Annotated in this window: 57 protein-coding genes and 1 pseudogene (2 of these 58 cut by a window edge); 25 read left to right on the top strand and 33 right to left on the bottom strand. The window is 67.1% G+C overall.

The window, feature by feature from the left end; all coding sequences use genetic code 11:
- Positions 1-196, bottom strand: partial view of a TetR/AcrR family transcriptional regulator gene (locus BN977_RS04645; RefSeq protein WP_024452196.1) — the 5' portion only. The gene continues 431 nt to the left of window position 1, outside the view; the window shows 196 of its 627 coding nt (coding positions 1-196); its start codon is at positions 194-196; the stop codon falls past the left edge of the window.
- Between the two features lie 76 nt (positions 197-272).
- On the opposite strand from BN977_RS04645, the gene BN977_RS04640 reads away from it, so the two are divergent.
- The 6 genes from BN977_RS04640 (at position 273) to BN977_RS04615 (ending at position 5,939) form a co-directional block, all read left to right on the top strand.
- Positions 273-1,802, top strand: coding sequence for a bifunctional 3-(3-hydroxy-phenyl)propionate/3-hydroxycinnamic acid hydroxylase (locus BN977_RS04640; RefSeq protein WP_036396527.1), 1,530 nt, complete (start codon positions 273-275; stop codon positions 1,800-1,802).
- Positions 1,799-2,668, top strand: a complete 870-nt coding sequence (locus tag BN977_RS04635) for an alpha/beta fold hydrolase (RefSeq protein ID WP_036396526.1) — start codon at positions 1,799-1,801, stop codon at positions 2,666-2,668. Before BN977_RS04640 ends, BN977_RS04635 begins: the two co-directional genes overlap by 4 nt.
- A complete protein-coding gene (locus BN977_RS04630) occupies positions 2,665-3,660 on the top strand; it encodes a VOC family protein (RefSeq protein WP_036396525.1) in 996 nt (331 codons plus the stop codon). Before BN977_RS04635 ends, BN977_RS04630 begins: the two co-directional genes overlap by 4 nt.
- 13 nt (positions 3,661-3,673) lie before the next feature.
- Entirely contained in the window at positions 3,674-4,612 is a 939-nt protein-coding gene (locus BN977_RS04625) for an amidohydrolase family protein (RefSeq protein ID WP_036396524.1), read from the top strand.
- Between the two features lie 206 nt (positions 4,613-4,818).
- Complete coding sequence (locus BN977_RS04620; protein ID WP_036398429.1) at positions 4,819-5,439, top strand: TetR/AcrR family transcriptional regulator; 621 nt, start codon at positions 4,819-4,821, stop codon at positions 5,437-5,439.
- Positions 5,436-5,939 carry a hypothetical protein gene (locus BN977_RS04615; protein WP_024452201.1) on the top strand — a complete coding sequence of 168 codons (504 nt, stop codon included), beginning with the start codon at positions 5,436-5,438 and terminating at the stop codon, positions 5,937-5,939. The genes BN977_RS04620 and BN977_RS04615 overlap by 4 nt, the downstream gene beginning before the upstream one ends.
- A gap of 2 nt (positions 5,940-5,941) precedes the next feature.
- Here the strand turns inward: BN977_RS04615 and BN977_RS04610 are convergent, their stop codons facing one another.
- The 5 genes from BN977_RS04610 to BN977_RS04590 all read right to left on the bottom strand — a co-directional run bounded on the left by BN977_RS04610 (position 5,942) and on the right by BN977_RS04590 (position 12,366).
- A complete protein-coding gene (locus tag BN977_RS04610) occupies positions 5,942-7,186 on the bottom strand; it encodes an NAD(P)/FAD-dependent oxidoreductase (protein ID WP_036396522.1) in 1,245 nt (414 codons plus the stop codon).
- Entirely contained in the window at positions 7,183-8,604 is a 1,422-nt protein-coding gene (locus tag BN977_RS04605) for an NAD(P)/FAD-dependent oxidoreductase (RefSeq protein WP_051561055.1), read from the bottom strand. The genes BN977_RS04610 and BN977_RS04605 overlap by 4 nt, the downstream gene beginning before the upstream one ends.
- A complete protein-coding gene (locus BN977_RS04600; RefSeq protein ID WP_036396520.1) occupies positions 8,601-10,028 on the bottom strand; it encodes an FGGY family carbohydrate kinase in 1,428 nt (475 codons plus the stop codon). Before BN977_RS04600 ends, BN977_RS04605 begins: the two co-directional genes overlap by 4 nt.
- Positions 10,025-11,527 (bottom strand): amino acid permease, encoded by a 1,503-nt coding sequence (locus tag BN977_RS04595; RefSeq protein WP_036396518.1) that lies wholly within the window; start codon positions 11,525-11,527, stop codon positions 10,025-10,027. Before BN977_RS04595 ends, BN977_RS04600 begins: the two co-directional genes overlap by 4 nt.
- A gap of 77 nt (positions 11,528-11,604) precedes the next feature.
- Positions 11,605-12,366, bottom strand: a complete 762-nt coding sequence (locus BN977_RS04590; RefSeq protein ID WP_036396516.1) for a DeoR/GlpR family DNA-binding transcription regulator — start codon at positions 12,364-12,366, stop codon at positions 11,605-11,607.
- Between the two features lie 159 nt (positions 12,367-12,525).
- On the opposite strand from BN977_RS04590, the gene BN977_RS04585 reads away from it, so the two are divergent.
- On the top strand, positions 12,526-13,512 hold the full coding sequence (locus BN977_RS04585) for a GGDEF domain-containing protein (RefSeq protein ID WP_036396515.1): 987 nt from the start codon (positions 12,526-12,528) through the stop codon (positions 13,510-13,512).
- An 11-nt stretch (positions 13,513-13,523) separates the two neighbouring features.
- Here BN977_RS04585 and BN977_RS04580 read toward each other — a convergent pair whose 3' ends face one another.
- The 9 genes from BN977_RS04580 to BN977_RS04540 form a co-directional block, all read right to left on the bottom strand.
- On the bottom strand, positions 13,524-14,249 hold the full coding sequence (locus BN977_RS04580; protein ID WP_036396514.1) for a TetR/AcrR family transcriptional regulator: 726 nt from the start codon (positions 14,247-14,249) through the stop codon (positions 13,524-13,526).
- 130 nt (positions 14,250-14,379) lie between these two features.
- The gene (locus tag BN977_RS04575; RefSeq protein ID WP_036396513.1) at positions 14,380-14,829 is read right to left on the bottom strand and encodes a DUF5078 domain-containing protein; all 450 of its coding nucleotides are present in this window, start codon (positions 14,827-14,829) and stop codon (positions 14,380-14,382) included.
- A 14-nt stretch (positions 14,830-14,843) separates the two neighbouring features.
- Positions 14,844-15,194: a DUF732 domain-containing protein gene (locus BN977_RS04570; protein ID WP_036396512.1), complete on the bottom strand. Its 351-nt coding sequence runs from the start codon at positions 15,192-15,194 to the stop codon at positions 14,844-14,846.
- Positions 15,191-18,088 (bottom strand): MMPL/RND family transporter, encoded by a 2,898-nt coding sequence (locus tag BN977_RS04565; protein ID WP_036396511.1) that lies wholly within the window; start codon positions 18,086-18,088, stop codon positions 15,191-15,193. Before BN977_RS04565 ends, BN977_RS04570 begins: the two co-directional genes overlap by 4 nt.
- Entirely contained in the window at positions 18,085-18,510 is a 426-nt protein-coding gene (locus BN977_RS04560) for an MmpS family transport accessory protein (protein ID WP_036396509.1), read from the bottom strand. Before BN977_RS04560 ends, BN977_RS04565 begins: the two co-directional genes overlap by 4 nt.
- 219 nt (positions 18,511-18,729) lie before the next feature.
- Complete coding sequence (locus BN977_RS04555) at positions 18,730-19,695, bottom strand: NADPH:quinone oxidoreductase family protein (protein WP_036396508.1); 966 nt, start codon at positions 19,693-19,695, stop codon at positions 18,730-18,732.
- Positions 19,692-20,711 carry a phosphotransferase family protein gene (locus BN977_RS04550; RefSeq protein ID WP_036396507.1) on the bottom strand — a complete coding sequence of 340 codons (1,020 nt, stop codon included), beginning with the start codon at positions 20,709-20,711 and terminating at the stop codon, positions 19,692-19,694. Before BN977_RS04550 ends, BN977_RS04555 begins: the two co-directional genes overlap by 4 nt.
- The gene (locus BN977_RS04545; protein ID WP_036396506.1) at positions 20,708-22,015 is read right to left on the bottom strand and encodes an acyl-CoA dehydrogenase family protein; all 1,308 of its coding nucleotides are present in this window, start codon (positions 22,013-22,015) and stop codon (positions 20,708-20,710) included. Before BN977_RS04545 ends, BN977_RS04550 begins: the two co-directional genes overlap by 4 nt.
- Before the next feature lie 2 nt (positions 22,016-22,017).
- The gene (locus BN977_RS04540; protein WP_036396505.1) at positions 22,018-22,665 is read right to left on the bottom strand and encodes a TetR/AcrR family transcriptional regulator; all 648 of its coding nucleotides are present in this window, start codon (positions 22,663-22,665) and stop codon (positions 22,018-22,020) included.
- Between the two features lie 218 nt (positions 22,666-22,883).
- On the opposite strand from BN977_RS04540, the gene BN977_RS04535 reads away from it, so the two are divergent.
- Genes BN977_RS04535 through BN977_RS04525 form a run of 3 tightly spaced genes read left to right on the top strand, consistent with a single transcriptional unit; the run spans position 22,884 to position 24,654 of the window.
- Complete coding sequence (locus BN977_RS04535) at positions 22,884-24,164, top strand: cytochrome P450 (protein WP_036396504.1); 1,281 nt, start codon at positions 22,884-22,886, stop codon at positions 24,162-24,164.
- Positions 24,161-24,358 carry a ferredoxin gene (locus BN977_RS04530; RefSeq protein ID WP_024455266.1) on the top strand — a complete coding sequence of 66 codons (198 nt, stop codon included), beginning with the start codon at positions 24,161-24,163 and terminating at the stop codon, positions 24,356-24,358. The genes BN977_RS04535 and BN977_RS04530 overlap by 4 nt, the downstream gene beginning before the upstream one ends.
- The gene (locus BN977_RS04525) at positions 24,316-24,654 is read left to right on the top strand and encodes a DUF1330 domain-containing protein (protein WP_407661169.1); all 339 of its coding nucleotides are present in this window, start codon (positions 24,316-24,318) and stop codon (positions 24,652-24,654) included. The genes BN977_RS04530 and BN977_RS04525 overlap by 43 nt, the downstream gene beginning before the upstream one ends.
- Before the next feature lie 118 nt (positions 24,655-24,772).
- Here BN977_RS04525 and BN977_RS04520 read toward each other — a convergent pair.
- The 9 genes and pseudogenes from BN977_RS04520 to BN977_RS04480 form a co-directional block, all read right to left on the bottom strand.
- Positions 24,773-25,009, bottom strand: a pseudogene (locus tag BN977_RS04520) (hypothetical protein); the annotation flags it as partial.
- A 94-nt stretch (positions 25,010-25,103) separates the two neighbouring features.
- Positions 25,104-25,298, bottom strand: a complete 195-nt coding sequence (locus tag BN977_RS04515) for a ferredoxin (protein ID WP_024455271.1) — start codon at positions 25,296-25,298, stop codon at positions 25,104-25,106.
- Positions 25,295-26,497 carry a cytochrome P450 gene (locus BN977_RS04510; RefSeq protein ID WP_024455272.1) on the bottom strand — a complete coding sequence of 401 codons (1,203 nt, stop codon included), beginning with the start codon at positions 26,495-26,497 and terminating at the stop codon, positions 25,295-25,297. Before BN977_RS04510 ends, BN977_RS04515 begins: the two co-directional genes overlap by 4 nt.
- Before the next feature lie 116 nt (positions 26,498-26,613).
- The gene (locus BN977_RS04505; RefSeq protein WP_024455273.1) at positions 26,614-27,396 is read right to left on the bottom strand and encodes an NAD(P)-dependent oxidoreductase; all 783 of its coding nucleotides are present in this window, start codon (positions 27,394-27,396) and stop codon (positions 26,614-26,616) included.
- A gap of 63 nt (positions 27,397-27,459) precedes the next feature.
- A complete protein-coding gene (locus BN977_RS04500; protein ID WP_036396502.1) occupies positions 27,460-28,278 on the bottom strand; it encodes an NAD(P)-dependent oxidoreductase in 819 nt (272 codons plus the stop codon).
- Positions 28,278-29,126 carry an alpha/beta hydrolase gene (locus tag BN977_RS04495; protein ID WP_036396501.1) on the bottom strand — a complete coding sequence of 283 codons (849 nt, stop codon included), beginning with the start codon at positions 29,124-29,126 and terminating at the stop codon, positions 28,278-28,280. Before BN977_RS04495 ends, BN977_RS04500 begins: the two co-directional genes overlap by 1 nt.
- Positions 29,127-29,132: 6 nt before the next feature.
- Positions 29,133-30,782, bottom strand: coding sequence for a thiolase C-terminal domain-containing protein (locus tag BN977_RS04490; protein ID WP_024455276.1), 1,650 nt, complete (start codon positions 30,780-30,782; stop codon positions 29,133-29,135).
- Entirely contained in the window at positions 30,782-31,000 is a 219-nt protein-coding gene (locus BN977_RS04485) for a ferredoxin (RefSeq protein ID WP_024455277.1), read from the bottom strand. Before BN977_RS04485 ends, BN977_RS04490 begins: the two co-directional genes overlap by 1 nt.
- Positions 31,000-32,268 carry an NADH-ubiquinone oxidoreductase-F iron-sulfur binding region domain-containing protein gene (locus tag BN977_RS04480; RefSeq protein ID WP_036396500.1) on the bottom strand — a complete coding sequence of 423 codons (1,269 nt, stop codon included), beginning with the start codon at positions 32,266-32,268 and terminating at the stop codon, positions 31,000-31,002. Before BN977_RS04480 ends, BN977_RS04485 begins: the two co-directional genes overlap by 1 nt.
- Before the next feature lie 48 nt (positions 32,269-32,316).
- Between BN977_RS04480 and BN977_RS04475 the strand changes: the two genes are divergently transcribed.
- A complete protein-coding gene (locus BN977_RS04475) occupies positions 32,317-32,778 on the top strand; it encodes a hypothetical protein (protein ID WP_036396499.1) in 462 nt (153 codons plus the stop codon).
- A gap of 6 nt (positions 32,779-32,784) precedes the next feature.
- Here the strand turns inward: BN977_RS04475 and BN977_RS04470 are convergent, their stop codons facing one another.
- The 4 genes from BN977_RS04470 to BN977_RS04455 are packed head-to-tail and all read right to left on the bottom strand — an operon-like array spanning position 32,785 to position 36,345.
- A complete protein-coding gene (locus BN977_RS04470; protein WP_024455280.1) occupies positions 32,785-33,687 on the bottom strand; it encodes an alpha/beta fold hydrolase in 903 nt (300 codons plus the stop codon).
- The gene (locus BN977_RS04465; RefSeq protein WP_036396498.1) at positions 33,684-34,073 is read right to left on the bottom strand and encodes a Rieske (2Fe-2S) protein; all 390 of its coding nucleotides are present in this window, start codon (positions 34,071-34,073) and stop codon (positions 33,684-33,686) included. Before BN977_RS04465 ends, BN977_RS04470 begins: the two co-directional genes overlap by 4 nt.
- Complete coding sequence (locus tag BN977_RS04460; RefSeq protein WP_036396497.1) at positions 34,073-35,215, bottom strand: amidohydrolase family protein; 1,143 nt, start codon at positions 35,213-35,215, stop codon at positions 34,073-34,075. Before BN977_RS04460 ends, BN977_RS04465 begins: the two co-directional genes overlap by 1 nt.
- A gap of 20 nt (positions 35,216-35,235) precedes the next feature.
- A complete protein-coding gene (locus BN977_RS04455) occupies positions 35,236-36,345 on the bottom strand; it encodes an amidohydrolase family protein (protein ID WP_051561051.1) in 1,110 nt (369 codons plus the stop codon).
- A 250-nt stretch (positions 36,346-36,595) separates the two neighbouring features.
- Here BN977_RS04455 and BN977_RS04450 point away from each other — a divergent pair, with 250 nt between their 5' ends.
- Together BN977_RS04450 and BN977_RS04445 are read left to right on the top strand one after the other, a co-directional pair.
- A complete protein-coding gene (locus BN977_RS04450) occupies positions 36,596-37,621 on the top strand; it encodes an acyl-CoA dehydrogenase family protein (RefSeq protein ID WP_036396496.1) in 1,026 nt (341 codons plus the stop codon).
- Positions 37,621-38,796: an acyl-CoA dehydrogenase family protein gene (locus tag BN977_RS04445; RefSeq protein ID WP_024455285.1), complete on the top strand. Its 1,176-nt coding sequence runs from the start codon at positions 37,621-37,623 to the stop codon at positions 38,794-38,796. Before BN977_RS04450 ends, BN977_RS04445 begins: the two co-directional genes overlap by 1 nt.
- Before the next feature lie 54 nt (positions 38,797-38,850).
- Here BN977_RS04445 and BN977_RS04440 read toward each other — a convergent pair whose 3' ends face one another.
- From BN977_RS04440 to BN977_RS04420, 5 genes are all read right to left on the bottom strand, one after another.
- Positions 38,851-39,189: a hemophore-related protein gene (locus BN977_RS04440; RefSeq protein WP_024455329.1), complete on the bottom strand. Its 339-nt coding sequence runs from the start codon at positions 39,187-39,189 to the stop codon at positions 38,851-38,853.
- A gap of 227 nt (positions 39,190-39,416) precedes the next feature.
- Positions 39,417-40,778, bottom strand: coding sequence for a cytochrome P450 (locus tag BN977_RS04435; protein WP_024455328.1), 1,362 nt, complete (start codon positions 40,776-40,778; stop codon positions 39,417-39,419).
- A gap of 40 nt (positions 40,779-40,818) precedes the next feature.
- A complete protein-coding gene (locus BN977_RS04430) occupies positions 40,819-41,010 on the bottom strand; it encodes a ferredoxin (RefSeq protein WP_024455327.1) in 192 nt (63 codons plus the stop codon).
- A gap of 43 nt (positions 41,011-41,053) precedes the next feature.
- Positions 41,054-41,926, bottom strand: coding sequence for a mycofactocin-coupled SDR family oxidoreductase (locus tag BN977_RS04425; RefSeq protein WP_024455326.1), 873 nt, complete (start codon positions 41,924-41,926; stop codon positions 41,054-41,056).
- Between the two features lie 14 nt (positions 41,927-41,940).
- On the bottom strand, positions 41,941-42,642 hold the full coding sequence (locus BN977_RS04420) for an SDR family NAD(P)-dependent oxidoreductase (protein WP_036396495.1): 702 nt from the start codon (positions 42,640-42,642) through the stop codon (positions 41,941-41,943).
- 239 nt (positions 42,643-42,881) lie between these two features.
- Here BN977_RS04420 and BN977_RS04415 point away from each other — a divergent pair, with 239 nt between their 5' ends.
- The 12 genes from BN977_RS04415 to BN977_RS04360 form a co-directional block, all read left to right on the top strand.
- Positions 42,882-44,372 (top strand): aldehyde dehydrogenase family protein, encoded by a 1,491-nt coding sequence (locus BN977_RS04415; RefSeq protein WP_036396494.1) that lies wholly within the window; start codon positions 42,882-42,884, stop codon positions 44,370-44,372.
- Positions 44,373-44,436: 64 nt separating this feature from the next.
- The gene (locus BN977_RS04410; protein WP_036396493.1) at positions 44,437-45,645 is read left to right on the top strand and encodes a CaiB/BaiF CoA transferase family protein; all 1,209 of its coding nucleotides are present in this window, start codon (positions 44,437-44,439) and stop codon (positions 45,643-45,645) included.
- A 30-nt stretch (positions 45,646-45,675) separates the two neighbouring features.
- On the top strand, positions 45,676-46,851 hold the full coding sequence (locus BN977_RS04405) for an OB-fold domain-containing protein (RefSeq protein ID WP_036396492.1): 1,176 nt from the start codon (positions 45,676-45,678) through the stop codon (positions 46,849-46,851).
- Positions 46,852-46,936: 85 nt separating this feature from the next.
- Positions 46,937-48,094 (top strand): thiolase C-terminal domain-containing protein, encoded by a 1,158-nt coding sequence (locus tag BN977_RS04400; protein ID WP_024455321.1) that lies wholly within the window; start codon positions 46,937-46,939, stop codon positions 48,092-48,094.
- The gene (locus BN977_RS04395; RefSeq protein ID WP_036396491.1) at positions 48,095-48,892 is read left to right on the top strand and encodes an MlaE family ABC transporter permease; all 798 of its coding nucleotides are present in this window, start codon (positions 48,095-48,097) and stop codon (positions 48,890-48,892) included. It begins immediately after the preceding gene.
- A complete protein-coding gene (locus BN977_RS04390) occupies positions 48,892-49,749 on the top strand; it encodes an MlaE family ABC transporter permease (protein ID WP_024455319.1) in 858 nt (285 codons plus the stop codon). The genes BN977_RS04395 and BN977_RS04390 overlap by 1 nt, the downstream gene beginning before the upstream one ends.
- Before the next feature lie 12 nt (positions 49,750-49,761).
- Positions 49,762-51,039, top strand: coding sequence for an MCE family protein (locus tag BN977_RS04385; RefSeq protein WP_036396490.1), 1,278 nt, complete (start codon positions 49,762-49,764; stop codon positions 51,037-51,039).
- Positions 51,036-52,061, top strand: coding sequence for an MCE family protein (locus BN977_RS04380; RefSeq protein WP_036396489.1), 1,026 nt, complete (start codon positions 51,036-51,038; stop codon positions 52,059-52,061). The genes BN977_RS04385 and BN977_RS04380 overlap by 4 nt, the downstream gene beginning before the upstream one ends.
- The gene (locus BN977_RS04375; RefSeq protein WP_036398422.1) at positions 52,061-53,143 is read left to right on the top strand and encodes an MCE family protein; all 1,083 of its coding nucleotides are present in this window, start codon (positions 52,061-52,063) and stop codon (positions 53,141-53,143) included. Before BN977_RS04380 ends, BN977_RS04375 begins: the two co-directional genes overlap by 1 nt.
- A complete protein-coding gene (locus tag BN977_RS04370; RefSeq protein ID WP_024455315.1) occupies positions 53,143-54,588 on the top strand; it encodes an MCE family protein in 1,446 nt (481 codons plus the stop codon). Before BN977_RS04375 ends, BN977_RS04370 begins: the two co-directional genes overlap by 1 nt.
- Positions 54,585-55,925, top strand: coding sequence for an MCE family protein (locus BN977_RS04365; RefSeq protein ID WP_024455314.1), 1,341 nt, complete (start codon positions 54,585-54,587; stop codon positions 55,923-55,925). The genes BN977_RS04370 and BN977_RS04365 overlap by 4 nt, the downstream gene beginning before the upstream one ends.
- A protein-coding gene (locus BN977_RS04360) for an MCE family protein (protein ID WP_036396488.1) crosses the window boundary here: on the top strand, positions 55,925-56,770 show its 5' portion. 879 nt of this gene lie beyond the right edge of the window; only the first 846 of its 1,725 coding nucleotides appear in the window; it begins with the start codon at positions 55,925-55,927; the stop codon falls past the right edge of the window. The genes BN977_RS04365 and BN977_RS04360 overlap by 1 nt, the downstream gene beginning before the upstream one ends.

The following is a 56,770-nucleotide window of genomic DNA, read 5'->3' as shown; positions in this document are numbered from 1 at the left end:
CGGCCAGCAGGTCGTCCTTGTCCTTGAAATGCCAGTAGATCGAACTCGCCGGCAGTCCACACTTCTTGCTGACCAGCGAGATGCTGGTGCCCTCATAACCGCGCTCGGAGGCGATCTCGGTGGCGGCATCAAGGATTCGCTCGCGCGACAGCTCGCCGTCGGCGCGCTTGCGGCGGGGCTTGGGGGTTTCTGGCATCCGGCACTCCCAACTCTTGACCCTGTAGTGATCGCTACAGTACCGTAGCGATCACTACAGATCAACCGGAGGGCCTGTGAACACCTGCGACACCTATGACGTGGCCGTGATCGGCTACGGCCCGACCGGCGCCACGGCGGCCAACCTGCTGGGGCGGCTCGGCCTCAAAGTCGTGGTGATCGAACGCGACCCCGATATCTACGGTCGTGCCAGGGCCATCTCCACCGACGAAGAGGTGCTGCGGATCTGGCAATCCGTCGGGCTGGCCGACCGGCTGAAGCGCGACATGTTGCCCAACCGCCCGGTGGCCTTCGTCGATACCGACGGCCGGCCGTTCGTCGAGACGGTCATCGAGGGCCGGGGGTGCGGCCACCCCGCCCAGCAGTTCCTGTACCAACCGGCGGTTGACGAGGTGTTGCGCGACGGGGTAACCCGGTTCCCCAACGTCGACGTGCTCCTCGAGCGGGAATGCCTGCGCGTCACCAACGCCGCCGACCACGCCGAACTGCTGCTGGCCGACCTGCGCACCGACGGCTTCACCCGGCTGCGCGCGTCCTATGTGATCGCGGCCGACGGTGGCTCGTCGCCGACCCGCGGTCTGCTCGGGGTGGGATACACGGGACGTACCTACGGCGAACGCTGGGTGGTCATCGACACCAAGGTGCGCAAGGAGTGGGACGCTCACGACCGCTTACGCTTCCACTGCGATCCCGATCAGCCCATGGTGGATTGCCCCACTCCGCTCGGCCACCACCGTTGGGAATACCCGGTCCGGTCCGGCCAGGATGAGCGACATCTGGTCACCGCCGAGGCGGTACGCAACGTCCTTGCCGCGCAAGGCATCACGAGCGACCACGTCGAGGTCCTGCGGGCCGTCGTCTACAGCCACCATGTCCGGGTCGCCGATCGGTGGCGGATCGGCCGGGTGTTCCTGGCCGGTGACGCCGCCCACGCCATGCCACCGTGGATCGGGCAAGGGATGTCGGCGGGCGTGCGCGACGCCGCCAACCTGTGCTGGAAACTGGCGGCCGTGCTGGCCGGCGGCGCCCCGGAAGAACTGCTCGATTCCTATGAGGCAGAACGCAAGCCACATGTGGTCGAGGTGACCCGCCGCGCCGTCTTGGTGGGCCGGGTCATCACCGAACGCCGGCCCGTGATCGCCGCGCTGCGGAACCACATCCTGCGGGCCTTGACCCGGCTGCCGGGCGTCCTGACGAAAGGGCAGAAGTTCTGGTGGATTCCGGCCGCCCGGTACACCGCCGGGTTCTTCGCCGCCGGCGGTGGCCCCGCGGTCGGCTGGCAGATACCACAACCGCACATCGTCCATGACGGCGAAACCAAGCCGCTGGACGATCACCTGGACGGGCGGTGGGCGTTGCTGCACACCGCTGCTCTGCCGCCGGGAGCCCAGGCCTGGCAGCGCATGGGAGCAACGACCCTGCGGGTCAGTCAGCCCGAACTGGTGCGCTGGCTGCGCGCCCGCAAGGCCGACACCGTGGTGCTGCGTCCCGACGGATTCGTCTATACCGCAAGTAGATCAGGCCGCCCGCTGACGAGACCACCGGCCGGCCTGCGCCGCACCGACCTGACAGGAGCCCCCGCATGACCAGCACACTCACCGAACGGACCGTCACCGTCGGCGACCGGCGGATCTTCGTCGCCGAAACCGGCACCGGCCCCGCGATCGTGCTCTTGCACGGCGGCGGTCCCGGCGCCTCCGGCGTGACGAACTATTCGCGCAATATCGACGCACTCGCACGGCACTTCCGGGTGATCGTGCCCGACATGCCCGGGTACGGGCGCTCGACGAAGAAGATCGACAAACGCGATCCGTTCGGCTCGCTCGCCGATGCCGTCCGCGGTCTGCTCGACGAACTGCAGATCGGCACCGCACATCTGGTCGGAAACTCCTACGGCGGGGCCGCGGCGCTGCGGCTCGCGCTGGACCACCCGCATCGCGTCGGCAAGATGGTCCTGATGGGCCCGGGCGGAATCGGTACCACCAGGACGCTGCCCACCCGCGGACTCAACAGCTTGCTGTCCTATTACGCCGGTGCCGGGCCGAGCCGAGCCAAACTGGCCGACTTCATCCGTAACTACCTTGTCTACGACGGTGCTTCGGTTCCCGACGAGCTCATCGACATCCGGTATACCGCATCGATCGACCCGGAGGTGGTGGCCGACCCGCCGTTGACGCGGCCATCCGGGCCGTGGGCGCTGCGCACCCTGTGGCGAATGGACCTGACCCGCGACCCTCGCCTGAAGGCGCTGCCCACGCCCACCCTGATCCTCTGGGGCCGTGATGACCTGGTGAACAGGCCGGCCGGTGGGCCGCTGCTGCTGCGCAGCTTGCCACATGCCGAACTCGTGATGACATCACGCACCGGACACTGGATGCAGTGGGAACGCGCCGACCTGTTCAACCGGCTCGTGACCGAATTCCTCTCCGAGCCTTCGGTGTTCGAGCCGTGAACGTCTTCGGCCGGGTCCGGCTGGGCTATCTGGTGATCGAGACCGAGCGGTTCGCGGAGTGGCGCCGCTTCGGCCGCGAAGCGATCGGCATGCACGTCGACGATGCCGACGCCGATGCGGTGCGATTCCGGCTGGATGAGCATGCCTGCCGATTCCTGCTGCAGCGCGGACCCGCCGAGGACGTCATCACCTTGGGTTGGCAGGCCCGCGACCACGACACCCTCGACGAGATCCTGCGCCGGGTGAGCGGACACGGCGTTCCCGCCACCGAGGGCACCGCAGACGAGGCCGCCCTGCGCGGGGTGCAGCGCCTGGTGCGCTTCCCGGGACCCAACGGGCTGTATCAGGAGGTCTTCGTGCGGGCGGCGATCTCGACCGAACCGGTGATCCTCGGGACCGGCGGATTCGTGACGGGGCAGTACGGCATCGGCCACGTCGCCGTCACCTCCAAGAAACCCCACCAGATGCGGGGCTATTACGACGCGGTCTTCGACGCCCGGCTCTCCGACTACATCGACGAGACGATCAGCGGGATGAAGCTGAAGATCCGGTTCCTGCGCATGAACGCCCGCCATCACTCGGTGGCGATCGCGGCGGTGAACCGATTACCGGTCAACCCCATTCGCACCAGGGTCCAACATCTCAACATCCAGGTGGCGGATCTGGACGACCTGACCCGATCCTACGAACGTGTGCGAGCGCTCGGCTTCGGCATGGCACTCGATGTCGGGCAGCACACCAACGACCGGGAACTGTCCTACTACGCCGTCACCCCGTCCGGCTTCGAATGGGAGGTGGGCTGGAACCCGATCGTCGTCGACGAAACCACGTGGCAGCCCGCCACATACCAGGGCATCAGCATCTGGGGTCACACGCCACATGGTCAGACCATCGTGGACAAGCTGGCCCAGTTCGCGACGGGCGCTCGGTCACTGGCCCGTCACGAAGACACCGTCCCGGCCCTCGCAGGTGCCGGCATTCCCGACAACTGAGGAGGACACGGCCATGGCACGCATCGACACCCACCACCACATGATCCCGCCGGAGTATCGGGACGCGATGCGGCGAGCCGGTATCGAGGATGCCGGCGGACGGGCACTGCCGGACTGGAGCCCGGACGGATCGCTGGCGGCGATGACCGAACTCGGCGTCGACACGGCGATCTTGTCGGTGTCGGCCCCCGGCACGCATTTTCTGACTGCACCCGCTGACGCCGCCGCGCTGGCGCGTGACCTGAACGACCATGCGGCCGATCTCGTGGCGGCCCAACCGGATCGATTCGGCTTCTTCGCCGTCGTTCCCATGCCCCATGTCGATCCGGCAGTGGCCGAGGCGGTCCGGGCACTCGACGAGTTGCGCGCCGACGGAGTGGTGCTGTTGGCCAACAATGCCGGCGTGTATCTGGGTGAGGAGGGTCAGGACCCGCTGTGGGCGGCCCTGGACGCGCGATCGGCGGTGGTGTTCATCCATCCCGACGAGCTGCCGGGCCCGGCCGTACCCGGCGTGCTGCCGTGGGCCACCGACTTCCTGCTGGACACCACCCGCGCCGCGTATCTGTTGGTCCGCAACGGGATCCGGCGAAAGTACCCCAACATCCGGTTCATCCTCAGTCACGGCGGCGGCTTCGTGCCCTACGCCTCGCACCGGATGGCGCTGGCGATCGTCAGCGAAACGGGTCGCGATCCCGGCACGGTGCTCGACGAATTTGCCGGCTTCTACTTCGACACCGCGCTGTCGTCCAGCCCGGCGGCATTGCCCACCTTGTTGGCCTTCGCCAAGCCCGGGCACGTGACGTTCGGCAGTGACTGGCCGTTCGGCCCGACCGTCGTCGGCCGGTACTTCGGGGAAGGACTCCAGGTGTTCCCGGGGCTGGACAACGCGGGACGCGACGCCATCGACCACGGCAATGCGCTGGCGCTCTTTCCCCGGCTGGCTGCCGGTTAGGCCGTTGACATGGCCGTGATGGCGCGAAAGTGCGAGTGGTCTGCGCCGTGAGGGCCATCTGAACGTAGGGCGGCGGCGGACCCGGCCGCCGGTGGCGTGACAGCGCGCCCGGAATTTGTTAACTGAGACCCTTGTCACAGCGCGTAAACCAACCTACTGTGTGTTCAGTTGGTTGGTTGGCGAGCCCGAGGAGATCGGTGACAGCAATATCGGCGACGACGCGGGGATCCCGGCGCTACGAGTCGCTTCTCGCCAAGGGGGAGGACCGCAAGCAGCGCATTCTCGCCGCCGCGGAGACCCTGCTGGCCCGCAACGGCTGGCGCAGCACCTCGCTGGCCCAGATCGCCAGGGAGGCCGGGGTCAGCACCGCCGGCCTGCTGCACCATTTCCCCTCGAAGGAAGCCTTGCTGCACGCCGTCCTCGACGCCAGGGACTTCGACGACGACACCCACGCCGACCGCGGCGCCGACCTGATCGACCAGATCGGGCGGGTCGCCGAACGCTTCGACCGGGCACCGGCCCTGGTCGGCACCTTCACCGTGCTGCTGGTGGAGAACATCCAGCCCGACGCGCCGTTGCACGACCGACTGGTGGCCCGCCAGCAGGCCGCGGTGAACATCGTCGCCGCGGGCATCCGCCGTGGCCAGCGCGAAGGCCGCTACCGCACCGACTTGGACCCGGCCACCAAGGCCGTGGAGATTCTCGCCTTCGTCAACGGAATGGAGACCGCATGGCTACTCGATCCTTCGATTCCTCTAGCCGAGGTGTTCAAGGGCTACGCCGAGGCGCTGGCCCGCGACTTCGCGCCGAGCAGGACGACGCCATGAGGTACCGGCTGGACGTGGTGGCGCCGAGTGTGGCCGACGTGGTCCGGTCCGCCGGCGGCTGGCTGGTCGACCGGGTGATGGCCGGCTGGGATGTCACGGTGCTGATCTCCGGTGACGACGATCTGCGCCCGCTGCGCATCCTCGGGGTCCAGACCGGTGATCTGGAGACCGCCATGCGCGACTGGGAGGAGCGCCCGCACCCCCAGACGGTCGCCGTGGCCGCCGACCTGTTCGTCGCCGACGAGCGGGTGCGTGACGGCGTCCTGGGCGCCCTGGACCAGGGCCTCACCGAGGTGACCTTGTGGGGTGAGAGCTGGCCGCAGGAGTTGGACAGCACGGTGGACTCCATGCTGCACGAGCTCAGCGCGGCTGCCCGGGCGTTCAAGGCCCAGGCGCTGGCCGCCGTCGGCGATGCGCACCCGGTCGAGCGGGTCGAGGCCTTCCGCTGCGGCGTGATGTCGTGTCCGGCGGTGGCCGCCGACCTGGTGCCCGCCAGCTGACGTCAGCCGGTGACCGAGACGGTCACCGGTCCGCCCCCGGGGTCCGCACCGTCGAGCAAACGGGACGGCACCCGGAACACCCGCCCCGGTGATGCCGGCCAGGGCAACGTCTTTCGGGCGATGACCCGGCCGTCCTGGCGGATCGTGACCGTCGGAACGCGGACCAGGTGATCGGTCCACAACAGCAGCCGTCCACGCGACGGCGCGTCGTCGCCCGGGCGCACGATGCCCGGGGTGATCCACCGCAGTGGCGCCTGCACCCGCAGCCGCAACCCGTCCTCGGTGGCCGTCACACCACGCAGGTGAGCCCGCACCGGGTCGGCGACGTGCTGCCCGTCGAGCGCCGCGATATCGGCGGTGTCCACCGGGTGCAACAGATTACCCACCGCGAAAACGCCGGGACGGCTGGTCCGCAATGCGGTGTCCGTCAATGGCCCAAGGGTTTTCGGGTCCATGTCCAGCCCGGCGCTACGGGCCAGTTCGTTGTCGGGAATCCAGTCGCCGGTCAGCACCAGCGTGTCGCAGTCCACGATGCGGCGCCGACCGGTGTCGAGGTCTTCGACTTCCACCGCCTCCAGGGCCGGCTTTCCGATGATGCGGGCCACCCTGCTGCGGGTGGCCACCTCCAGTCCCAACAACGGCGAGCGGCCGGCGAGGTTGAACACCGCGTAGGACTCCGGCGACGAGTGCGTGGTGGTCATCAGCACGGTCTCACATCCGGCGTGCCGGAGAGTGAGAACCGCGGAGTAACTGACCAATTCGGCACCCACCACGACCGCACGCCGGCCGACGGCGCGGTGCTTGAGATGAACCAGGTTCTGCAGGAGACCGGTGGTGTAGATACCGGACGGCCGGTCGCCCGGGATCATCCGCGCCGGCCTGGGCCGCTCGCGGGCCCCGGTCGCCAGAATGACGGCACCCGCGTCGAGGCGGTACCGCCCTTGCGGTGAGGTGACTTCCAGCGCGCGGTCGCCTGCCCAGCCGGTCACCATGGTGTCGGTGCGGATGGTGGCGCCGGCGTGGGTTGCCCGGCGGACCAGCCGGCGGGCGTACTCGGGGCCGCTCAGGAAACGTCTGAGGTCGCGGATGCCGTATCCCGGGTGGTCGCTGTGCCGGGGTATACCACCGGCTGCCGACTCCCGTTCCAGCACGACCACATCGAGGTCGGGGGCGAGTTCGGCCGCCGCGGTGAGACCGGCCGGTCCGCCGCCGACGATCACGACGTCGACGGTCTTGGTGGTGCTCACAGTGCGATCTCCTCGGGATGGGTGGTGCGTGCGTGCACCGCGCCGGTCGGCGTGGCGTCCAGGAACTCCTGGACTTCGGCGCCGCAGAAGAAGCCCTGGCAACGCCCGTTCATGACGCGGGTGCGCCTGCGCAGGCCGTCGAGGTCTGCCGGGGGGATGGGGGAGCGGCAGGCGTCGCGCAGTTCACCCGCGGTGACCCGCTCGCAGAAGCAGACGATCTTGCCGTACGCGGGGTCGGCGGCGATGCGGTCGGCGTCCTGGTACGGGCGGATGAACGCCTCACCCAGGTTCGGCATCCGCGGCGGCTCCGGGAGCTCATGCTTGGGTACGAGATCCAGTCCTGCCGAACGCAATTCATTCACGACGTGTTCGGCGATCGCCATACCGGCGGTCAGGCCCGTGGACCGGATGCCGCCCACCAGCAGGTACCGCTGGGCGGCGTCGGGGGCCACGAGGTAGTCGCCGTGGTCGATGGCGGCGCGCAAGCCGGAGTACGTCGCGGTCACCTCTTCGGCGAGCAGATCGGGCATCAGCTTGTGACCCTTGTCCAGCAGGAACTCGAATCCCGCCTCGGATGTGCCGGTCGCGGTGCGGTCCTGCAGGTCTTCGGAGGTCGGTCCCAGCATGACGTTGCCGTAGATGGTCGGGCTCACCAGCACCCCCTTGCCACGGGCGGTGGGGACCGGTAACACGATCTTGTCGACCAGCCGGCGCGCCAGCTTGTCGTACACGATCAGCTCGCCGCGCCGTGGTGTCACGGTGAACCGTTCGAAGCCGAACCGGGCGTCGACGACGTCGGCACCCAGCCCCGCCGCGTTGACCACCCAGCGGCTGGTGACCGGCCCGGCGGTGGTGTGCAGCGTGGTGAACTCCGGTCCCACGTCGACGCTTTCGACGCGGTGGCCCCGCAGCAGGGTGGTGCCTCGGTGCACGGCGTCGGTGGCCAGTGCCAGGTTGACCGTCCACGTGCAGATGATCGACTCGTCGGGGACGGTCAACCCGCCCAGGGCGCCGGGGCCGAGGTGCGGAATCTGCCGATAGACCTCTGCCGCGTCGATGATCTCGCAGTGCCGATAGCCGTTGGCGACGGCCTTGTCGCGCAAGCCGGGCAGGGCGTCGAGCTGCTCGTTGTCCCAGGCGACCAGGATGGCGCCGGTGTGCTCGATCGGGATGCCGGTGTGGCGGGCGTATTCGGACAGCAGCCGATAGCCGCGGCTGACCATCGCGGATTCCAACGTGCCGGGTTTGGCGTCGAACCCGGTGTGCAGGATCGCGGTGTTGGCCTTGCTGGTGCCGTCGCCGACATCATCTCGGGCGTCGAGCAACGCCACCGACAGTTGGTGGCCGGACAGTTCGCGGGCGATGGCCGCGCCGACGATACCGGCGCCGATCACGGCGACGTCATGGGTGGTGTTCACTCGGGGTTCCTAGGGTGCGGGTAGGTGGTGGAGGCCAAGGCTCGCCACAGCGAACGGAATTCGGCGGAACGCTCGGGGCTCCAGGCCGGTTCGTAACTCGCCGAAGCCGACCAGTGCGGGACGACTCCGGGCAGCCCCCGGGCGGGATGCAGGCTCAGTTGGGCCAGCGCCGCGGCGCCCAGTGCCGTGGCATGTGGTGACGGGTATACGTCGACGGGCACTTGCAAGATATCGGCGACCGCCTGCATGAGCACCCTGGACTGGGTCAGCCCGCCGTCGGCGCGCAGCCGGGTCAGTGTGGTCTGCGGTCCGATGGCGGTCACCAGCTCCCCGATCTGGGCGGCGATGCCCTGCAACAGCGCCAGCACCAGGTGGCCGCGTTCACTGGACAGCGTCATCCCGGAAAACGTTGCGGTGGCACCCGACTGCCACCACGGCGCGGCCAGGCCGGCCAGGGCGGGGACACACAGCACACCGGCGTTGTCCGCGGCGGCGACAGCGTCCAGGTCGGCGGCGCCGGTGATGATGCCGAGCGAGGCCAGCCAGCGCACCGCCGATGCGGCGGTGTAGACCTGCCCGTCGACGCAGAAGGTGTCGCGCCCGGCCACTCGCCAGGCCACCGACGAGGTCAGCCCGGTGCTGGAGAGCACCGGCGTGTTGCCGGTGTTCGCCAGCAGGAAGGCGCCGGTACCGAACGTGCATTTCGCGGTGCCCGCCGCCAGACAGCCTTCGGCCAGCAATGCCGCCTGCTGGTCGACGACGATACCGCCGACGGGAACATCGCCTCCGAATGCCGAAGTGGCGCCGACGATCTCGTCGTTCCCGGCGATCCTCGGCATCGACTCCCCGGCGAGCCCGAACAGGGCGAGCAGGTCGGCACTCCAGCCGTCGCCGCCGAGGTCGGTCAGCAGCGACCGGCTGGCGGTGGTGGCATCGGTGACGAACTCGCCGGTCAGTTGGTGCAGCAGCCAGGTGTCCGAGGTCGTCACGACACCCGCGGACTCGACGTTGCGGCGCAGCCACGCCATCTTGGGTGCGGAGAAATAGGGATCGAGCACCAGGCCCGTTCGTGCCGTCAGGGTTTCGCGGTGCTCGGACAGTTCCGAGCACAGTGCTTCGGCTCTGCGGTCCTGCCAGACGATGGCCTGGGTCAGTGGGCGTCCGCTGGCCGGGTCCCAGGCCAACACCGTCTCGCCCTGATTGGCCAGCGACACCGCCGCGATGGGCCGGTGCGCCTCGGCGACGGCGGCGCGCCCGGCCGCCAGGACCGACTCCAACAGCTCGCCGGGGTCTTGCTCCACCCCGCCTCCGTCCAGATACCGCGGGTGCACCGGCACCTCGGCGACCCCGCAGACGCCGTCGGCGGGGTCCACCACGATGGCCTTGGTGCCCGAGGTGCCCTGATCGATGGCCAGCACCGTCATGGCGTGGCCGCTTCGTCTAGTTCGGCGTCGATGGACCGCATCTCGGGCATCCGGAGCCCACGGGTGCCGCGGGTGACCAGCAGGTAGCCGAGGTAGACGGCACCGAGGACGACCATCACCAGGACGTAGAGCCAGGGGTCACGGAAGGAGGCGTCGCGGAACAACGACAGTTCGAACACCAGCCACACCACCGCGACGACGATGATCGGCAGTTCGAATCGGCCCAGGCTGAAGCCGGCGCTGCGGGGAAGCCGGCGCCGTTTGGTGATGTAGAGCGCCACGGTGATTGCGTAGATGATCGCGGGCAGAAGCGTTGCGGCCGAGAACAGTTTGAAGAGGGCGTCGGTGCTGGTGGAGAACAACCCGAGGATGGCCGCCGCGACGACGGTCATGAACACCGTGGCGTTCAGTGGCGTCTTGAAGCGCGGGGAGACGGTGCGCAGCACCTGCCAGCCGGGGAAACGTTCGTCGCGCGACATGGCCCACACCAGCCGGACCCCGGTCATCAGGATGACCAGACCGCACGCGAAGATCGCGATGGCGACCAGCACCAGCAGCGCGGTGCCGACGAACGATCCGAGGATGTCCTGGATGACGTCGGCGATCGGGGTGCCGGACTCGGCGAGCTCGCCGGGGTTGCTCACCGCCGCCGTCACCACGAGCAGGAACAGGAAGCCGAGCACACCAGACGCCAACACCGCTTGCCACATGGCGCGGGGGACAACGACTTCCGGCCGTTTGGTTTCCTCGGCGAGATTGGCGGCGGATTCGAATCCGACGATGGTGAAGGCGCCCAGCAGGAAGCCGAGCATCCAGGGGCCGGCCGAGGTCGCAGTCCCGAAGCTCCAGTAATTCTCGGGTGACACGTCCCCGGTGGAGAACAGGTTGCCGACGTGCAGCTTGTGTGCGATGACGCCGACGATGAGCAGCAACGCCACCAGCGCGACCATGCCGATGAGCTCGGCGGTCACCGCGAAGTTGTTGACCCGCTCGGTCCATTTCGTCGACAGACCCACCAGGACAGCCTGCAACACCAGGACGGTCGCGGTGATCAGAAATGCGGTGGCCGGGGTGCCCTGGAAGCCGAACAGGGCGGGCAGCACCGTGGCGGCCACCGTGTAGTCGACGGCGCTGACCACGATGGCCAGGAAGGTGAAGGACACCCATCCGGTGATCCAACCGAGCACGGGATTGGCCAGCCGCGACACCCACTGATAGGCGTAGCCGGTGACGGGTATCCGCGCGGCGAGGGCTCCGATGAGCAGGGCGACGGCGAGCTGGCCGATGACCACGATGGGCCAGGTCCAGATGCCCAGCGGGCCAGAGGAATTGAGAACGCTTCCGTAGGTGGTGAAGATGCCGGTGGCGATCGAGACGAACGCGAAGGCGACCGCGAACGAGGCGAATCGGCCGGTGGTGCGCTCGAAGGATTCGCGGTAGCCGAAGCGGGCGACGCCGGACGCGTCGGCCGGGTCCGCGGATGTGGGAGTATGTGTCATGGATCGTGCTTTCTGACTGGTTTTGAATGTTCGGTCCAGCGGGCGGCGCTGCAACGCCGCCCGCACCCTTTTGGCCGTCACGCTGACAGCACGACACCTCCCGCCTCGCGGATGGCCGCGGTGACCGCCGGAGCGGAATCCCGTTCGGTGATCAGCCCGCTGACCGCAGCCAGTCCGCACACCCGATGGGGTGCGATCTGACCGAGCTTCGACGAGTCGGCGAGGATGAACGATCGGGCGCTGTTGGCGATGATGGTGCGGCGGGCGTCCACCTCGTCGAGGTGGTAGTCGGTCAGTCCGGCGGTGGCGTCCACGCCGCCGGACCCGATGAACGCGATGTCGGCGTACAGATCGGTGAACATCGCCTTGGCGTGCCCGTTCGAGCAGGCCAGATCACCGCCACGGACGCGTCCGCCGGACACCAGGACGTCGATGCCGGGCCGGCCCGCCAGTTCGACGGCGACCAGCAGCGAGGGCGTGGCCACGGTGCCGCGCCAGCCGTGCGGGATGGCCCTGGCCACCTCGACGGCGCTGGTGCCGATGTCGATGGTGACGGTTTGTCCTGACTCGAGCAGTCCGGCCGCCAGCCGGGCCATCTCCGATTTGGCCGGTCGATGGATGCCGGCCCGTTCGGTGAAGGACGGCTCCTCGCCGCGCGGTGCGACGGTCGCGGCGCCGCCGTGCACCCGGCGGATCGCCCCGCGTTCCTCGAGAAGGGCCAGGTCACGGCGCACGGTTTCGGCGGAGACCCCGAGCATCCGGACGAGCTCATCCGTGCTGATCGTCGACGCGGCATTGACCGCGTCGACGATGGCGTCGTGCCGAACAACCGGAAGCATGCGCACCCATCCATGTGGAAATCTGACTGCGGATGCCTGCAAGTGTGGATTAGTGACCGGGTGGCGTCAAGCCGAAAAGGTGAGGCCGGCCACAGGGGCGTCGCGGCCGCGCAGACTTCTCAGTTGACGATCACCGGACTCGAAGGCAGGTTAACGGTCATGTACCGCCTGAGGTGGCCCGCCGGGGCCGACGCCCATGCCGGGCGCAGGCAGCAGGTGCGGCTACTGCGAATCTACTTGAGCGCGACCACTTTTCTGTATGCGTACGGCGTGGTGTTCACGTTGTTCCCGGTACGCACCGACATCGCGTACGGCAACCCGGTCGGCGGCATCGTCGCGATCGTGCTGGGGGTCACCGCGCTGGTGTACTCGGCCTTTCGGCCGCAGCGCGTCGCCGTGGCCACGGCGGCCGCGATCGCGGCGACTCCGATCGTGATGGCTTTCCACGTCACGATGACCGCCGAATACGTGTGCCTGATCGCGCCGATGTTCCTCGCCATGTACCTTCGGGCCTTTCATCCGCCGGCCCGGGCGTGGGCGTTGATCACCGTGCTCATCGCGGCGTGTGCCGGTGCCGTGGCCATCGCCCCGGCGCGGCACGTCGGGGTGATCACCTTTCTCATCATCGCCGTCGCCATCGCCGCCGCGGCCGAGTCCTTCGGCCTGCTGATCCGGGCCATGTTCGGCGCGGCATGCACCGACCCTCTGACCGGTCTGCTCAATCGCGCCGGCTGGGAGATCGCAACCTCGACCCTGCTGAGCCGATGCCGGACGGCGGTGCCGGTCACCGTGATCGCACTCGATATCGATGGGCTCAAGAGTCTCAACGACACCTATGGCCATCAGGCGGGGGACCGCCGGATCACCGAGTACGCCCGGCAATGGCAACGGGCGCTGTCCGGGCGTGCGGCGCTGGCCCGGCTGGGCGGCGATGAGTTCGCCGTCTGCATCGTCGGTGGGCTTCCCGACGTCGTCGGCGAATTCCTGCGCACCGTGCGGGCGAAGACGCCCGAGGTCAGCTTCGGCACCGCCACCGCGGCTTCACCGGAAGCCGATATCGCCGTCCTGTACCGCCGCGCCGATGCCGCGCTGTACCGCAGCCGCGGGCGCCCCCTTCGGGACGATCCGGACATCGCGACGGCATGAGCGGCGTGCTGCTACTCAGCGGCCCCCGGCATGCTGATGAGCTCCAGCACCTTCGCGCTGCCGTCGGCGAGGAACTTCTTGATCGCGACCGCGGCTGCCTCGACCTGGTCCCGACTCGGATCCTCGGTTTCCAGCATGGTGGCGATGGCGCGTGCGAAAACCGCGATGGGGTCGCTGGTCGTTTCCAGGAGTGCGGGTTCGGCCCTGACGATGATGCACCCTGAGATCAACACGTGCACAGCAAGAATCTGGTCGCCGGCATCCCACTCGGTGCGGGCCAATCCGCACTCACGCCAGATCGGCACGATCGTTCGCAGCATTGCCACCGGTCCGAGCGCTTCATAGATGCTCGTGGACAGCGGATGGTCGGTGAGCAGGCCGAGAATCGAATCGTTGTGCGCCTGCAATGCGGAAACCAAGGGGCTGGCGTCGATGGTGTTCAACGCAAGCGGGCAGAACCGGGATGGGCGCGCACAGTCGGGGTCCCGGTTGAGCTCGGCCGTCAACGTCTCGGCGACGGCGAGGAATTCTCGGCCGATGAGGCCGAGCAGGAGCTCTTCCTTGCTCGCCCAGTACAGATAGACGGTGCCCTTGCCCACATACGCCTTCTGCGCGACGTCGGCGATGGTGACACCTTTGGCGCCGCGAGCGACCAGCAGCTGACCCGCGGCTTCGAGGATACGAGCGGCTTTGGGCGAGCTGTGTTCGGGCAGCACGGGAAAGTTCTCTCCAGACATCGACGTCGGTATGGCGGCTGCTTCGAAACATAGCCGTTCGACGGTCGAAGGTGGCATCAGGACCTGCCGTCGCTTTCGCAGGTGCGCACCCTGCCCGGTGACAGGGAATGCCGATCGTTGTGCATCGGGTCTAGTGCCAGTCCCAGACCGACATGTCGCCTGCCGGGTAATTCTGGCAGATGTCGGTGGTGTGGGCGGCGACGCCTTTGTTGTTGAAGAACAGTTTTGCCCAGTTGGGCCAGCGCCAGGACATTTGTTCGTAGAAGGCGTTGGTGGCGGTGTCTTCGGAGTATTGGCGTCGGCCGGCGTAGTCCAGGGAGAAGAACCAGTGGATGCGGTCTTGGGCGCCTTGTTGGTCGGCGGCGGGTTTGTTGTTGTAGTCGATCATGTAGCGCTCGTAGTAGACGGGTTCGACGTCGCGGGCGGCGGCCATGATCTGTTCGGCGGTGCAGGGGGTTTTGAGGATGCGGTTGGGGATGGGGTAGTCATCGGTGGCGTCGGCTGAAGCGATACCCGAGGTGGTCAGGGCGCCGGCCAGGGCCAGTCCTGCGATGCCGAAGCGGATTGCGGTGGATGCCATGGTGTTTCTCCGGTTCAGTGCTGGGCGGCGGCGGCCTGGTCGAGGATGACGCGTTTTTCCGGGCAGTAGTAGTTCAGGGCGGCGCCGAGGAACTGCCAGTTCTGTTGGGTGGTGTTGTGTCGGTCGAGGTTGTCGCCGATGAACGTGGCCGAGGCGAACGCGTCGTGGTCGACGTTGTTGTAGAGCCGTTTGCAGACCAGTTTGCCGATCCAGGCGTTGTAGTCCTTCTGCCCGTAGATGCCGTAGGTGTGCAACTCGTGGGCGAAGTTGGTGTCCGGATCCCGGTCGAAGGACGGGTCGGCTTGCCCGGGAGCAGCCAACCCGATTGCGGCGCAGGCGATCACGATACCGATGGCGAACTTCATGACAGGGCCTCCTCGGGTGACTTCTGGATGGGTGCCGGCCAATTCGACGGGACCGGGCGCTGGCGCACCCGTTGCGGCCACCAGAACCACTTGCCCAGCAGAGCGGCGATCGCCGGCGTCATCAGGGAGCGCACCACGACGGTGTCGAACAGCAGGCCCAGCCCGATGGTGGTGCCGACCTGGCCGATCACGATCAGGCTGCTGACCGCCATCGAACCCATGGTGAACGCGAACACCAGGCCCGCAGCCGTCACGACGGCGCCGGTGCCCACCATGGCGCGGATGATGCCGGTGTTCAGTCCGGCGTGGATCTCCTCCTTGATGCGGGACACCAACAACAGGTTGTAGTCCGCGCCGACGGCCAACAGCACGATCACCGACATGGGCAGCACCATCCAGTGCAACGGGATTCCGACGATGTGCTGCCACAACAACACCGAGAGCCCGAAGGACGCGGCAAGGCTCAGCACCACGGTGCCGACGATCACCGCCGCGGCCACGATCGCGCGGGTGAGGACGGCCATGATGAGGAAGATCAGGATCAGGGCGGCGACCGCGGCGATCAGCAGATCGTAATTGGCCCCTTCCTGCATGTCCTTGTACATGGCCGCGCTGCCCCCGAGATAGACCGAGGAGCCCTCCAAAGGGGTGCCCTTGATGGCGTCGGCGGCCGCCACCTTGAGCGCTTCGATGCGCGAGGTGCCTTCCTCGGTCAGCGGATCACCCTGGTGGAAGATGGTGAAGCGCACGGCGTGACCGTCGGGGGACAGGAACAACTTGATGCCGCGTTTGAAGTCGTCGGTCTGGAAGGCCTCCGGCGGCAGGTAGAACGAATCATCGTTCTTCGCTTGGTCGAACGCCTCACCCATGGCGGTGTTGTTGTTCTGCTGCGCCTGCGTCTGGTCCTGTTGGGCCTTCTGGGCCTGGTACTGGTTGAGCATGATCTGTTTCTGACTCTTCATCGACGCGATCATCGGCGGCATGATTGCCACCATCTGTGGCATCAGGTCGGCCATGCGCTGGATATCGGGTACCAGGCCCTGGAAATCGTCTGACATCTTGCTGATGCCATCGAGGGCGTCGAAGACCGACCGCAACGACTGGCACATCGGGATGTCGAAGCAATGCGGTTCCCAGTACAGGTAATTGCGGATGGGGCGGAAGAAGTCGTCGAAATCGGCCATGTCGTCGCGCAGATCCTGGATGTCCAACGAGGTGGTGTCCATCTTGGTGGCCATGCTTTTGGTGACAGCGGCCAGCTGCTCGGTGATGGCCTGCATCTTCTCCATCGAGTCGATCGTGGTCTGCATCTCGTCGGCCTGCTTGAGGGTGTTGGCGATCACCGTCTGCTGGTAGTCGTTGTTCATGATCTGCCCGACGCCGCTCTGCCCGACGCTGTAGGCAATGGTGGAGTGCTCGATCGGCTCGCCTTTGGGGCGAGTGATGGTCTGCACCTGTGCGATTCCGTGCACCCGGGCCAGTGCCTTGGCGATCTTGTCGATGACCAGGAAGTCGGCGGGATTGCGCATATCGTGGTCGGTTTCGACCATCATCAGGTCGGGATTCATCTTGGCCTGCGAGAAATGCCGGTCCGCGGCGGCGTATCCGACGTTCGCCGAGATGTCGGCGGGTAGGTAGATGCGGTCGTTGTAGGTCGTGTGGTAGCCGGGCAGGGTGAGCAAGCCGACCAGCGACACCACGACCGCACCGATCAGGATCGCTCCCGGCCAGCGCACGGTGGCCGTGCCGATGCGCCGCCACCCCCGCGCTTTCTTGAGCCGCTTGGGTTCCAGGACGTTGCCGAATCGGCTGCACACCGCGATGAGGGCCGGCCCCAGGGTCAGGGCCGCGGCGACGACCAGTGACATGCCGATCGACAGTGGGATGCCCATGGTCTGGAAGTAGGGCAGCCGGGTGAAGTGCAGGCAGAAGGTCGCGCCGGCGATGGTCAGGCCGGAGGCCAGCACGACATGTGCGGTGCCGTGATACATGTCGTAGAACGCCGCTTCGCGGTCCTTGCCGCTACGGCGCGCCTCCTGGTAGCGGCCGATGAAGAAGATCCCGTAGTCAGTGGCCGCGGCGATGGCCAGGGTCACCACCATGTTCGTCGAGAAGGTCGTCAGGCCGAAGACGTTGTGATAGCCGAGGAATGCGACGATGCCCCGGGCGCCTGTCAGTCCGACTGCCACCATCACCAGCACGATCAGCGTGGTGACGACGGAGCGGTACACGATCAGCAGCATCACGATGATGACCCCGAACGTGACCAGCTCGATGGTCTTCATGCTCTCGTCACCGACGATGTTCTGGTCGGCCTGGGTGGCTGCCGGTCCGGTCACGTAGGCCTTCACCCCTTGGGGCGCCGGTGTTTCGGCGGCGACCTTGCGGACCGCGGCCACCGATTCGTTGGCCAGCGCCTCGCCCTGATCGCCGGCGATGTAGACCTGCACGTAGGCGGCCTTGTTGTCGGTGCTCTGGGCAGCGGCCGCGGTGAACGAGTCACCCCAGAAATCCTGGACGTGCTGGATGTGTTCGGTGTCGGCACGCAGTTCTCGAACCATCGTGTCGTAGTAGGCGTGCGCCTCGGCTCCCAACGGTTGATCGCCCTCCAGCACGATCATCACCGAACTGCTGGTCTTGTACTCCTTGAACACCTCGCCGACGTGTTTCGTCGCGATCATCGACGGCGCGTCGTTCGGGCTCATCGATACCGCACGCAATTTGCCCACCTCTTCGAGTTGGGGGACAACGGTATTGAGCACGGCGATGATCGCGATCCAGCCGAGGATGATCGGGATGGCAAAGGTGCGGATGAAGCGCGGGATCCGTGGATGGGCACGGTGGCGCGCGGCGGAGATCGCTTCGGTCGGGGTGTCGTCTACGGGTGCGCTCATGCGGATTTCACCAAGCAGAAGGTCTGGGCGTGCACGCCGGTGGACGTCCTTTCGTCTTTGACCACGTCATCGACCGTGATCCGGCAGCTGATGGATTGGCCGTCGCTCTGGGCCAGCATGTTGGGAGTTGTGGAGGGGTTCGTGGTCGTCAACCGCACACTCCAGGGCAAGGGCGTCGTCGGTACCCGCTGGGGCTTGCCGTCGAGATCCAGATAGTTGATCACCGCGCTGGAGCCTGTTCCGAAGACTTCGTAGACGACGACCTTCGGGCTGAAATCGGCGGCACTGTCGGATCCCTTGGGGGTCACGACGACGGGGTTCGAGCCGAACACCGACCGCAGTTGGGACACCGTGAGGCCGCCTAGCACCACCGCGATGACGACGAGGGCGGGTAACCAGACGCGGCTGAGGGTCTTGGTCATCGCCGTCTCCCCGCGTCGCGAATATTGGTCCTGTTCCAGCCGGCGCTGTCAATCATCTGAAGTCCTTCGGTGTGAGTGGGTGCGATCGATCTGTGCAGCACCAGCTGTCCGATCATGGCTAGGAGCGTACTGACCATTTTGGTCAAACGGTCAGAATGTGCCATAGATCACTATGTGGGCATATCTATCGACCATGACTGGTCGGAGTTGAGCCGGGCCTCAGCCGACCTGCACGATCACCTTGCCGACGGCCAGTCCGTCGGCGACGTGGCGCAGCGCCGCGGCGATCTGCTCCAGCCGATACACCGCCCCGATGTGCGGCGCGACGGTTCCCCGCGCCAGCCATTCCGCCAGTTCGGCCTCGTTGCGGGCGAACTCGTCGGCCGGCACGTCCTGGAACTGAAAGCCGAGCAGCGCAATGCCTTTGACCAGCACGAGGTTCAACGGGATGCGGGGAATGGTTCCCGAGGCGAAGCCGATGGTCACGTACCGGCCGCCGCGGCGCAGCGCGCGCAGCGTGGGCTCGGACAGATCACCGCCCACGGGGTCGAGCGCGGCGTGCGCACCATCGGGGATCACCGCGCGCAATGCGGCCCGCAGGTCGCCGGCGCGGTGGTTCACGACCGCCTGCGCACCGTGTTTCCTTGCGACAGAGAGCTTCTCGTCCGTCGATGCGACCGCGATCACGCGGGCCCCGAGCGCCGTGGCCAGTTGCACGGCCGCCAGCCCGACTCCGCCCCCCGCGCCCAGCACGATGACGTCGTCGCCGGGGCCGATCCGCGCCGCCGACCGCAACGCGTGATACGCCGTGCGGTGGGCGACGCCGAAGGCGGCTGCCGTGCGGTCGTCGACCATGCCGGGGATCGGGGTGACGGCCGTGCTCGGCAGGCACACCTGTTCGGCGAACGCACCGGACATCGAGGTCCCGGTGACCCGGTCACCGATGGTGAAACCGGTGACGTCGCCGGCCATCTCGGTGACCACACCCGCGCACTCGCTGCCTGGGATGAACGGCGGTGGCACCGGCACCTGGTACCGGCCGGCGACCAGCAGCACGTCGGGAAAGTTGACCGCTGCCGCGTGGACCTGGATCCGAATCTGGCCCGGGGCGAGCTCAGGGTCGGGTATGTCCTCGACCCGAACCACCTCCGGCGGCCCGTACGCCGGACAGACGGCCGCCCTCACCGGTAGGTACTGGACTCGGCGAGGTCGGCGGCCGAGCGCATCAGCTCGGCCACCACCGGGCCGAACGCCAGCAGCTTCTCGTCATCGCCGGCGCGCTGGAAACCCTGCTCCAGCACGATCGCCAGCTTCCACTTCGCCAACACCAGGTAGTAGTCCAAGTCGTCGACCTGACGCCCGGACACCTGCGCGTAGTGCGCCACCACCTGCTCCTGCGACGGCATGTCCAGCATGTCGACATACCCGGACTCGGCGGCTTCGGGCGCGCGGGTGTCGGCCGGCCAGCCCTGCACCATCCACGCCAGGTCCAGTTTCGGGTCGCCGACGGTGCCCATCTCCCAATCCACGATGGCGGCCAGCCGGGCGGGTGCGCCGTGCCGGTACATCACATTGGCGAACTGATAGTCCCCGTGCATCAGGCCGGGCAGGAAATCCAACGGGCGATGGGTGCGCAGCCATGCGGTGGCGACGTCGAGCCCGTCGAGTTCGCGGTTCTTGATCCGGTCGTAGAAACCGGTCCAGCGCGCGACCTGGCGGTCGTGGTAGCCATCGGGGCGGCCCAGATCAGCGAGGCCGCGGGCCCGCCAATCCACTTGGGCGAGCAGCGCGATGCCTTCGGCCAGTTGGTAAGCCAGAGCGGGGCGCAGGCTGTGATCGGAGTGAAACGGTTCCGGCCAGTGCCGTGAGTCCATCGGTGACCAACCGTCGACGTATCCCATGAGGTAGAACGGCCGGCCCAGAACGGTTGCGTCCGAACAGACCCCGAGGGCCGCGGTGTGCGGGACGTCGGTCCCGTCGAGTGCCTCGATGATGCGCCACTCGCGCAGGATCCCGTTGTCGCGGTCGGCCGGAGCGCCCGCCGGTGGCATGCGCAGCACGCACTGATGTTCGCCGCGGGTGATCCGGTAGATGACGTTCTGGGTTCCACCGGACAGGAGGTCGACCTCGGCCGGTTCGCCCCGGCCGGGATGGCCGTTGTCATCCAGCCAGGCGGTCAGCCGGTCGATGTCGATGCTCACAGGTTGCCGACCTCAAGGTCCAGGTATTCGGCGTATTTCGCTTGTGCCGCTGCACGTTTGCGCGGCAACCAGTCGGTGGGCCACACGTCGTCGCTGGCAGAATAGTCTCGCAGCACCTGTTTGGCCACCGTGGTCTTGTGCACCTCGGTGGGCCCGTCGGCCAGGCCCATCACGGCCGCGCCGGTGACCATGCCGAGAAACGGCATTTCGTTGGTCACGCCGAGGGCGCCGTGCACCTGCATCGCCCGCCAGGCGATATCGTGCAGCACCGTCGGCATCACCGCCTTCACCGCGGCGATGTCCTTGCGCACCAACTTGTAGTCGTTGTACTTGTCGATCTCCCAGGCGGTGTGCAGCACCAGCAACCGGAATTGCGTGAGCTGGGCGTAGGAGTCGGCGATGTAGCCCTGGACGGCCTGCTTGTCGGCCAGCAGGCTGCCGGCGGTGTGGCGGCTGAGCGCGCGCTCGCACATCATGTCCAGCGCCCGCTGCGCGAGCCCGATGGTGCGCATGGCGTGGTGGATGCGGCCACCGCCCAGCCGCGTCTGGGCGATGGCGAAGGCCTGACCCTCACCGCCGAGCAGCGCCGAATCCGGAACGCGCACATTGTCGTAGTGGATGAGGGCATGCGAGCCCTGACCGTCGGATTCGCCGTACAGGCCGCAGTTGCGCTCGATCCGCACCCCGGGCGTGTCGGTGGGTACCAGGAACATCGACATGCCTTGATACGGGCTGACATCCGGGTTCGTCACCACCATGACGATGAGGAACGACGAGGTGGAGGCGTTCGAGGAGAAGAACTTGTGGCCGTTGATGATCCAGCTGACCCCATCCGAATCGCGCACCGCGGAGGTCTTGAACTGCGTCGGATCGGCACCGCCCTGCGGTTCGGTCATCGAATAGCAGGAGAACACCTCGCCGTCGAGCAGCGGGCGCAGGTAGCGCTCCTTCTGCTCGGGCGTGCCGTAGTGCGCGATGATCTCGGCGTTACCGGTGTCGGGCGCCTGACAACCGAAGATGATCGGTGCCCACTGCGAACGGCCCAGGATCTCGTTCAGCAGAGCCAGTTTCAGTTGCCCGTAACCCTGGCCGCCGAGGTCCGGTCCGAGGTGGGTGGCCCACAATCCCTTCCGCCTGACCTGTTCCTTGAGCGGGTCGATCACGGCGCGGCGGGTGTCATCGAGTGGGGTGAACTGCAGGTGCGGCCAGATCAGGTCGAGTGGCTCGACTTCGGCACGCACGAAGTCGTCGGCCCAGTCCAGTAACTCCTGGAACTGCGGGTCGGTCTCGAAATCCCATGCCATGACTAACTCCTCCGGTATCCGGCGATCAGGGTGAGGATGTCCGCCGCGACCACGTCGGCGAACGAGCGGTCCCCGAAGGAGCCGGCCGCCCAATGCCGGGCGCCCTCGCTGACGAACGTCATCGCCAGGTACGCCAGGTGGGGGACATCGGTGCCGGCCGGCAGCTTGCCGTCGGCGGTGGCACGCTCGAACAGTGCGGTGAACATGCCGCTGTCCAGGTCGGGCGATTCACCGGTGGCCAGGATCCGGTGTTCGTGGCGGTACCCCTCGAGGATGGTCTCGATGACCAACTCGCGCGGATTGCGTGCCATGGAGCGTTCCAGGTCCGACAGGGCCGCGGTGATGACCGCCGCGACGTCGTAGTCGTCGTCGAGCATGCCGGCGACGACGCGTTGCGCCGACCGCGTGGACATGACGCCGACCTCGAACAGCACATCCTCTTTGCGGGGAAAGTAGAAGTAGAACAGGGCCTTCGATACCCCGGCCGCCTTACAGATGTCGGCCACCGTGGTGTTCGCGTAACCGTTGGTGCGCCACAACGCCATCGCGGCCTGCACGAGCAGGCGCCTGGTCTCTTTCGACCGGGCCTGGGCGAGGGAGGCGCGACGCTGACCGCGGTCAGATGTGTCTGGGCGGGGAGCGGCTGCCATTTCTCGACGATATCGCCAGCAGGTGGAGTTGACCAGGGTCAACTTTTGCGTGGCGAGCAGACACAGACTCCCGCAAAGTGGCCCCGAAGCGCGGGAGCCTGTGTCTGCTCGCGGGGGAATGCCGCCGCCCGTTGACGGACCAGGACGGTTGTGGAAATCTGATACCCAAAGATGAGAATTGGATTCTCTCCGAGAGAGATCGCCGAAACGGAGCGCAGATGGCGGACGGCTTGACCGACTTGGACTTCTTCCGCGACCCGCGGCTGGTCGAGGATCCCTACCCCTACTTCGAGGCCCTGCGGGGCGGCTGTCCCGTGCACCGGAACGGTCCGTACGGCGTGACCATGGTGACCGGTTGGGACGAGGCCGTGCAGGTCTACAACGATGCCGACACGTTCTCATCCGTCACGTCGGTCACCGGTCCGTTCCCGGGGTTCCCCGTGCCGCTGGAGGGCCTGTCCAAAGACGAGGTCAGCGCGCTCATCGAGAAGCACCGTGACGAACTGCCGTTCAGCGACCAGCTGCCGACACTGGACCCGCCGACGCACACCGACCACCGTGCCCTGTTGATGCGGCTGATCACGCCCAAGCGCCTCAAGGAGAACGAGGACGCGATGTGGAAGCTGGCCGACGAGGTGCTCGATACCTTCCTCGACGGCGGCCGGGGCGAATTCATCAAGGGCTTCGCCGGGCCGTTCACCCTTTTGGTGATCGCCGACCTGCTCGGCATCCCCGACGAAGACCGGGACTCGTTCGTCGAGAACATCGGCAACCATGCCGGCGGCGGCGTCGGCGGAACCGGTGACGAAGCCTTGGCGCACAGCCCGCTGGAGTTCCTGTACGGGATCTTCGCCGACTACATCCAGGACCGGCGCGCCAACCCGCGCGACGACGTGCTGACCGGCATGGCCGAGGCCACGTTCCCGGACGGCTCCATCCCCGACGTCGGGGACGTGGCCCGGGTGGCCACCAATGTCTTCTCGGCGGGGCAGGAAACCACCGTGCGGTTGCTCGGTACGGCATTGAAGGTCATCGCCGAGCGATCCGATATCCAAGCCCGGCTGCGGGAAGACCGCGGCCTCATACCGAATTTCATCGAAGAGGCGTTACGCATCGAGAGCCCGGTCAAGGGTGACTTCCGATTGTCGCGCTGCCCGGTCACGGTCGGTGACACCGAACTCGGTTCGGGAACCACCGTCATGGTGCTCAACGGCGCCGCCAACCGGGACCCGCGCCGGTTCGATGATCCCGACTCCTTCGACCCGGCACGCAAGAACGCCCGCCAGCACCTGGCGTTCGGGCGCGGTATCCACAGCTGCCCGGGCGCGCCGCTGGCTCGCGCGGAAACCAAGGTGGCCCTTGAGCGGTTGCTCGACCGGACCACCGACATCCGGATCGCGGAGGACAAGCACGGTCCCGCCGACGCCCGTCACTACCGGTACATCCCGACGTTCATCCTGCGCGGCCTGATCGACCTGCATCTCGAGTTCGACACATGAAGGTGACGGTCGACGAGGACCGATGCCGGGGCCACGGGATGTGTCTGACGGCATGCCCCGAGGTCTTCACCCTGGCCGACGGCGGTTACGCCGAGGTGCTTCTCGACGAGGTGCCCGACGAATATGCCTCCGGTGTCAGGGATGCCGTCGAATGGTGTCCGGAGCAAGCAATCAGCATCACCGAAGGGAACTGAACAACGTGGCCAAAGGGTATGTCCTGCTGACCGAGACGATCACCGACCCGGCGGGGATGGGCGAATACGCCAAGGCGGCCGGCCCCGCGATGGCAGGCGCCACCATCCTGGCCGTCGACCGGAAACCGACGGTCATCGAGGGCACCTGGGAATGCACGCAAACCGTGCTGCTGGAATTCGAATCAGTCCAGGCGGCCAACGACTGGTACTACTCGGACGCCTATCAGGCCGCCGCCAAACTACGGCAGAATGCGGCCGACTGTAATGCCGTGATCCTCAACGGATTCGGCGCCTGACGTCACGTCAGTTCTCGCTCGTCGGTGGTGGTTGGAAGGGTTGGTACCACCACCATTGGGCGCGTTCCCCGGCCGGGCCCTTGTACGGGGCGACGTTCGGCGGTGCTGTGCTGGGCGGGTGCGCGACGGCGGTCATGGTTTCGGCGTTGCGGGGTGTTACCCCGGTTTTCCAGGCCACCAGGGCCGCGATCGAGCGGCAGCCGGTCATCCCGGCCAAGTCCTCGTGCGCGATCTCGGCCACGATCTCGACCAACCGGCCGTCGATGGCGTTGCGTTGCCCGCACAACTCACCGATCTCACCGAACAGCACCGCCAACCGCTCTTTGGGCTCCAAAGACGCTGCGGCGGTGGACATGACACCAATTCTGGCAGAGGGGTACGACAAGTCGTGTGGCGTCGATCGACAAGTGCCAACGGCACGACGGGTGGGATGTGCGGCGAAGTGCCGCTCAGTCCACGATCGCGATCGCCTGGCGCGGACATTGCCGGACCGCTTCGCGCACCTGATGCTCGTTGGCCGGCGTGATTTCCTCGGTGAGCACGTGCAGATAGTCCTGATCGTCGAGATCGAACACCTCCGGGATGACGCCCATGCAGACACCGTTGCTCTCGCACAACCCGAAATCCACCTCGATGCGGCTCATCTGGTCACCCGCACCGGGACCCGCGCGTAGCCCGCCACATTCTGCATCCGCACCCGTTCCAGGCCCGCGAAATCCACCTCGTAGCGCGGCATGAAGTCGAGCAACTTCTCCAGCGCGATGGTGCTCTCCATGCGCGCCAGCGCCGCGCCCAGGCAGCTGTGGATTCCGTAGCCCAGCCCGAGGTTCTGCGCCTCGGTGCGATCACGCTCGATGTCGAACCTGTCGGCGTCGGTGAACGCGTCGGGATCGCGGTTGGCGGCGGCGCTGATCAGGAACACCGGTTTGCCCGCGGGGATGACCCCGCTGGGCACGTGCGCCTCCTTGAGGGTGTACCGCACGTTGTACTGCACCGGTCCCTCGTACCGCAGCAGCTCCTCGACCGCGGACGGGACCAGCTCGCGGTCGTCGAGCAGCTTCTGCCACTGCTCCGGGTGCTTGGCGAACAGCACCACCGCCGTGCCGATCAGCTTGGTGACCGTCTCGGCACCGGCACCGCCGAGCAGCGTTGCGAAGCCGGTGATCTCGATATCGTCGAGCTTGTGCAATTCGCCGTCATCGCGGGGAATCTCCGCGGCGATGAGGCGGCTGATCATGTCGTCCTGCGGGTTCTCCCGGCGCTTCTGGACGAGTGAGTAGTAATAGATTGCCGTGTCGATATTGGCTTTCATGCCGGCCTCGGAATATCCGACCTGTCCGGGTTCGCGCGACAGGCTGGTGTCGATCCAGTGCCGCACCTGCTGGCGGTAGTCCTCTTCGACGCCCGCCATCCGAGTGATCACCTCGACCGGGAACGGCCCGGAGAAATCCTGCACGACGTCGAATTCATCGCCGGTGATGTTGTCCAGGAACCGATCGATCTGCTCGACGATGGTGTCCTTCTGGGCTTGGATGGCACGTGGGGTGAACGCCTTGTTGAGCAGGCTGCGCATGTGGCGATGGTCCGGTGGGTCCATGAAGATGATCGATTTCTGCGGCGGCTCACCGCTCTGCACCATCGCCAGATCGCACCCGCGTGACGAGGAGAAGGACTCGTGGTCCTTGAGCGCGGCCGCCACATCGACATGACGGGTGAGGGCGTAGAAATCCTGGTCGGCGCTGTAGTAGAGCGGTGCCTCGGTGCGCATGCGCCGATAGATCTCGAACGGGTTGTTGAAGTACTCCTCGGAGAATGGATCGAAAACCAGTTCGGCCGTCGTCATTCCTGGTCCTCCTTCGGGGTGGGCGGGCACCCCAGCCACATTACGGAAGGCTGTAAAACTGTAACGCTAACAGTGGTGGCGTCGGGACACGCCGGAAACACCGATTTCGGTGCGGCTCAATCCGGCACGCCGGCGCCGACCACCGGCTCGAGCGCGCCGAGACCGAAGCCGAGATCGGCCAGCGTCCGCTGCACGACGGCCACATCCTTGGTGAGGAACTCACCGACGGCGCCGATGAACCGCTGCGTGGATCCGGCCCGCTCGATCATCTCCAGCGCGCGGCTGGCGCCGCTACCGTGAGCAAGCGCGCCGAGCAGTGCCGTCTCGTCGATCGAAAGGTGTGCGCCCATCCGCACCGCCTCGGCGACCAATCCGATCTGCGCGGCGAACATGGTGTTGTTGACCAACTTCATGCCCTGGCCGGCGCCCAGCGGGCCCATGTGCAGTAACGGATCCGCGTAGCTGGCCAGCACCGGCCTGATCCCTGCGATGGCGTCGTCGGTGCCACCGGCGAACACGGTGAGCCGTCCGGCGGCGATGTCGTGTGGTCCACCGCTCACCGGCGCGTCCACCACCGCGACGTGTGGTGCCCGCTCGGCGATCCACTGCGCGGTGCGCGGACTTCCGGTGGTGTGGATGACCAGCGTGGCACCGGCCGGCATGGCGTCCAGTAGCGGGCCCGCGCACACCGCGCGCACCTGGTCATCGGTGAACACGCACAGCACCACCACCTCGAGCGCGACGGCAGCGATATCGCCGGCGGCGATGGCGCCGAGTTCGGCGATCGCCGTGCGCTTCTCGGCGGTGCGGCCCAGCACCGTCACCCGATGGCCGGCCTGGACCAGCCGACTCACCATCGGGGCGCCCATCCGGCCGGCGCCGATGAACCCGACCTCCATCAGTAACGTCTCTTCTTCGCGCGAGCGCTCATCGGTGTTGTCTCTTCTTCGCGCAAGCGCTCATCAGCGCGGGTGGTGCATGATCGCCAGCGCCGTGTCAGCAGCGGTGAACACCGAACCCTGCGGAGCGGACGCCTCTTCGGCCAGCGCGGTGGCGTGCCGGCAGTCCTTCTGCAGCAGCGCACCGGCGATCGGGGCAAGGTGGTCCAGCGTGCCGCCGAAGGCCGCGATGCTGCCGAGCGCCTTGCTGTTGGCCGAGCCGCGGGAGACGACCTCGCACAGCTTGTCCCGCGGCACCCCGAGCGCTTCGCCGAGTTCCAGGGTGCTCATCGCGGCACCCAGGTTGGCGCTGAACAACAGGTTGTTCAGGATCTTCGCGACCTGCCCGCTGCCCAGCGGACCCAGATGCACGATCGGGTCTGCATAGGTGGCGAACACCGGCCGGGCCTTTTCCACATCGGCGTCGGCGCCACCGACCATCACCAACAACTGCCCGGCCTCGACGGCCGGGCCGCCGCCGCTGACCGGCGCGTCGATCACCGAAACCCCCTGTGCCGATGCCGTTTCGGCGATCTCGCGACACGTGTCCGGGTGAATGGTGGAGTGGATGGCCACCATCCCGCCGGGCGCCAGACCTTCCATCACCCCGTCGGCGCCGAACAGCACCTCGCGCACGTCGTCGTCACCGACCACACACAAGCACACCAGGTCGCTGGCCGCGCCCAGTTCGGCGGGTGTGCTCGCCGTCTTGGCTGCCGTCCCGGCGTACGGATCCAGCGACGCCGCGCGGCGCGCCCACAGCGTGGTGTCATAACCACCCTCGACGATCCGGCGCGCCATCGGGCCGCCCTGGCTGCCCAATCCGATGAATCCGACCCGCATCAACCCGCCTCCGCTTCGATATCGCTCGACACACACTGACCGGCGAATGCCAGCACCCGCCGGTGGTACTCGGCCGCCGACAGCCCGACACTGAGATTGTGTCCGCTGTGGGCCATGTGGTTGATCTCCACTCGGGGCGCCGCCGTGAACAGGGCGGCGATCGCTGCCAGCGACTCCGGTCCGGACTCCCACACGCTCTCGTGGTCGGCGGCACTGAACTGCACCGGAACCCGCACCGCGGCGGCGACGGAAGCGAAATCCCGGTGCGGCCAGTTCGCCGACATTGCCCCCTCGTAGGCCGCCCCTGGTGCGGACAGCCCACCGGTGAGTACCTCGTCGGGGTACAACGCGGTCGGCTGCCACAGCAGATCCCGGATGCCGGCCGCGCTGCGGGACACGCGCGCTTGACCCAGCAAGGGTTTCGCATCCGGGTGGTAGCTCAATCCGGTACCGGCCAGTGAGATACCCACGACGCGCTCGTGGTCGGCCATCCGCAGCGCCAGCTCACAACCCAGCGAATGACCCAGCAGGAAAACCGGCTCACCGGAAGCGATCTTGTCGACCGCACCCCAGGCCAGGGCGACACGGTTCTCCGGCGCATCCATGCCGTCCTGATACAGCGACGACGCGCCGTACCCGGGCCGGTCCAGCGCGATGGCGGTGAACCCCTGTGTGGCGGCCTGGCGGACCAGCGAAAGGTCCGGCCGCCCGGGGCAATCGAAGTACACCGACGAGGTGGCCCCGCCGTGGATCGCGACCACCACCGCGCGCGGCTCGGCAACCGCGGCGACCAGCGCCGTCATCGGCACCGCGCCCACCATCACCATGCGGCGCTGGACGTCTGTCATGGCCGGTCAGTCATCGGTCCGCAGCAACAGCACACCGCTGGGGGTCAGTCCGCCGCTGCTGGCCACCGCCACCTTGGCACCCGCCACCTGCCGCTCGCCCGCCTCCCCGCGCAGCTGGACGACGGCTTCGTGAATCAGTCCCATCCCGTGGGTGCGGCCGTGCGAGAGCTGGCCGCCGTGGGTGTTGAGCGGGATGAGCCCGTCACGGGCGATGGTGGTGCCGCCGTCCAGGAAATCCTTGGCCTCACCGATCCCGCAGAAACCGAGCGCCTCAAGCCAGGACAGGCAGTTGAAGGTGAACCCGTCGTACAGTTCGGCGACATCGACATCGTTGGGCCGCAACGACGTCCGGCTCCAGAGATGCGCCGACTGGCCGAGTACCTGAGGTTCGTGCGTGAGTGTGGTCTGATCCCAGTCCAGCCGCTCGATGATCTGGGTGCCGACGGCCTCGACGCGCACCGGCTTCTTCGGCAGATCGCCCGCGGTCTCCACCGCCGACACGATGACCGCGACCGCACCGTCGCAGGGCACATCGCAGTCGTACAACCCGAACGGCGTCGTGATCATCCGGGCGGACAGATAGTCGTCCATCGTCAACGGGTCCCGATAGATGGCGGTGGGGTTCAGGGCGGCGTTCGCGCGCTGGTTGAGCGCGATCCAGCCGAGCGTCTCACGCGTGGTGCCGTACCGGTGGAAATGTCGGGAGGCATTCTGCGCCAACGTGTGTGCTGCCGAGACACCGCCGAACGGCTGTTGCCAACTGGTGGTGCGGGCGCCGCCCGGCGGCGACATCTTGCCGTCCTTGAGCAGCTGCTGGAAGGTGGCCTCCCACAGCGTGCGGAAGCACAACACGTGCCGGGCCATGCCGGTCGCCACGGCCATCATCGCCGCGATCACCGAGCCGCCCGGACCGAAGGTGTCCATTCCGCCGTTGATCCAGGTGGGGCGCAGTCCCAGCGCACCTTCCAGGGCCGACACCCCGCCCTCGCCCATGCCGGCGACGTCCAGGCCCGGGTAGGTGGACAGGCCGTCGATATCGTCGAAGGTCAATCCCGCGTCGGCCACCGCCGCGCGGCACGCCTCGATGGTGAGCGACAGTGGGGGCACCATCAGCCGGCGGCCCAGTGTCGACGCCCCGATACCGGTGATCGCCGAGCGGTCCTCGAACTTCTCGGTCGTGCGCATCGGCCGTACGTACGCGCCGAAATCGGTTGGCGCGATCTCGTCCTCGGGCATGGCGGCCGGTGTCGTCTGGTCGGCAGCCAGGGTGAACACCGGCAACCACACGTCGTCGACGTGGTGGAAGCGGACCTCGACGGGCTGGCCGAGTTCCAGCTTGTCCGGATCGCAGTCGACGATATTGGTGGTCAGCCGCACCCGTGGATCCTCGGCGATGGCCACCTCGGCGATCACGTACGGCGGTGGCAGATCCGGGAAGCCGAAGCGGTGATTGACGCTGACGCCGGCCAGGGTGCCCCGGCCCGACACCGCGCGCACACCCAGATCCTGGCTGCGGCAGTACCGGCAGATCGGGGCGGGCGGGTGGAGGAGCGCCTCGCAGCGTCGGCATTCCTGGATACGTAGCCGGCCGTCGGCGCCGGAGGTCCAGAAGAACTCGTTCTGCAGCGTCAGCTGGGGAAGGGGGCGCCCGGCCATCAGCTGCCCGCCTTGGTGTCGGCGGTGCTGAGTTCGATGATCGCGTGCACCGGGCAGTCCAGCAGCGCGCGCATCACGGCGTCTCGATCCTGCTCGGGGACCACACCATTGCCTTCGAGCTTGGCATAACCCCAGTCGTCCAAGGAGAAGTATGTGGGCGCATGTTTGGCGCAGACGCCGAAACCGTCGCAGACGGTGCGGTCCAGCTTGATCCTCATCAGAGGGCCTCGATCTCGAAGGGACGTCGGGCATCGAAGGAGCGGCACCCCTCGCACGGGCTGTGCAGGTGCGCCTGCACGAGATCCGGGAACTGGGCCAACAGGCTGGCCGCGATGTTGGCGGCGCCGTCCAGCGTCGCGCACGCGCCGCGTCCCCGCAGCACCACCGACCAGCGCTGGAGCCGATCGACGTCCTCGGCGGTGGCGGCGCCGGCACGCAGCGCACCGGTCACCGCGGCCATCGCGGCAGTCCCGTTGAAGCATGATCCGCACTGCCCGGCGTTCTCCCGGTCGAAATAGTCCAGCACCGATGCGGCGACGGCGACCGGGCAGTCCGTGGTGAGCACCGCGATCGCTCCGCATCCCAGGCCACAGCCGAGGGCGCGCAGCGTCTCGTGGTCCAAGCCGGCGCTCAGCGCCGTGGCGTTGAGCAACCCGGCGAAGTAACCACCCATCAGCAGTCCCGCCACCTCGGCAGGGGAAACACCATGCAGGGCAAGCAGATCCGCAATGGGCGTGCCGTGCGGCAGCTCGTAGAGCACCGGCGTCCGGCCCGCGCCGGTGACCGTGGCCAGGAAGGTACCCGGTGACGCCTGGGTGCCGTGCGCACGGAACGCCTCCGCGCCGTGCCGCTGGATATACGGCAGGTGCGCCAGCGTCTCGACATTGCTCACCAGCGTGGGCCGCCCGGCCACCCCCTCTTCGAACACCCGCGGCGGCTTGTCGGTGGGTTTGGCGGGCCCGCCGTTGATCACGCGCACCGCGGCCGATTCCTCACCGGCGATATAGCCGGGGTAGACGGTGACCACGGTGACCGGCGGTGAGGTGTCGGCCTCGGCGAGCGCGGCGTGCACCGCGGCCGCCGCGTGCGGATCCGAAACGTACACATACGCGCGGTCGGCGCCGATCACCCGGGCGGCCAACCGCACCCCGTCCAACACCAGATGCGGCCGGTTACGCAGCAGCCAACGGTCTTTCACCGACGCCGGCTCACCCTCCTCGCCGTTGGCGACGACAACCGTCGGTCGCCCGGCGAGGTGCGCCGCGCGCATCGTTTGCAGCTTCACCGCGAGCGGGAACGCCGCACCACCGCGGCCCAGCAGGCCGGCCGTGGCGACCTCGTCCAGCAAGCGTCGCGGATCGTCGAGATCCTGATATCCGCCGGAACGGGTGTAGTCGGAAAGGCTTTCGGGGCCGACCGAGAGCAGGCGCGGTGTCAGGCCGGGCCAGACGACGGTCGCGATATCCGTTGCGGTGGTGGTGGTCATCGGTGGCTGATCCCTTCCCGCGCCGCATATCCGGATAGGCTGGCGATCGTGAGAACCGCTGTGGTGCGTGTCGACGTGGATCCGTTCGGGCAGCTGACGCCGGCCCGGCTGGTCGAGGGCCTGGCTACCCTGCGTGCCCTGGGCGTCGACGTGGTGGCCACCGACCTCGCGGCGCTTCCCGCGGGCCGGCGGCAGATCGAGGTGCTGCTGACCGGTGTGCACGCCGAAGTGCTCACCGACGAAGCCGTCACCTTGTGCAGCAAGGCATTCGGCACCCGGCCGGTGGCCGGCGTGCTGACCTTCGTGAGCCGCGGCACCGATGACGACGCGCATGGAGTGCTCGCCGGTTTCGGCCTGACCGGCCGGGTACACCGGCTCCCCGGCGGGCAGGGCTGGGACATCGTGGAGGTGACGTTGCGCCGTGCCGACATGGAACGCATCCCGGAGAGCCGGATCCACACCGCGTTGGAGGCGTCGTTGAACAGCGAGGTGCGCATCCTGCTGGAGTAGTCCATCTCAGGTGGCCAGGAAGTCGAGGATGGCCGGTGCGGCCTGCACCCAGGTGTCGAACAGGCAGAACTTCTTTCCGCCGCTGCGGGCGAACTTCTCACCGGCACGTTCCCATGCATCCTCCGGCCAGGGCGGGTCGATCAGGGTGGACCCCCTGATCAGGCAGCTCACTTCGAGCGACGTGCGTTTCGGGTGGTCCCAGTCGTTCTCCCCGCCGCGGATGATCAACGTGGGGACGGTGATGTTGTCGAACATCTCGTCCGGCACGCCGGGGATGGTCTGGCCCGGCTTCGACACGAATGCGTTGAGCCAGCGCAACATCACCTTGAGGAATTCGTCGGGGTCCAGGTCGAGGAAGCGCCGCCGGTTGGCCGGGTTCTGCTCGATGCGTTCCCGCCATTCCGGTACGTGCAGCAATCCGTCGATGCCCAGGCCACGGACCGCCAGGATGCTCGGGGTCACGTAGTGCCCGCCGAGCACGAACGACCCGTACACCCCACCCACGATGTTCCACACCACCAGCTTGGTGACGATCTCCGGATACAGCATGGTGGTGAGCATCGAATCCCGCGCCCCACCGGAGCCACCGGCGATGATGCACGGTCCCACACCGAGTTTGGCGATCAGGGTGTAGAGCGTCTCGGCCCGCATGTGCGATTCGCTCTGCCCGTAGAACTGGACGTCGGACTTGCCGCAGTTCGGCCGGTCCCACAGCAGCACCCGGTAGCCGCCCTTGACCAGCGCGGTGGCCAATGGTCGCAGCCCAGGGATGTCCTTGCTGAATCGGCCGCCGGGTGTCAGCGCGATCAGATCACCCGACTTGCCCAGGATCTCGTAGACGACGTTGCCGCCGTTGATCTCGATGATCTTCTCGCCCCGCTTGAGCTGGGGCCCTTCGCTGCTCGTCATGCCTGCACCAGTACGGCGTCGCCGACGACGCGCACCGGATAGGTGCGGATGCTCCACTCCGGTTTGACGGCCGTGGTCCCGGTGGCCAGTTCGAAACCCCATTGGTGCCAAGGGCAGAAGATGAACTCCTTGTCGCGCACCATCACCGCGTCACCGGGCACGTTCTCGTCGACGACGTTGAGGCCGCGTGCCCGCCCCGAGCACAGCGGGCCACCCTCGTGCGGACAGTAGTTGGCGATGGCGTAGAAGGTTCCGTTGACGTTGTACACGCCGACCCCGTGGCGCCCGATCGGCACCAGTTTGTGCGTCCCCGGTGGGATTTCGTCGACGGTGGCCACGGCATGCTCGCGGCCCTGGGCGAGGCGTGGCGGATTCGGTTCCGTCACTAGAACACCCGAACCTGTCCCTCGAGGGCGGGCACGGTGTCGGGGAGCTTGTAGGTGCCGATGCCGTTGCGGAACATGATGTTCTCGCGGGCGTGTTCGGGGAGGTGTTTGACCAGCCACCGCGGGTCGTCGAAGGTCCAGTGCGGGTAGTCGCTGGAGTAGAGCAGGATCTTGTCGCATTCCATCCACTCGAATGCGCGGGTCAGTTCGGTTTTGTCGTCCGGGTAATCCAGCGGCTGGGTGGTGAACTTGATGTGGTCTTTGACGTATTCGCTGGGTTTGCGTTTGATGTCCATCCAGCCCTTGCGCGCTTCGTAGATGGCGTCCATGCGCCACATCAGCGGCAGGATCCAGGTGAAGGCGTGTTCGACGAAGACGATGCGCAGGGTGGGGAAGCGGTCGAAGACGCCGTCGAAGATGAGGCTCATCACCTGGTTGGCCGCCAGTAGCGAGTAGGTGACCATGAAATCGTGGTTGTAGCTGGGGAACCCGACCGGAGGAATCGGCAGCGTCTCGTAATAACCGCGGGACAGGTGACAGGACACCGTGATGTCCTCGTCCGTGGCGGCCGTCCAGATCGGGTCGTACATCGGATCGCCCCACGAGGGTCGTGGTTCGGCCTTGATGAGCACCTGCGCCATGTACGGGTGCTGGGCCCACTTGTGGATCTCGGCGGCGGCCAGTTCCGGCTCCTCGATGGCGACGCACACCGACCCGCGCCAGCGCTCGTGCCAGTTGTTCTTGGCGTCCAGCCAGTTCTCGGCCAGCCAGGAGTTCACCCCCTGGCAGAACGCGTGGGTGGCTTCGCTGAGCCGGCTCTCGGCATGGGTGGGCTCCAGGATGGCGATATCCGAGCCGGCCTCCATGATCAGCTGTTTGAACGCGAACTCCGGGTCGCTGCAGGCGAACTCGCCATCGGGTGGAAAGGCGTCCACCCGCATGGCGTAGGAGTGCGCGTAATCGGGTGCGTCGTAGTAGATCTGCTCGCCCACCGGGTGCGAGCCGAAATACTTGCTGCGCCAGGGCTCGGGCAGGTAGGGGGCCAGCTCACCGCGGCGCGGCATCGGGTGCACGTCGGAGTCGACGCAGCGCACGGTGATGCGCTCGGCCGGGGCGACCCGGGGGGTGGCGGTGACGGTCATCGGCGGACTCCTCGCTGCCTCTACTGTGCGCCCGCGACGGGCGAGAGAACCGGACTGTGGATGCCGTACAACTCGGCGGCGTTGCGCCAGCACAGCTTGTCGCGCTGTTCGGCGCTGTAGGACGCCGGCACGGTCAGCTCGGCGGCGTTGAAGTGCGGGTAGCTCGACCCGAACATCGTCATGTCCTCCTTGCCGCTGAAGCCGAACCACTCGCCGGCGAAGTCGACATCACCCGGCCCGTCGTAGGCTCCCTGGACGAAGTAGACGTGGCCGGGCAGGTAGTCGCTGGGCATTTTGGGCGCCCATGGTGTCTGCTCAAGGTGCGGCCGCCCGAAACAGTCCATCCGCCAGATGAACGGCGTGAGCATGTCGGCGGCGCCGTCCGCCCACACCATCTTGAGGTTCGGCATCCGTTCGAACACGCCCTCGGCGATCATGTTCATCAGGTGGTACAGGTAGTTCAGCGACATGAACGAGAGGTACTGCTCGTGCGTGCGGGTCTTGCCGGAAGGTGTTGGGGAGAACTGGATTCCGGCGCCGACCTCGATGTGCACGGCCACCGGCAGGCCGGCCGCCTCGGCGGCCTCCCAGAGCGGCCAGAACTGCGGCTTGCCGTAGAGCTCGCGGGACTGCAGCGGCACACCGATCTGCACGACGCGCGGATGGTCCCGGTACTTCTCGATCTCGCGCAGGGCGCCGGCGATGTCGTCGGGGTTGACCCGGATGGTGCCCCGGAACCGCTCACCGAACTCGTCGTGCTCCAGCCAGCGGGTGACCATCATGTCGTTGTGGGCGGCTGCGATCGCCGATCCCAGGTGGCGGTCGGGCATGATGCCGCGCGTCATCGGGTGCAACACCGCCACGTCGACGCCCCGGTCGGCGAACAGGTGCTCGGCCACCAGTCCGACGTCGGAGCCGGGGTATTCGCGGTTGGGTCCCGTCGCCTGTTTCAGGTACTCGCCACCGGGCGCGCCGTACCAATCCATCTCGTAGTCGGGGAAGCCGCGGCTGCTGAAGGGCTCACGCAGGAAGTTCTGCCGCAGGTCGCGGTTGGAGCCGAAGAAGATGTGCACGCTGGCGTCGACGACGGGGACGTCCACCACCGTCGAACCGTCACTGAACTGCTTCACCAGGGGCCATCCTTCGCATCACGATGCCGGGCGGGCCGGCCGTAGTTGCTCCCAGTGTAGATCCTTGTTCTTCCAAAGCAAGAATAATGTTCTCCAGCGGATCGCTTACATCCGTGCTGGTGAGAGACCATGCTGGTCAGTCGCGCAGCGCCAGCTCGGTAAAACCCCATACTGATTGTCGGAGAATGGCGACACCAATGACGAGAATGATATTCTCGCCAAATCAGGACGACCAGGCGGGAGGTGCCGCGTGCTGCTCGAGTTCGACGCTGACCAGCGGCTATGGCAGGAGACGGTACGCGACGCGGTGGGCAAGCAGTGCCCGCCGTCGCTGGTGCGGGGGATCGCCGAGCGTGGGGAGGACCCCGCGCCGCTCTGGCAGTCCTACCTGGAAGCCGGCTGGACGGAGCTGGCCGACCAGGAGAACGCCGTCGAGCTCGCGATCGTGCTCGAGGAACTGGGCCGGGCCACCGATCCGACGCCGTTCCTGGCGACGCTGTCGCAGTACGCGCCGCTGGCCGGCGACCGGTTCGATCCGGCCCTGGCCGGGGCGGCGATCTACGACGGGGTGACCGCCCACCGCGACGCACGGGGCTGGCTGCTCGACGGCACCGCACGTTTCGTGCTGGACGGGGACCGAGCCGAGAGGCTCGCCGTCGTCACCGCCGGCGGGGTGTTCGTCATCGCGCCGGACGCGCTGACGATCCGGCGCGCCGAGGTCTTCGACCCGGTACTGCACGTCGCCGAGGTGATTTTCGACCACGTCCGGGTCGACGAGCCGGACCGGCTCGACCTGGACCCGGCCGCGGCGCTCGACCGGGTCGAACGGGCGCGGCACGTCGCATTGATGGGCATGGCGATCACCATGGTCGGTGCGTGCCAGCGGATCCTCGATCTTGCCCTGGAACATGCCAAGAGCCGGCACCAGTTCGGTGTTCCCATCGGGTCGTTCCAGGCGATCCAGCACAAGGCCACCGACATGTACGTCGCGATCGAACGGGCCAGGGCCCTGGCCTACTTCGCGGCGCTCACCATCGCCGCCGAGGACCCGCGTCGGCGCATCGCCGCGGCGATGGCCAAGGCCAGCGCGGGGGAGTGCCAGTCCCTGGTGTTCCGGCACGGCCTGCAGACCTTCGGGGCCATGGGTTTCACCTGGGAGAACGACCTGCAGTTCGCGCTGAAGCGGGCCAAGGCCGGTGAGCTGATGCTGGGTGGCGCCGCCGAGCACCGGGCCGTCATCGCCGCCGAATACCGCTCGAATTTCCAGGAGTTCTGATGCAGCTCACCTTCGATGCCGACGTCGAGGAGTTCCGTGCCGAGTTCTCGGCCTTCCTCGACGAGCACCTGCCCTCGGCCGCCGTCACGCTGGAACGGCCGCGTTCGGTGTCGCACATGCCGCAATGGGCCCGCGACTGGCAGCGGCTGCTGTTCGACAACGGCTGGCTGCTGCCCGCGCAACCGCCGGAGTTCGGCGGGCGCAACGCCTCGGTGCTGCAGACCTATGTGCACCTGGAGGAGCTGTGCAAGCGGCGGATCTATCACAGCTTCAACCCGCAGGGCGTCAACATCATCGCGGCCTCGCTGCTGACGTTCGGCACCGAGGAACAGAAGCACCGCTGGGCGGTGCCCATCCTGCGTGCCGAACAAACCGCGTCGCTGGGCATGAGCGAGCCCAGCGCCGGATCGGATCTGGCCTCGCTGCGCACCCGGGCGGTCCGGGACGGGGACCACTTCGTGGTCAACGGGCAGAAGGTGTGGACCTCCGGCGCCCACGATGCCGATCTGCTGCTGACGTTCGTCCGGACGGATCCCGACGCGCCCAAGCACAAGGGCATCAGCGTGCTGGTCATCCCGACGTCGACACCGGGTGTGGTGTGCCGGCCGTTCGCCTCGATCTGCGATATCGAGGACAAGGATTTCAACGAGGTGTTCTTCACCGACGCCCGGGTGCCGGTGGAGAACCTGATCGGTCCCCTCAACCAGGGCTGGCGGGTGGCCAACGGCTCGCTCGGCCACGAACGCACCATGATGTGGCTGGGCTTCGCGGACCGGATCGCCAACTCGATCGGGGATTTCCGGCCGTCCACACCCTTGGAACGCGATCAGCTGGCCAGCACCATCATGGACTACCAGGCATTGCGCTTGCTCGGCTCCGTCGGACTGGCCAAGGCGGCGCGCGGCGAGGTGGACGTGGCGTCGGTGTCGGTGCCCAAGTTGCTCGGGGCGGAGGCCGAACTGCGCGCCTCGGAAAACGCGCTGGCGGCGGCGGGCCCGGACGGATTGCTCCACCCGTCGTTCAGCGGCCCCTACGCGCACATGAACCTGGACCACTACTTCGCCAGCTGGTTCGAGCGTTACGCGCGCAGCTTCTCGGGGACCATCGCCGGGGGCACCTCGGAGATCCAGCGCAACATCATCGCGCAACAGGTGCTCGGCCTGCCCCGCGGCTGAAACGGATTCGGCGCGTCTCGGCAATGCCGAGACGCGCCGAATCCGGTGCTGAGATCAGTAGTTGTTGCAGGTGGTGATGATCTGCGCGATCCCGTCGAAGTACCGCGAGGCCCCCGGCGCGTTGGCGATCTGGGTGGCGGTGCGCTGCCGCTCCGCCGGACCGGACGCCAGGAAGTTGCGCAGCATCGCCTGACCGACCGGCTGTGCGTTGAACTCGGCGGCGAGATCGGGCCGCTCGGCGTTCATCGCGCCGATGACCTGGTCGTACGTACAGGTCGTGTTGACCACCGGGCTCAAGTCAGGAGTCGCCGACGCGATACCTGCGGTCAGTGGCAGCGACGCCGCCAGCCCGACCAGGGTGAACACCAATTTCTTTCCCGACACTTTCACCATTACCTAGATACCTTTCCCCGCCCGACCTGTTTCCGGCGACACTTACTTTTCGGTGGCCGCGCCGGTTGCGTTACATGTTCCTTTTGACAGGCTAACAGCACGCGCCGACATGCCAAGGGGTCGCGCGACGAAGGGGTCGTGACGTGCGGTTTTGCCGGACATTTCCATTCCGGGACGCAGAATATTACCGAACTCACAGAATTGCGCGCGCCGAATTGCCCCGGTCGTCAGTCGATGACCGCGATTTCCTTGCGTTCGGTGATGGGCCGGGCCAGTTCCTGCTCGTTGCAGATGCGCTGCAGCTTGTCCAGCGTCTCGTCGAGGCCGGGCCCCAGCGGCTTGCCCGGGGTGAAGGTCGCCGGCAGGTTGCGCATGCCCTGGATGACACCGATGGTGTCGTAGTGCACGGTGCCCTCCGGGTCGCACACATAGTCCGGCATCCGGTCCAGCACCGCGGTCAGCATGGACTTGAAGACCGTCCTGGCCACGTTCGAACCGACGCAACGGTGCACACCGATGCCGAAGCTGAAGTGCCGGTTACCTTTTCGGTCCAGGATGAGCTCATTGGGCTCGTCGAACACCGAAGGGTCGCGGTTGGCCATTGCCCAGGACAGCCACAGCCGCTCATATTGCTTGAACCGTTGCCCCTCGACCTCGACATCCGCGGAGAAGGTGCGGCCGTCGCCGGGCGCCGGGGTGAAGAAGCGCAGGAATTCCTCGGTGGCCGGATCCAGCAGTGTGGCGCGCTCCCGGCTCAGCCGCTCGCGCTCGTCGGGATGCTGTCCCAGCCACTCCAGCGCATGGGCCGTGAGCGCGGTGGTGGTGTCGAAACCGCCGCCGATGACCAGCCCGAGATTGCCGAGGATCTCGATGTCCGGCGCCGGTTCGCCGTCGATGCGCAACTGCAGCATCGCGTTGACCAGACCCGGGCGCGGGTTCTCCCTGATCTCCATCATGTTGTTGATGATGTCGATGCCCATCTCGCGGTGCTGGGCGTTGATCTTCTCGCGGTCGGGGGAATGCTCGGGGGTGTACACCGAGGCGTGCGTGGGCTCGCTGTAGACATTCCACTTCTTGAGTTCGATGCCCATCATGGCGAGGGTGAACACCGCGGGCACCACGTTGGCCAGATGCTCGACGAAGTCGATACGGCCCGACTCGATGTGCTCATCCAGTGCAGCGCGGGTGATTTCGTCGACGAACGGTACCCACCGCTTGATCGCGGCGGGGGACAGATACGGGTTCAGGGCACCGCGATAGATGCTGTGCTCTGGCTCGTCCATCTCCAGGATGCCGCCGCGAACCACGGTCGCACGACTGGCTTTCGGGATGGTGATGCCCTGATACGGTGTCTCACCGCTGATGTCGTGGTGGTTCGAGACGACGGGGCAACGCGCCAGCTCGAAGACGTGCTTGCTGTCCGCGGCCACCCAGTGCCCGTTGTAGGTGTCGGTCCACGCCATCGGGCACCGGGACTGCATCTCCTCGGTGATCTTCTCGAACTGCAGCCGGTATTCCGGGGTGTGCCGGTCGAAGTGGTAGGTGTTCTTCTTGCGGTCGTCGTCGGTCACGCGGTCGTCGATACTCAACGCTTTGTCTCCCTTTGGCTTCGGTGATCAGACGGCGCTGTCATTCGATGACGATGGCCTGTTCCGGGCAGGAGTGCGCGGCCTCGCGCACCGCGTCCTGCCGGTCGGCGGGCACGATCTCGGAGACCGGTGACGCGTGGCCGTCGACATCGTCGAGCTGGAACGACTCCGGCGCGATCATCGAGCACAAGGTGTGTCCCTGGCACCGGGACGCGTCCACTGAGACCTTCACTACGTCAGCTCCTTCGGAAGTGCCGGAAATCCGTTGTCCCGCATCACACGTGGTAGTCGTACCACTTGAGGTAGCCACCGGCGTCGACGCGCAGCTGCATACCGGTGACGAACCGGGCCTCGTCGGAGGCCAGCCACAGCACCGCGTTGCTGATGTCCACCGGCTCCACCCACGGGACCTTCATCGCCTGCTGCACATAGAACACCGGCTCGGCATCCTTGCGCTCCGGGTGCTCCAGGTCCGGACGGAACGACCTGTACATCGGCTCGCTCTGCAGCATGTTGGTGTTGCAGTTGGTGGGGTGGACGACGTTGGCGCGAATGCCGCGGGGGGACAGCTCGGTGGCCAGGTAGTGGACGTACTCCGCGATCATCCGCTTGGACACCATGTAACCCATGCCGCCCGGATCGGCACCCGGATTCGGCTTGTTGCTCGCGTCCATCAACGCTGCCGCCGATGCGGTGGCGATGATCGATGCGCCTTCGGTCAAGTGCGGCAAGGCAACCTGGATCGCGTTGATGGTGCCGACCAGGTTGGTGTTGATGCCGTCCGTCCAGGCCTGCATCGGGGGCTGGCCCTTCATCGCGGCGACACCGGCCTGGGCCACCACGATGTCGAGCCTGCCGAACTCGGCCAGCCCGGCGTCGAGCGCCTCCTTGAGTTGACCGGCCTCCCGGACGTCGGCCTGCGCGGTGACGATGCGGCGCCCGGTCTTCTCGACGAAGCGCGCGGTCTCCTCCAGGTCCTCCGGGGTGGACAAGGCGTAGCCGACGGTGTCCAGGTTCCGGCACAGATCCACCGCGATGATGTCGGCGCCCTCTTCGGCGAGCCGGATGGCATGGCTGCGCCCCTGGCCGCGTGCCGCGCCGGTGATGAATGCGACCTTCCCGGCAACCCGGCCCTCAACGTTTCCCATGGTGTCCCTTGCTCCTAGTTGGTCCGGCCGCCGTTGACGGACAGGATCTGCCCGGTGATGTAGCTGGCTTCCTCGGAGACGAAGAAGGCGCAGGCGGCGGCGATGTCCTCGGGCTTGCCCATCCGCCGCACCGGGGTCTTGGCGATCTGTTCCTCGGTGTCGCCGAGGAAGCCGCGATCCTCGGCCTTGCGCAGCATCGGCGTGTCGATGAAACCGGGCGGGACGGCGTTGACGGTGATCCCGGCCGGGCCGTACTCCTGGGAGAGCGTCATGGTGAGCCCGTTGACCGCCGACTTGGCCGCCACGTACGGGGCCATATAGGGCTGGCCGGAGCGCGTGCTCGACGACGAGATGTTGACGATGCGTCCCCAGCCGGCCTCGATCATGTCCGGCAGCACGGCCTGGATGCAGTGGAACACCCCGTTGAGATTGACGTCAATGACGCGCTGCCAGTGTTCGAACGAGGTGTCGGTGAACTTCTTGAAGCTGTCCAGCCCGGCCGCGTTGACCAGGATGGTGATGGGCCCCAGTCGGGCGCGAACGGCGTCCATCGCGGTATCGACCGCGGCGCGGTCGGTCACGTCGGCGACGAATGAACAGGGCGTATCGGACGGGTTGAGATCCAGGACGGCCACGTTGTAACCGTCGGCGCGGAGTCGATCCGCAATGGCCAGTCCGATGCCGGACCCGCCACCGGTGACGACAGCGTTCTTCACCTACAGGGCCTCCTCGCGTGCCTTCGGCTCAAGAATCATCCTTCCGAATATGAGAACCGTACTCTCGCCAGAGTTGATCCCGCAAGGTACGTGACGCCGATCCGCGGAACAGAACTTTGGCTCGAAGGGCCTGATGGGGCCGCTCACCGCGGATGTCTGCGCGTCCTTGCGTTCTCATGGCGCGAATGTAAGATTCGCCGATGATGAGAATGAAATTTCCATCACAGTGAGGAGCAACGATGAGTGAGACCTCGACGATCACCGCTGAGCGGGGATCGGCGAACGCCGACCGGAGGATGCTGATCGACGGGCAACTGGTCGACGCCGCGCACACCTTCGCGACCCTCAACCCCGCCACCGGTGAGGTGCTGGGGTACGCCCCCGACGCGTCGATCGCGGATGCCGAGGCCGCGGTGGCGGCCGCCCGCAGGGCTTTCGACACCTCGGGGTGGGCCACCGATGTCGCGCTGCGGATCCGCTGCCTTGAGCAGTTCCACCAGGCTCTCCTCGATCACCGCGACGAGCTGGCCGCACTGACCACCGCCGAGGTGGGAGCCACCGCGGCGCTGAACCAGGGCGCGCAGCTGGACCAGCCGATCGCGATCGTCAAGTACTACACCGACCTGCTGCGCGACTATCCGCTCACCGAGGACCTGGGCAATGTCGAGAGTCGCGGCGCGCTGCACCACCGGTGGGTGGAGAAGGAAGCGGCCGGCGTCGTCGCCGCCATCATCGCGTACAACTATCCGAATCAACTGGCCCTGGCCAAGCTCGCCCCCGCACTGGCCGCGGGTTGCACGGTGGTGCTCAAGGCGGCACCCGATACACCGCTGATCACCCTGGCGCTGGCCGAGCTGATCGCCGAGCACACCGATATCCCAGCCGGCGTCGTCAACGTCATCAGCGGTGCCGACCCGCAGGTCGGCGCGGTGCTGACCACCAGCCCGGACGTCGACATGGTCACCTTCACCGGCTCGACGCCGACCGGCCGGGCCATCATGTCGGCCGCCAGCGCGACCTTGAAGAAGGTGTTCCTGGAACTCGGCGGCAAGTCGGCGGCCATCGTGCTCGATGACGCGGATTTCGGCATGGCCGCGGTGTTCGCCGCGTTCAGCATGGTCACTCATGCCGGCCAGGGCTGCGCGCTGACCTCGCGGCTGCTGGTGCCCCGCCGCCACCACGACGAGATCGTCGAGTTGGTCAAGACCAACTTCGGACACGTCCGCTTCGGCGACCCCACCGACCCCACCACCTATATGGGGCCGTTGATCAGTGAGAAGCAGCGCGACAAGGTCGACGCCATGGTGCGGCGCGCCGTGGCTGCCGGTGCCACCCTCGTCACCGGTGGGGAGAAGAAGGGGCCGGGGTTCTTCTACACCCCGACCCTGCTGACCGACGTCGATCCCGACAGTGAGATCGCCCAGGAAGAGGTCTTCGGTCCCGTCCTGGTGGTCATCGCCTATGACGACGACGACCACGCGGTGGCGATCGCCAACAATTCCATCTACGGACTGTCCGGCGCCGTGTTCGGCAGTCAGGACCGGGCGCTGGCGGTGGCCCGCCGGATCCGCACCGGCACCTTCTCCATCAACGGCGGCAACTACTTCAGTCCGGACAGCCCCTTCGGGGGGTTCAAGCAGTCCGGTATCGGCCGCGAGATGGGTGCGGCCGGGCTGGAGGAGTTCCTGGAGGCCAAGACCTTCGCGGTGCCGGTAGGGCCGGTCGAATGAGCGAGGCTTGCCGAGCGAATCATGGTTGGTCATTCGGGAACCGAGCTTGCGAGGCGGTGATCGAATGACCAAGCCGCTGGACGGGATCCGGGTGCTCGAGGTGGCCATGTACGGGTTCGTCCCGTCGGCCGGCGCGGTGCTCGCGGAATGGGGCGCCGATGTCATCAAGGTGGAGCACGCCGTCACCGGTGACCCGCAGCGCGGGCTGCGCCAGACCGGGCCGCTGCGCGTCGAGGGCGACCCCAACCCCAACATCGAACACGCCAATCGCGGCAAACGCAGTGTGGGCCTGGATATGTCGGTCCCCGAGGGCAGAGAGATCCTGCTTGAACTGGCGCGGCGTGCCGATGTGTTCCTCACCAGCTTCCTGCCAGGACACCGCAGGAAGTTCGGTATCGACGTCGACGACATCCGTGCGGTGAACCCGACCGTCGTCTATGCGCGCGGCAGTGCGCTCGGACCTCGCGGCGAGGAGTCTGAGCGGGGCGGCTACGACATGACCGCCTTCTGGTGCCGCGCGGGCACCGCGGCCACCATCACCCCGCCCGGTATCGAAGGCATGATCGGCCCGCCCGGGCCGGCCTACGGCGACACCATCTCCGGCACCAACCTGGCGGGCGGCATCGCCGCGGCGTTGCTCAAACGTGAACGTACCGGCGAGCCATCGGTGGTCGACGTATCGCTGCTCGGCAGCGGGCTGTGGGCGATGGGCCACACCGTCGCGCTCACCTCGCACCTCAATCAGCGGCTGGTCGCACCGGCGCCGGGGGTGCACGGGTCACCGATCAATCCGCTCGTCGGGGTCTATGCCACGGCCGACGATCGCTATATCTCGTTCGTCATGATGCAACCCACCAAATTCTGGGCCGATGTCTGCCGACACCTGGACCTGCCGGAGTTGGCGGATGACCCGAGGTTCGCCACGGCCGAGTCGATCGCCGAGCACACCGCGGAGGCCGTCGAGATCCTGCGCAAGGTGATGGCCGGCAGGACGCTGCCGGAGTGGAGCAAGCGGTTCGCCACCCTGGCCGGGCCGTGGGCGCCGGTGCAGGACACCCTGCAGGCCGCCGCCGACGCCCAGATCCGGGCGAACGAATACATCGTCACCGCGGGCGATCTGGAGTTGGTGGCCAATCCGGTGCAGTTCGACGTCGGCGCACCGCACACCGCGGGAGCCCCGGGATTCGCCGAGCAGACCGAGGAGATCCTGTTGGAGCTCGGGCTGGATTGGGATCGCATCATCGAACTGAAAACCGCCGGCGCGGTCACCTGATCGTTCACCAGAGAGGTTCCGACACAGCCCATGCCCTACGTCGCTTCCATCGGCAGCTACCTGCCGTGCTGGGGCAGCCCCCAGCACCGGGTGCCCGGCGACGACGAGGATGCCATCACCCTCGCCGTCGAAGCCGGCCGTGCCGCACTGGAATCCGGCGGTGCGGTCGAGCGTGTGGTGGTGGTGAGCCGCGACTTCCCGCTGCTGGAAAGCAGTAACGCCGCGGTACTGCTGGCCGGCCTGGGGCTGGACCCCGAGTTGGAGGTCGACGAGCGGCTCGGGGGCGCCCCGGCGACGGCCGACGCGGTGAGCTCGGCCCGGCCCAGGACGCTGATCATCGGCGTCGACCTGGACCCCGCCGGGGCGGCCGCACTGGTGACCGCCGAGCAGGGCCTGCAGGTGCGCACCGCCGCCCGGGTGGCCCGCAGCCTGCCGGTGCGCACCCGCACGGAAGCCGGCGGAGTGCAGGATTACGGCGACCCGCGGCTGCTGCACGAGCGCGGTCTGATCGCCTCCCTGGAAGCGGCCTGGCTGGACACGCCGGCCGCGGTCGCCGGCGTCGATCACGATCGGGCACGGGAACTGTGCCTGCCCGACCCGCCCCGGCTGCCGACCACGGGCGCCAGTGCGAGCATCTTCGCCCTGGCGCGGATGGTCGAGAGCGGCAGGACCGGCCCCATGGTGGCCGTCGAGCAGGCCATTCTGTCCGGTATCACGGTCAGCGGTGGCACGGCGGTCACCCGCTGTCACGAACCCACCGCCCGGCCGGTGCCCGTCGGTTCGGTTGTCCCCGGCGCAGACATCCCGATCTCGCTGGCCGCCTACGAGCGCGCCTTCGAGGCCAAGGTCCGTTGGGAAGCAGGGACATTCGCGGGTGGCGACGAACTGGACTTCCCGCCCCGCTTCCGTGTGGGCCGGGACGGATCACTGGCGATGGACTACGAACTGGTGCCGTTGCCGCGCACCGGCACCGTGTACACCGAGGTGACCGTGCATGTGCCGGTTCCCGGCCTGCGAACCCCGTACTCACTGGTCATCGTCGAACTGGACGGGGTCGGGGTGCGGGCGCTGGTCAAGGTCACCGGTGTCGAACCCGGCACCGTCGATATCGGCGACCGGGGCCGGATGGCGCTGCGCCGGGTGGCGGTGCGCTCCGGGGTGCCCGATTACGGGTACGCCTTCGTGCCGGACGAGGCAGCCGCATGAGCGCCCACCGGGGCCCGATCCGCAAAAACGGCGAACCATACCGTAATCAGCTCGGTACGATCCACCGCAACCCGGGAGGGAGGTCATGAGAAACGTCGCCATCGTGGGCGCCGGGATGACCCCTTTCGGGGAGCATTTCGCGCTCGGTCTCAAGGACCTGCTGCCGCTGGCCTTCGCCGACTGCGTGCGCAGCATCGACAAGGGTCTGGACAAATACGACCTGCAGGCCGCCTGGTACGGCTCGATGGGAACCGCCGACGGGTTCCCGGCCGGCATCCTGGCCGACACCCTCGGCCTACCCGATCTGCCGGTGACCCGCATCGAAAACTCTTGTGCCACCGGAAATGACGCGGTTCGCAACGCGATGTACGCGGTCGCCGCGGGCGCATACGACGTGGCGCTGGTGATGGGGGCGGACAAGCTGCGGGACACCACCAGCAAGGACATGCTGTGGGAATGGGAGGCGATGGCCAGGGACAAGGCCTGGGACTACCCACTGGGCCTGGTCGCCCCGGCCGGCTTTGCCCTGCACGTCCGCCGGTATCTGCACGAATCGCCGGCCACCCGTGAACACCTCGCCATGATCGCGGTGAAGAACCACCGGCACGGCTTGCCGAATCCGAAGGCGCGGTTACGTTTCGAGATCACCCTCGAACAAGCGCTGACGGCGCCGACGGTGGTGACACCATTCCATGTGTACGACTGCGCGCCGCAGAGCGACGGCGCGGCCGCACTGGTGATCGCCGCCGAAGAGGTCGTCGACCGGTTCACCGACCGTCCGGTGTGGATCCGGGGCGTGGGCCTGGGGTTGGACTCGGTGATGCACCAGCACAAGGGGGACATGACGACCCTGCCGGCCACCGTCCGGGCCGCCAAGCAGGCATTCGCGATGGCCGGCATGACACCGGCCGACATCGATGTCGCCGAGGTACACGATTTCTTCACCGGGATCGAGTTGATCAGCTACGAAGACCTCGGTTTCGCCGACCGGTTCGAGGCCCACAAACTCGTCGAGACGGAAGCCACCACCGTCGGCGGGGCACTGCCGGTGAATCCCAGTGGGGGATTAAAAGCCAAAGGGCACCCGCCGGGTGCCACCGGTGTGGCACAGTGCGTCGAACTGTTCGCGCAATTGCGGGGGGAGGCCGTCAATCAAGTGGACGGGGCCCGGGTTGCGTTGGCACACAATGTCGGTGGCCCCACGGCAGTGGCCGCGGTGACCCTCCTGGAAGGACCGGCGTAGATGGCAGACAAGTGGTCCCCGGGGGTTGCGCGGATCCAGGGCATGAGCGGCCCGATGCAAGCCATCGGCGGGTTGTTCCTGATGGGCGCCGACGCGTTCCGTTACGCGTTCCAGCGACCGTTCTTCGTTCGGGAGTTTCTCGAGCAGTGCTGGTTCATCTCCCGGGTATCGATGGCTCCCACGCTGCTGGTGGCGATCCCGTTCACCGTCCTGGTGAGCTTCACCCTCAACATCCTGCTGCGCGAACTCGGGGCGGCCGACCTGTCCGGGGCCGGCGCCGCGTTCGGGGCGGTGACGCAGATCGGCCCGATGGTCACGGTGCTGATCGTCGCGGGCGCGGGCGCGACCGCAATGTGCGCCGATCTGGGTTCACGCACCATCCGTGAGGAGATCGACGCCATGGAGGTGCTGGGCATCAACCCGGTGCAACGCCTGGTGACTCCGCGCATCCTCGCCTCGGGACTGGTGGCCCTGCTGCTCAACAGTCTGGTGGTGATCATCGGAATTATCGGCGGCTACACGTTTTCGGTGTTCATCCAGGATGTGAACCCCGGCGCCTTCGCCGCGGGCATCACCCTGCTGACCGGTGTACCCGAGGTCATCATCTCCTGCGTGAAAGCCGCATTGTTCGGGCTGATCGCCGGCCTGGTGGCGTGCTACCGCGGCCTGACGATCAGCGGGGGCGGCGCGAAGGCCGTCGGCAATGCGGTCAACGAGACGGTGGTGTACGCGTTCATGGCCCTCTTCGTGATCAACGTCGTGGTGACCGCCATCGGTATCCGGATGACGGCGCACTGATGGGAACCATGACGGTACTGCGGTCCACCTATCCACGGTTGGTGGCGCAGGGACGCAAACCGGTGGCGCTGATGTCGCGGATCGGGGACCACACCCTGTTCTACGGCAGGGCGATCGCCGGGACACCACATGCGGCGATGCACTACCGGCGGGAGGTCATCCGGCTGATCGCCGAGATCTCCATGGGCGCGGGAACATTGGCCATGATCGGCGGCACCGTGGTCATCGTCGGGTTCCTGACGCTGGCCACCGGCGGGACGCTGGCCATCCAGGGATACAGCTCCCTCGGCAATATCGGTATCGAGGCGCTCACCGGCTTCCTGGCCGCCTTCATCAACGTGCGCATCGCCGCCCCGGTTGTCGCCGGCATCGGCCTGGCCGCCACGTTCGGCGCGGGCGTCACCGCCCAGCTCGGTGCCATGCGGATCAACGAGGAGATCGACGCGCTGGAGTCCATGGCCATTCGGCCGGTCGAGTACCTGGTGTCCACCCGCATCGTGGCGGGGATGATCGCCATCACGCCGCTGTACGCCATCGCGGTGATCCTGTCGTTCCTGGCCTCCCAATTCACCACGACGGTGCTGCTCGGCCAGTCCAGCGGGCTGTACGACCACTACTTCTACACCTTCCTCAACCCGATCGATCTGCTCTGGTCGTTCCTGCAGGCGATCCTGATGGCGATCACCATCCTGCTGATACATACCTATTTCGGCTACTTCGCCACCGGCGGACCGTCCGGCGTCGGTATCGCCGTCGGCAACGCCGTCCGCACCTCGCTGATCGTGATCGTTTCGGTGACATTGCTTGTCTCCCTGGCCATCTACGGTTCCAACGGCAATTTCAACTTGAGCGGCTAGGAGAGACTCAAGGTGACACAGAACATCGGCCCCGGCCCGGCTCACCGGTCCGAGACCTCCAGCGGCGCACCGCCGGTCGCGGCGCGGCCGGGGCGCAGTTTCGGTGCGGCGGGGTACGCCCGTCCGCTCGCCGGAGCGGCCTCGGTGCTGGTGGTCGCGCTGATCATCGCGCTGGCCGTGGGGTTGTTCCGGGCCGACTTCACCAAGACCGAATCCGTCACCCTGATCTCCGATCGGGCGGGGTTGGTGATGAACCCCGACGCCAAGGTGAAGATGCGTGGTGTCGAGGTGGGCCGGGTCGGGTCCATCGAAACGCTCCCGGACGGCCGGGCGGCGCTGCACCTGAAGATGGATCCGTCGCAGCTGCGCCACATTCCCTCCAACGTCATCGCCGACATCGCGTCGACGACGGTGTTCGGCGCCAAGTACGTCCAGTTGGTCCCGCCCGAAAACCCTTCGCCCAGGGCGATGTATGCCGGGCAGGTGCTGCAGGGCCAGCACGTCACCGTCGAGATCAACACGGTGTTCCAGCAGCTGACCCGGGTCCTGGACAAGATCGATCCGGCGAAACTCAACGAGACGCTGGGCGCCATGTCGGCCGCATTCGCCGGGCGCGGTGCGAAGATGGGCCAGACGCTCAGCGATTTCGACGCCCTGCTGGCCAAACTCGAACCCAGCCTGCCGAACATGGCCCGTGATATCGCGGCGACGGCGCAAGTGGCCGGCGCGTACGCCGATGCCGCGCCGGACCTCGTTCGCACCCTTGACAATTCGACGCGGTTGAGCCAGTCCATCGTCGACGAACAGAAGAACCTGGACGGATTCCTGGTCAGCATGATCGGCCTCGGCGATATCGGCAACGACGTCATCGGCGGCAACCGGCAGGCGCTGACCGATGTGCTGCACCTGCTGGTGCCCACCACTGACCTGCTCAACGAGTACGCTCCCGGGCTCAACTGCGCGCTGGAGGGCATGGTGTTTTTGAAAAACCAACCGCCGTCGCCGGATCCGGGCGTGCAGGTCAGTGTCGCGTTCACCCTCGGGATCGAGCGGTACCGCTACCCGCAGAACCTGCCGAAGGTCGCCGCCAAGGGCGGTCCGCACTGTATGGGTCTGCCCTATATCGGCTTCGGGAACCGGGCCAAGTACCTGGTCACCGACACCGACGCAAACCCTTGGCAGTACGGCAATCAGGGCATCCTGCTGAACTCCGACGGTCTCAAGCAGCTGTTGTTCGGCCCCTTGGACGGTCCGCCGCGCAACACCACACAGGTGGGGCAGCCCGGATGACCCGTTCGAGAACCACGCTGCTCAAGTTCGGCGTCTTCGCCGTGGTGATGGTGCTGCTCACCGCGTTCCTGTTCATGGCGTTCGGTCAGTACCGCAGCGGCTCGACCTACGGCTACTCGGCCGTGTTCGCCGACGCGTCCCGGCTCAAGGCCGGTGACTCGGTACGCGTCGCCGGCGTGCGGGTGGGCACCGTCGGCGACGTTTCGCTGCAACCCGACAAGACCGTCCTGGTCACGTTCGACGCCGACCGCAACATTGCCCTGACCACCGGCACCAAGGTCGCGGTGCGGTACCTCAACCTGGTGGGGGACCGCTATCTCGAGCTGATCGACGGTCCCGGCTCCACCCGGCTGCTGCCGTCCGGCTCCCAGATCCCCAGAGACCGCACCGCCGGGGCGCTGGACCTCGATCTGCTCCTCGGCGGCCTGCGGCCGGTCATCCAGGGACTCAACCCGCGCGATGTCAACGCACTGACCACCTCGCTGATCCAGATCCTGCAGGGCCAGGGTGACGCCCTCGACTCGCTGATGAGCAAGACGTCCTCGTTCTCGAACACGTTGGCCGACAACAATGAGGTCATCCAGCAGCTCATCACCAATCTCAACACCGTGGTCGGCACCCTGGCAAAAGACGGTGACAAGTTCTCGGGCACCATCGACAAGCTCGAACAGCTGATCAACGGGCTGTCGGCGGACCGCGACCCGATCGGGGACGCCATCACCTCGCTGGACAACGGCACCGCGTCGCTGGCCAGTCTGCTCACCGACGCACGGCCGCCGCTGAAGGGAACGGTCGACCAGCTCAACCGGATGGCCCCGTTGCTCGACGACGGCAGGGCGACCCTGGACAGCGGCCTGCAGAAGGCGCCGGACAACTACCGCAAGCTGGCCCGGCTGGGCTCGTACGGCAGCTGGATCATGTACTACCTCTGTGGCATCTCACTCCGCGTGACCGACTTGCAGGGCCGCACAGCGGTTTTCCCGATGCTCAAACAAGAAGGCGGGAGGTGCGGAGAGCCCTGATGTTGAAGTATCGCGGAGTCAATCTCGTCAAGACGGGACTCATGGGCACGGTCTTGATCCTGCTCGTCATCGCCGTCGGCCTGCAGCCCGAAAAACTGGTCCAATGGGCGACGTCCGTGCGCCACAAGGCGCTGTTCACCGAGGCCGGCGGCATCGCGGTCGGCAACGATGTCACGTTGTCGGGCATCAAGATCGGCTCGGTCACCGACGTGTCGCTGAGCAACGGCGATGCGCTGGTGACCTTCACGACCGCGGGCAAGTATCCGCTGGGTTCCCAGACCACCGCGCACATTCGCACGGGTTCGCTGTTGGGCGAGCGGGTACTGACGCTGGAGTCGGCAGGCAGCGGCACACTGGAGCAGAGCGAGATCATCCCGACGTCGCGAACCTCGTCGCCGTATTCCCTCACCGACGCGGTGAGCGACCTGACCACCAACACCGCCGGCACCGACACGACGTCGCTCAATCAGTCGCTGGACACCCTGTCGGCGACCATCGACCAGCTGGCACCCCGGCTGGGCCCCACCTTCGATGGGCTGAGCCGGTTGTCGAAGTCGATCAACGGCCGCAACGAGGATCTGGCGGCGCTGCTCAAGAGCGCCGGCAGTGTCACCGTGGTGCTGGGCCAGCGCAGCGCACAACTGAATTCGTTGATCCTCAACGCCAACGACCTGCTCGGCACCCTCAACGATCGACGTGAAGCGATCGTCGACCTGCTGGCCAACACCGCGGCGGTATCGCGCCAGCTGACCGGGCTGGTGGCCGACAACGAGAAACAATTGGCACCCACCCTGGAGCGGCTCAATCGGGTCACCGAGGTCCTGGAGAAGAACCGCGACAACATCAGCAAGGCGTTGCCCAACATCAAGAAGTTCATGCTGTCGCAGGCCGAGACGCTGGCCAACGGACCGTACTACAACGCCTACGTGCCGAACCTGCAGCCGGCGCAGCTGCTGCAGCCGTTCCTGGACTACGCGTTCGGCTTCCGGCGTGGTGTCAACGCCGGCCAGCCGCCCGACAACGCCGGGCCGCGTGCCGAGTTGCCGCTCCCGTACAACGGCATCCCGGGAGGTTCGCGCTGATGAACCGTAGAACGGTAATCCGGGTGGCGGCGGGGGCCCTGGTGGTCGCGTTGGCGCTCGGGGCGGCGGTCGTGCTCCGGCAGTTCGTCTTCCGGCCGACCACGATCGCCGCGTTGTTCACCACGGCGACCGGTGTGTACCCCGGTGACGAGGTGCGGGTGTCCGGGGTCAAGGTCGGCACCATCGCCGCGATCCAGCCCGAGGGCACCCAGACCCGGCTCACCCTGGAAGTCGACCGGGGCGTCAAGGTTCCCGCCGATGCCAAGGCGGTGATCGTCGCGCCGAATCTGGTCGCCTCGCGCTACGTCCAGCTGACGCCGGCGTACCGGTCCAGCGGTCCCACGCTGCCCGATGACGCGGTGATCCCGTTGGAACGCACCGCCGTTCCCGTCGAGTGGGACGAGGTCAAGACACAGTTGATGCGGCTGGCGACCGATCTGGGCCCGCAGAGCGGTGTCTCCGGTACCTCGGTGTCGCGGTTCATCGACAGCGCGGCCAACGCGTTGGAGGGCAACGGGCCCAAGCTGCGCGACACCATCAACGAGTTGTCCGGGGTGGCCCGGATCCTGGCCGAGGGCAGCGGCAACATCGTCGACATCATCAAGAACCTGCAGTTGTTCGTCACCGCGTTGAAGAACAGCGACCAGCAGGTCGTGCAGTTCCAGAACCGGCTGGCGACGTTGACCAGCGTGGTGAACGGCAGCAGTTCTGACCTCGACGCCGCGGTCAAGGAACTGTCCGTTGCGATCACCGAGGTGCAGCGGTTCGTCGCGGGCACCCGCAACCAGACCGCCGAGCAGGTGCAGCGGTTGGCCAACGTGACGCAGAACCTGGTCGACAACAAGATGGAGTTGCAGAACTTCCTGCACATCGCGCCGAACGCGTTCCTCAACGGGTACAACATCTACAACCCGTCCACGGGTAGTCCCGTCGGACAGTTCGTGCTGAACAACTTCTCCAATCCGGTGCAGTTCGTGTGCGGTGCGATCGGCGCGGTCGAGAACACCACCGCGCCGGAGACCGCCAAGCTGTGTTCCCAATATCTCGGACCGGCGCTGCGATTGCTCAACTTCAACCACCTGCCGTTCCCGATCGCGCCCTTCCTGATGCCGTCGGCCAGTCCGGAGGACATCGTCTATTCGGAGCCGGGCCTGATGCCCGGTGGTGCCGGCGGATCCCCGGAACCGCCGGACACGGCGCCCGCCCTGTCGGCCTACAACGGGGGCCCACCTCCACCGCCGCCGTTCACGGGCCGGCCGCCGGGCACCCCGCCGCCGGGAGCGCAGCAGATGCTGCCCGGGGCTCCGCCGGTCGTCCCGCCGAATGTGCCGTCGTCACTGCGCGACATGCTCAACCCCGCCGGTGAGCTTCCCGGGCCCGCCCCCGACGCACCGCTGCCCGCCGAAGCACCGCTTCCTGCTCCCGAAGGGACGCCGCCGGCATGAAAGGCAGACATCCCCGCTCGGCCCTCGTGGTCGCTGCGTGCCTGGCCTTGACCACCTCGGGGTGTGCGTTCCAGGGTGTGAACTCGCTCCCGCTGCCAGGAGCGGTGGGGCGCGGCGACGACGCGCATGTGTACCACGTCGAGATCGCCAATGTCGCCACTCTGGAACCGAATTCGCCGGTCATGATGAGCGATGTCGTGGTCGGCAGTGTGCGCTCCTTGACGGTGAAGGACTGGCACGCCGACGTCGAGGTGTCGGTACAGCCCGATGTGGTGGTGCCGGCGAATGCGGTGGCCAGTGTGGGGCAGACCAGCCTGCTCGGATCGATGCACCTGGCGCTCGATCCGCCCGTCGGGCAGGCGCCCGACGGGGCGCTGGAGCCGGGATCGACGATCCCGCTGAATGATTCGTCGACGTACCCGTCGACCGAGCAGACGCTGTCCTCGTTGGCCGCCGTGGTCAACGGCGGCGGACTCGGGCAGATCGGTGACGTCATCCACAACTTCAGTTCCGCGGTGAACGGACGCGAGGCCGACATCCGGGATCTGATCACGCGGTTGGACACCTTCGTCGGGGTGCTCGACGAGCAGCGCGACAACATCGTCGCCTCGATCCAGTCACTCAACCGGCTCTCCAACACCTTTGCCGGCCAACGTGAAGTCATCACCCGCGCCCTGGACCGGGTCCCGCCGGCAATGGACGTGCTGATCGCCGAACGTCCACGGCTGACCGCAGCGCTGCAGAAACTGGGCACCTTCAGCGACACCGCCAACAAGCTGGTGAACGATTCGCAGGCGGATCTGGTGGCCAATCTCAAGAACCTGGAGCCGGCGATCAAGGCGCTGGCCGACGTCGGACCGGAGTTGCCGGGCGTGCTGGAGTACGCGGTGCACGTCCCGTTCACCCAGAGCTTCATGGATCGGGCGATCCGCGGCGACTACTACAACCTGTTCGCCACCATCGACCTCACGGTTCCGCGCCTGAAACGCAGCCTGTTCCTGGGCACCCGCTGGGGCCAGGAGGGCGCCGAACTCATTCCGGTTCCCGGTGATCCGCCGTACCTCAACTACACCTACGACCCGCTCAAGACGGGCGTGAACCCGCCGCCGCCGGAGGTGATCCCGCCGGAGCCCGAGGGCCAGGCGCCGGCTGCGCCGCCCCCGCCGATCCCGGCGGAGGTCGGCCCGGTGCTGCCGGTGACACCCCCGCCGCTGAACATGCCCGGCGGTCCGCGACAGGTCGCCGCGCCACTGCCCGGCGATGGGGCGCCGATTTTCGCCGGACCGTATGGGGCACAGGGCACAGCGCCGGCACCGTCGACCACCGGGGGGCACTGATGCTGACTCGTTTCGTCCGTATGCAGCTGATCCTGTTCACCATCGCCTCGTTGGTGGGGGTGGCGGTCATGGTCTTCGCCTATATGCAGGTGCCCACGCTGCTGGGCGTCGGACGTATCACCGTCAAACTGGAGCTGCCGGCGACCGGCGGGCTCTACCGGTTCAGCAACGTCACCTATCGCGGTTCGCAGATCGGCAAGGTCACCGCGGTGACACTGACCGACCACGGCGCGGAGGCGACGCTGGCGCTGGACAGGTCGCCGAAGGTGCCTGCCGACCTGCAGGCCGAGGTGCGCAGCATGTCGGCCGTCGGCGAACAGTACGTGGAACTGTTGCCGCGCAACGACTCCGGGCCCTACCTGCAGGACGGGTCGGTGATAGCCCAGGAGCACACGACCATCCCGCAGATGGTCGGCCCGATGCTGGACCAGGTGAGTGCGCTGGTGGACACCATCCCCAAAGACAAGTTGAGCCAACTGCTCGACGAGTCGTACCAGGCATTCAACGGAACCGGTTTCGCGTTCGGTTCGCTGCTGGATTCGGCCTCGACGATCACCCGTGATTCGATGGCCGTGTCGGACCAGACCCGCGGGCTGATCGATGATGCGGTGCCGTTCCTGGAAGCGCAGGCCCAGACCACGGATTCGACCCGCTCCTGGGCGGCCGGCCTGGCCGGGATCACGGGCACGCTGGCCGACAACGACGCCCACATCCGGTCGATCCTGCAGAACGGCCCCGGCTTCGCCGCGGAGACCTCCCGCCTGCTGGACCAACTCAAGCCCACCCTGCCGATCCTGCTGGCGAACTTGACCACCATCGGTCAGATCGGGGTCACCTACCACCCG

The sequence above is a fragment of the Mycolicibacterium cosmeticum genome, from assembly GCF_000613185.1.
GTDB lineage: Bacteria > Actinomycetota > Actinomycetes > Mycobacteriales > Mycobacteriaceae > Mycobacterium > Mycobacterium cosmeticum.
The sequence above is the reverse complement of the archived record's forward strand: the minus strand, read 5'-3'. Positions and strand labels throughout refer to the sequence as shown.

Bases quoted from the DNA above. Each gene is read 5' to 3' on its own strand.
- BN977_RS04405 (WP_036396492.1), top strand. From the start codon at position 45,676: ATGCCCTACGTCGCTTCCATCGGCAGCTACCTGCCGTGCTGGGGCAGC.
- BN977_RS04445 (WP_024455285.1), top strand. From the start codon at position 37,621: ATGCAGCTCACCTTCGATGCCGACGTCGAGGAGTTCCGTGCCGAGTTC.
- BN977_RS04370 (WP_024455315.1), top strand. From the start codon at position 53,143: ATGAACCGTAGAACGGTAATCCGGGTGGCGGCGGGGGCCCTGGTGGTC.
- BN977_RS04565 (WP_036396511.1), bottom strand. From the start codon at position 18,088: ATGAGCGCACCCGTAGACGACACCCCGACCGAAGCGATCTCCGCCGCG.
- BN977_RS04545 (WP_036396506.1), bottom strand. From the start codon at position 22,015: ATGGCATGGGATTTCGAGACCGACCCGCAGTTCCAGGAGTTACTGGAC.
- BN977_RS04460 (WP_036396497.1), bottom strand. From the start codon at position 35,215: ATGACCGTCACCGCCACCCCCCGGGTCGCCCCGGCCGAGCGCATCACC.
- BN977_RS04590 (WP_036396516.1), bottom strand. From the start codon at position 12,366: ATGCTTCCGGTTGTTCGGCACGACGCCATCGTCGACGCGGTCAATGCC.
- BN977_RS04625 (WP_036396524.1), top strand. From the start codon at position 3,674: ATGGCACGCATCGACACCCACCACCACATGATCCCGCCGGAGTATCGG.
- BN977_RS04425 (WP_024455326.1), bottom strand. From the start codon at position 41,926: ATGGGAAACGTTGAGGGCCGGGTTGCCGGGAAGGTCGCATTCATCACC.
- BN977_RS04500 (WP_036396502.1), bottom strand. From the start codon at position 28,278: ATGCGGGTCGGATTCATCGGATTGGGCAGCCAGGGCGGCCCGATGGCG.
- BN977_RS04505 (WP_024455273.1), bottom strand. From the start codon at position 27,396: ATGGAGGTCGGGTTCATCGGCGCCGGCCGGATGGGCGCCCCGATGGTG.
- BN977_RS04510 (WP_024455272.1), bottom strand. From the start codon at position 26,497: ATGACGACGGCCGAACTGGTTTTCGATCCATTCTCCGAGGAGTACTTC.
- BN977_RS04380 (WP_036396489.1), top strand. From the start codon at position 51,036: ATGACCCGTTCGAGAACCACGCTGCTCAAGTTCGGCGTCTTCGCCGTG.
- BN977_RS04395 (WP_036396491.1), top strand. From the start codon at position 48,095: ATGGCAGACAAGTGGTCCCCGGGGGTTGCGCGGATCCAGGGCATGAGC.
- BN977_RS04515 (WP_024455271.1), bottom strand. From the start codon at position 25,298: ATGAGCCGCATCGAGGTGGATTTCGGGTTGTGCGAGAGCAACGGTGTC.
- BN977_RS04615 (WP_024452201.1), top strand. From the start codon at position 5,436: ATGAGGTACCGGCTGGACGTGGTGGCGCCGAGTGTGGCCGACGTGGTC.
- BN977_RS04365 (WP_024455314.1), top strand. From the start codon at position 54,585: ATGAAAGGCAGACATCCCCGCTCGGCCCTCGTGGTCGCTGCGTGCCTG.
- BN977_RS04530 (WP_024455266.1), top strand. From the start codon at position 24,161: ATGAAGGTGACGGTCGACGAGGACCGATGCCGGGGCCACGGGATGTGT.
- BN977_RS04495 (WP_036396501.1), bottom strand. From the start codon at position 29,126: ATGACAGACGTCCAGCGCCGCATGGTGATGGTGGGCGCGGTGCCGATG.
- BN977_RS04560 (WP_036396509.1), bottom strand. From the start codon at position 18,510: ATGACCAAGACCCTCAGCCGCGTCTGGTTACCCGCCCTCGTCGTCATC.
- BN977_RS04570 (WP_036396512.1), bottom strand. From the start codon at position 15,194: ATGAAGTTCGCCATCGGTATCGTGATCGCCTGCGCCGCAATCGGGTTG.
- BN977_RS04410 (WP_036396493.1), top strand. From the start codon at position 44,437: ATGACCAAGCCGCTGGACGGGATCCGGGTGCTCGAGGTGGCCATGTAC.
- BN977_RS04390 (WP_024455319.1), top strand. From the start codon at position 48,892: ATGGGAACCATGACGGTACTGCGGTCCACCTATCCACGGTTGGTGGCG.
- BN977_RS04490 (WP_024455276.1), bottom strand. From the start codon at position 30,782: ATGGCCGGGCGCCCCCTTCCCCAGCTGACGCTGCAGAACGAGTTCTTC.
- BN977_RS04540 (WP_036396505.1), bottom strand. From the start codon at position 22,665: ATGGCAGCCGCTCCCCGCCCAGACACATCTGACCGCGGTCAGCGTCGC.
- BN977_RS04535 (WP_036396504.1), top strand. From the start codon at position 22,884: ATGGCGGACGGCTTGACCGACTTGGACTTCTTCCGCGACCCGCGGCTG.
- BN977_RS04485 (WP_024455277.1), bottom strand. From the start codon at position 31,000: ATGAGGATCAAGCTGGACCGCACCGTCTGCGACGGTTTCGGCGTCTGC.
- BN977_RS04525 (WP_407661169.1), top strand. From the start codon at position 24,316: ATGGTGTCCGGAGCAAGCAATCAGCATCACCGAAGGGAACTGAACAAC.
- BN977_RS04575 (WP_036396513.1), bottom strand. From the start codon at position 14,829: ATGGCATCCACCGCAATCCGCTTCGGCATCGCAGGACTGGCCCTGGCC.
- BN977_RS04595 (WP_036396518.1), bottom strand. From the start codon at position 11,527: ATGACACATACTCCCACATCCGCGGACCCGGCCGACGCGTCCGGCGTC.
- BN977_RS04440 (WP_024455329.1), bottom strand. From the start codon at position 39,189: ATGGTGAAAGTGTCGGGAAAGAAATTGGTGTTCACCCTGGTCGGGCTG.
- BN977_RS04585 (WP_036396515.1), top strand. From the start codon at position 12,526: ATGTACCGCCTGAGGTGGCCCGCCGGGGCCGACGCCCATGCCGGGCGC.
- BN977_RS04600 (WP_036396520.1), bottom strand. From the start codon at position 10,028: ATGACGGTGCTGGCCATCGATCAGGGCACCTCGGGCACCAAGGCCATC.
- BN977_RS04580 (WP_036396514.1), bottom strand. From the start codon at position 14,249: ATGTCTGGAGAGAACTTTCCCGTGCTGCCCGAACACAGCTCGCCCAAA.
- BN977_RS04400 (WP_024455321.1), top strand. From the start codon at position 46,937: ATGAGAAACGTCGCCATCGTGGGCGCCGGGATGACCCCTTTCGGGGAG.
- BN977_RS04635 (WP_036396526.1), top strand. From the start codon at position 1,799: ATGACCAGCACACTCACCGAACGGACCGTCACCGTCGGCGACCGGCGG.
- BN977_RS04375 (WP_036398422.1), top strand. From the start codon at position 52,061: ATGTTGAAGTATCGCGGAGTCAATCTCGTCAAGACGGGACTCATGGGC.
- BN977_RS04470 (WP_024455280.1), bottom strand. From the start codon at position 33,687: ATGACGAGCAGCGAAGGGCCCCAGCTCAAGCGGGGCGAGAAGATCATC.
- BN977_RS04415 (WP_036396494.1), top strand. From the start codon at position 42,882: ATGAGTGAGACCTCGACGATCACCGCTGAGCGGGGATCGGCGAACGCC.
- BN977_RS04480 (WP_036396500.1), bottom strand. From the start codon at position 32,268: ATGACCACCACCACCGCAACGGATATCGCGACCGTCGTCTGGCCCGGC.